The organism is Micromonospora sp. NPDC005413, assembly GCF_040606435.1.
Taxonomy (GTDB): domain Bacteria; phylum Actinomycetota; class Actinomycetes; order Mycobacteriales; family Micromonosporaceae; genus Micromonospora.
Genome location: NZ_JBEXEV010000038.1, coordinates 1 through 56,400 on the forward strand (window position 1 = coordinate 1; position 56,400 = coordinate 56,400).

Genomic DNA, 56,400 nt, shown 5'->3' on the forward strand with positions numbered 1-56,400 from the left:
CCCGGAAGCTAAGCCCTCCAGCGCCGATGGTACTGCACTCGTGAGGGTGTGGGAGAGTAGGACACCGCCGGACAATCTTTCGTCAGGGCCACCCCTCAAGGGGTGGCCCTGACGCATTTCCCCCCTACACAACGGGGCCACCCCTCGGGGCTGGCCCCGTTCTGCGTTCCCCACCTCAACCTGCGCTTGATCGACTCCATATCGCCGATCTGGCGGTGACCCCGCTACGGGATAGGCCCACATCGGCGATACGGAGCCGATCAACAAGATGGTGGCGCGACCGGTAATCCGGCGCGGAGGTCAGCCCCGCGGGCGATACGGAGCCGATCAACAAGATGGTGGCGCGACCGGTGATCCGGCGCGTGGGTCAGCCCCGCGACTGCATATCGGCGCGCAGATTGCGCAGCAGCCCGCCAGCGTCGCTCACCGACCGCCCCGGGAACATCGCCATCACCACGCTGCCGTGGTCGGCCCAGCCGCACACCGCGAAGTCCCCACCCTCGCCACTGGTGCTGCCGCACTTCATCACGCCGCCCGGAGGATGCGCTGGTGGTGGGTTGAGCGTTCTCGACACCGTGGTCGTCTACCTGCTCAGCTGGCTGCAGCGCGGAGTGACCTCGGACGGCGGCAGGTTTCACGAGACGGCCCTGGGCCCCGTGCGATGGCTTACCCGCTGAGACCGCCGGATCGGTGTTGGCCGTAGGTCGCGGCGGTCCTCAGCATTTCGAGTCGTGCGGCGGACAGTTGAGGATCAGGAGGGCTTCGGCCCGCAGACGTAGCGGGGCTCCGCGTCGTAGCGCCAGGTGAACTTCTCCCGCTTGACCACCGCGCCGCCCTTCTTGATGACCCGGAAGGCGTCCTGGGTGAAGCCGTTGATGCCGTTCGTCGCGATGCACGAGGGGCCGGGTGCCAGATGGATCAGCTTCGGCGTGGTGATGTTGCGGCGCGGCCCGTACTCCGTCTTCACGCTGTCGTAGATCTTCGTGCTCCAGATCGACACGGTGATCGTGCTCGACGTGTACGACGTGTCGATGAGTACGCCGTGCTCGGTGTTGTTGCGGAACTTGAAGTCCAGGTTCGGCCAGAAGATGGTCGACTCGATGACCGCCGGGTACCGGTCGAACCAGTACGAGTGCGGCTTGTGCTCGACGTCCTCCAGCCCGGCGTAGTAGGTCGCGTTGAACAGCGTGGTGGTGAACTGCGAGGTGCCGCCGCCGACGCCCGGCACCAGCTTGCCGTCGAGGATGACCGGTGCGTCCCGGTAGCCCTGGTCGTAGCCGCGCTCGCCGGTGTGACCGTTCAGCGAGAACGTCTTCCCGGGAAGCACGACCGTGCCGTCCACCTTCTTGGCGATGGTCGCGATGTTCTGACTGCGCGACGAGGCCATGCCTCCGGTGAAACGGGTGGTGAAGGTGGACACCCGCTCCTTGATGCCCAGGCCGGCCAGCTTCTCCGCGGTCAGCTCCGGCGGCGTCGGCTTCAGCTCGCCGGTCACCTCGCGGCCGTCCGACTTCGGCAGCACCGCCAGCAGGTCCCGACCCAGGGCTGCCGTGTCCAGCTGCTGCCCGGGTCGCCCCTCGGTGGCGGTGGGCCGACCACCGGAAATGGTCATCGTGGCGTCCTTCGGCGGCACCTCGATGGCGGCCAGGTCGTCGCCGAGCGCCGCCCGCAGCCGCTTGACGTCCACCGACGGGGTCAGCTTGCCGGTCTTGTCGGCGGCGAACCGCAGGCTCTTCGCGATGGCGGCGGGCGGGACCTCCACCGAGCCCTTGTCGGTACGCAGGGTGACCGGTGCGGCGACCGCTGGCTTCGCCAGCTCGGCGACCAGCCGGTCCAGCTCCTCCGGGGTGGTCGCCGGGGGGCTCTCCACCAGTGGCACGGTGACCGGGGTGCCGGCCAGCCAGCCGGCGCGGACCACCTCGGCGGAGCGCTGGGGCTCCAGGGCCAGCCCCGGCTTGGGCTGCACCACCTTCGGCGTGGTGCCCTGATAGGTGATCGCGGGCATCGTCATCCCCTGGGCCTGTTTGCCGAGCACCCTACGGAGCGCGTCGTCCAATCGGTCCACGTCGACGGTGACCACCGGGTCGACCGTGCGGGAGCCGACAAGCCGGCTGACCGGGTGCGCGTCGGCCGTGGCCGCTGCCGCGACGGTCGCCGGCACGTCGACGGCGAGCCCCACGTCGGCCGGGTTGATCTCGGCGGTGCGTCCATCAACGCTGACCTTCAGCGGCGTGGCGAGCTCCGCCGCCCGCCGGTCCAGCTCCGCCCGCAACTCCCGGTCGGCGTCCGCGCGGCTCCGGCCGCCCAGCTCGGTGCCGAGCACGCTGGTGCCGCGGGGGACGTCCCCGGCGTACGCCCAGGCGCCGACGCCCGCCACGGCGGCGAGCATGCCACCGGTGACGCCGGCGGCGAGCAGCATCCGCACACGGCGGGGGCGGTGCGGGCCGCCCTCCGGCTCGCCAGGGGCGGGTGCCGTCCCCAGATCCGGTCCGTCGTCCGGCCAGGTGACCGCGGTGACCTGCACCGTGGGCCGGTCGTCGGCGGGTGGACTCTTATCGCCGTACAGCGTCACTGCAACCTCGATCGCCAGGGTGCCGCGGGAGGTCCCCCTCCCGGAGCCACCTACGGTAACGAATGCCCGGCCGTCCTTGCGGGCTGCGCCCACCAGGCGCTGCTACCGCGTGTCTCCCGGCGTGTCGCGCGAGCCCGGGGGTGGTGCCGGTGGCGGGCCACTGACATGGCACGGTGGTCCGGTGGACACTGCGGAGCGGGTGTTGGCGTACGGCGGCGGTTGGCTGGACCGGGCAGGCCCGTTGCGCACCGATCCCACCCGTTTGAGCGCGCTGCTCACCGAGTCGACCACCGTGGTGCTGCCGATCTGGCGGGATCGCTCTCTCGTCGACGGGGACGGCCCGGTCCGGCTCACCGCTGAGCGCGCGTCTCTCGTCCGGTCCGCTGCCGGTGAGACCGTCTTCCTGGGGCTCGACGGGGACGTGGCCGTGTTCGCCGTGGACCTGTCCGCGCTCACCGAGCAGGCCGCCGCCGAGATGGCCGGTGCGAGGCGGTCCGTCGACGTACGGGCACTGGTCGGGCGGCTCGAGCCCGGTGACGCGGCCGTCCAGGCGTACGCCAGGGGGTTGCTGCACTGGCACCGGCAGCAGCGGTACTGCGGGACGTGCGGTGCGCCGGCCGTCTCCGACGGCGGCGGGCACGTGCGGACCTGTACCGGCGGGGAGTGCGGGCGTCTCCTGTTCCCCCGGATCGAACCGGCGATCATCGTGTTGGTCGAGGCACCCGGGGCATCGGGGCGCTGCCTGCTGGCCCGGCACGCGGGTGCGCCGGAGGACGCGTACTCGACGCTGGCTGGCTTCGTCGAGGTCGGCGAGAGCCTGGAGGACGCGGTCCGTCGGGAGATGGCCGAGGAGGCGGGCGTGACCGTCACCCACGTGACCTACCAGGGGTCGCAGGCGTGGCCGTTCCCCGCCGGCCTGATGGTGGGCTTCCGGGCCACCGCCACGTCCGACGAGGTACGTGTCGACGGCGAGGAGCTGCTGGAGGCGCGTTGGTTCACCCGGGCGGAGCTGCGGGATCGGGTGGCTTCCGGCCGTACGCTCGGCCGGGTGGACGCGATCGACCACCGTCTTCTGGAGGACTGGCTCGCGGAGGGCTGATCTGGTCTCCCGGCCCAGGCGCCGGTACCCCAGGTGGTCGACGGGCGGTCACCGCCATGATCAGAGTGGTGGCGATGGCCGTGCCCAGGGCCGCGAAGAGGAGACCGTTGACGGTGCGGGGCCGGATGGTCGCCGCGACGGTCACCAAGCCGGCCGTGCCCGCCCAAAGCGGTGCCGCCGCCCAGCGCACACCGGCTGCGAGGCGGTCGTTGAGCAGCACGAACGTCACCGCGTAGAGCGCACCGATCGCGGCGAAGAGCGGCGCGTACCGGCCAAGGTGGGTGTAGTCGGGTCCGCCGGCGAGGCGGAACGCCAGCCCTCCGGCGAGCGTCGAGGCGAGCACCAGCACCAGACCGCACACGCCCGTAACCGTGAGCGCGACCGTGCGGCTGCGGCGGTCCCCGCGTGCGAGACGCGGCAGGGCGAGGACGGCGGCGACCTGCGGCGCCCAGAGCGCGCCCTTGGTCAGGACCGTGCCAACCGAGTACGCCCCGGACCCCGACGGGGGAAGCAGTTGCCGGGCCAGGAGCAGATCGGCGTACGAGACGACGAGCATCGCCAGGGTCGCGCCGCAGCCGGCAACCACCTGAGCGACGGTCAGCCGTGGTGCCGTGGACGGTCCTCGCGGTGCGCGGGCGAGTCGGGCCAGCAGCACCGGGGCGAGCGCGGCGGTCAGCGCACCGCCCGCCAGTGCGCCGGTCATTCCCGCACCGAGTAACAGCCCGGCGATCACGCCGCCGTAGCGGCCCGCGGCGAGCAGGGCCATCCCCACGGCGAGTCGTAGGAATCGCTGGCCGCCCTGCAACTCCCCGAGGGAGCGGGAGGAGAGCACGATCGCCGCCGTGGTGACCGCCAGCAGTGCGGGCACCTCGATCGGGAGATCCAGAGCGGCCATCAACAGGGGCGTCGCCACGATGAGGGTTCCCGCGCACACGGCGGCGGTGACCGCGGTGAGCCGCCGGGTGTCGGAGGTGCCGTGCCGGGCGTGGTGCACGGCGACGGCCAGTTGCAGACCGAGCCCCGGCACGCCGACGATGGCCACCAGGCCGAGGGCGGTGGCGAGCGCGCTGAGGTCAGCCGGGTCGAGCCGGCGGGCGGCCAGCACCGGCACCAGGTAGGCCAGGCCGTTGACGAGGACGCCGGCCAGTGTGACGGCGGCTCCCGCCGCGCCCAGGCCGTTGTTCCGTCCGCCCGTCCGCTCCGTCTTCACCGTCCCCTCCGAACGGAGGGATCGCCGGGGGCTCACGTGATCCCGGAGAGGGTCGGAGGCTGCCCGTCGGCTGGCCCCGACGTCGCCAGGTCCGGCTTCGGCGGCTCGGCCGTGTCCGGCTGCAGGGCCTCCGGAGCCGCCGGTTCCGCCGGCGTCGGCGTGACCCGGCGTACGGGCCGTCGTCGGGCGGCGGTGGAGAGCCAGAGAGCACCCAGGGCGACGACGATCGTGAGTTGCAGCAGGGCGTCGGTGTTACGTTGCGTCGTATTGAGGTACAGCCACCCGGCGAGCAGGACGAGCGCGCCGGGGAGCCACGTCTCGACGGCCCGGCTGATCGTCCTGGCCCGACGTGGGTCGACTGACCAGGGCAGGCGGCGTGGGCCGGGTACCGCCAGCATGAACCCCGCCGCGACCAACAGGCCGCCGATGAGGCCGCTCGACAGCACCAGCGCTGCGGCGCCGACGGCCAGTAGCGGCAGGGATCGGGTGACCCGGCGACGGCCGCGCGGTACGACGGTCGACGAGGTGCGCCCGGAGGGCCGTCGGGCGGGCAGCACCGCGAGGAGGACCACCACCGCCAGCAGGATGCCGCCGAGCAGAAGGCCCGCCCGGTACGTCGTGTCCGGGGCGAAGCGCAGTACCACCTCCCCGGAGACGCCGGCGGGAAGAATCCAGCCCTGCTGCCACCCGTCCACCACCAGCGGCTTCAGGGTCCGCCCGCCGATGGTCGCCTCCCAGCCGGTGTTGGTGTTCTCCCGCACGGCGAGCACCCGGTCGACGGGGTGGTCGTCCACCCGTACCCGTCGTTCGGTGGCAGCCCAGGAGTCGACCTTGATGGCGCTGGCGACCGCCGCCGGGGCCGGCGTGGGCGTCCGTGGCACCAGGGCGACCCGGGTGGGCGAGGCCAGCCTGCTCGGTGTGGTCACGATGCGGTGCTCCCCGCGGCCCAGGTCAAGCTGTCGGGGCGTGCCCCGGCCGCACAGCGTCACCGGCATCTCGCGCAGTTCCAGCAGGTCGCGGAGTGTGCCGCGGAGCGTGGTGGTCACCCGGGACGCGCCGATCTGCAGCGTCGGACCCGATCCGCAGGCCAGCGTCAGGGGTGTGTCGAGGCGCGGTTCGACGGTGGACTCTCCGGGCAGCACGGTCACCTCGCCGACCGCGACGGGCAACTGCTCCGGCAACCGCAGCTTGTACGGGTCGGTGCTGGTGGCGGACGGCTTGTCCAGGAACTGGATGGTGATCTCGTCGGTGCGCATCGGCGGATCCAGACGAAGGAGCCCGTCGTCGCCGAGCAGGCTGCTCCGGAAACCGTCGTCGCCGACCACCCGCACACTGCCGAGGCGGGTGGCGGCTGTCTCGGCGTCGACGGAGAAGCGGAGCCCGGTGATGGTCTGCGGCTTGAGCCACTTGAGGCGCAGGATCGGTGCCTCGTCGTTGACCGCCGGTGACCAACTGGTGCTCGGGTCACCGTCGCGCGCCGCGCCGGCCCGGCCGGTCGGGTCGGGAACGGCCGTCGAAGAGGCGCTGACCTGCGCCGCGAGACGCAGCGGCTGTGCGTCGGCCACCAGCCTGTCGAGGGTGTTGTCCAGGTCCGGGCCGGCCGTCGGCCGCGCCCACAGCTGGGCGTCGTACGCCCCGGCGGCGGGCAGGGTCAGGGTCCGGTCGATGGTGGAGGCGTCCTCGGAACCGCGGACGGCGTCGGTGGAGCAGCGGGGTTGTCCGTCGACGGAGAAACAGGCCGGTGTGGTGGGCGCCGCCGACACGACGACGGTCGCCGGCCGGTCGGTGGCCGGAGCGGCGGGAAGGAGAAGGGTCCGGCTGGTCTGGATGCCGGGAATCTTGATCTCGGCGATGCCGACCGATCCGTTGCCGAGCGGGCGGAGGTCGTACGCGCCGACGACCGAGATCTGGACCTCGCGGGTGGCGTGGACGCCGGGCAGTTCGAAGACCATGTGATCGCCGAACTGTTCGACGGTGCTGCTCTCGGACCCGGCGGTGACGGTCACCGTCGTGGGCAGGGCGTCGGCCTTCAGGTCGAACCAGACCTCGACCCGGGTGACCCGTGTCGGGTTGGCGAGGCCCACCTCGACCCACTGGCGGTCACTGGGCGAGTACGGCTCGGACTGCCAGGAGGTTGCGGGATTGCCGTCCATCGCCGCGTACGGCTGGTGCTCAGGGCGGGCGCCGCCGGGGGAGTCCACCTGCGAGCGGGCGGTCGAGGCGCGGATCGCGCTGATGCCCTCGAAACGGGCGACGGTGGACTGCTCCGCCCCCCACTCGGGCAGGTAGTCGTGCTTGGGTGCCGTCACCTCGAAGGTGTCGTCGGCGGTGAGGGTCTGGGAGGTGTTGTCGCGCAGTCGGCCGAACGACACGTCCCGTCTGCGCAGCCCGTCGGTCATCGCGACCGGTCCGGCGACGCCGACAGCCGGCGCGTCGCCCGCCAGGACCGTGGGCGCCGAGCTGAGCTGTCCTGCCGCGGCGAGGTCGAGGAGCGATTCGGGGCCGCCCACGACGGTCGTCACGTCGTCACGGTCGTACGCGACCACCGGCTCGACGGGGCGGTCGACCCGGTAGACCTCCAGCGCCCGGACGGGCACGTCGAGCCCCTGGTCGCGGAACTCGTCCGGGGACGAGGGCCCGCCGCGCAGGGGGCCGAAGGAGGTGACTCGGGTCAACCCGGGTGAGCGATCCAGGGCTTGGCGGACTACCGCCGGGCGGGCCGTGTCGGAGCGGCCGTGGTCGAGGTCGGCGCGGAACAGGACGTGGCTGATCCCGGACCGGGCGAGCAGGTCGGCCAGGCCGGTCGACCCGGAGCCGGTGGCGAGCGTCGACTCGATCGCGTCCAGCAGCCGGATCGTGGTCGGTGGGGTGAAGGGGATGGCGTTGCGTACCGCCCACCGGCTGTTCAGCAGCGGCTGGGCGATCTCATCGGTGGTGCTGCCCCAGTCGTACGACGGGAAGCGCGCCCCGGGCACGACGAGCACCCGCCCGCGCCCCGTGTTCGCGTCGAGCCAGTCGGCGGCCTCGTGCCAGTAGCCGGGCACCGCCTTGACGCCGCCCGGCGTGGCGAGACCGCCGGCGAGCGCGGGCGTGGCGACCGCCGTGACGGCGACCATGGCCGCGCCGGCGGTGAGCCAGGCGCGAGCGACGGTTCGTGGGCGATGCTGTGCGGGCGCGGTGCGCGCCGCGCGGACGGCCAGACCGATCAGGTGCGCCATGCCCAGGGCCAGCGGCAGGCGGAGTAGGACATCGAACTTGTGCACGTTGCGCAGGGGGGCACCGACGCCGTCGAGGAACTCCTGCTGAGGGCCGGCGAGGATGTTCGGCAGGTCGCTGACGTGCCCGAGACCGACGAGCGCGACGCCGAGCACCAGACCGGTGATGAGGAACCGGCGGTGCGGCATCCCGCGTCGGGACAACCCGAGGACACCGAGTGCGGCGACCGCCAGGGTGGCAGCGATCAGTAGCGCCTCGTTGGCGAGTCGTGCACCGGACGGAATCGTCGGTCCGAACGGGGAGGCCAGGTAGGCGACCCAGTAGGAGGCGCCGCGGAGCATGGTCACCGCGTCGGTGACGCTTGTGGTGTTCCGGGCGGTCTCGATGTAGTCCAGGAAGGGTGGGCTGTACCGCCCCAGGACCAGCAGCGGAACCAACCACCACGCCGTGGCCAGGGCCACCGCGCCACACCAGGCGGCGATGGCGGTGACGCGGCGGCGTACGGGCTGGAGGGTGGCGAGCCAGAGCAGGGCGAGTGGCACCACCGCGAACACGGCCGTGGCGTTGACGCCACCGGCGCAGGCGACGGCGACGGCCGACCCGGCGACGGCGCGCCGCAGGGGGGTGCCGCGGGCGAGGCCCACCAGCGGGATGAGCACCCAGGGGGCGATGGCGCTGGGCCAGGACTCCACCGAGGCCCACCCGAGTTGGGTGAGGATGCGCGGTGACAGCGCGAAGGCGACGCCGGCGATCATGCGCCCGGCGGGCGTGCCGATGCCGAGCCGGCCCGACAGCCGCACCACTCCCAGGTAGGCGACACAGAAGAGCAGTGCCCACCACAGCCGCTGGACCACCCACGGCGCGAGGCCGAGTTCCGATCCGAGCAGGAAGAACGGGCCCATCGGCCAGAGATATCCGTACGCCTGGTTCTGTAGCTGGCCGAACGTGCCGGTGGGGTCCCACAGGTGCAGCGAGCGGAGCAGAAACCCGGCCGGGTTGACGTTCAGGTCGACCTTGGTGTCGGGGACGACCTGACCCGGGGTCTGCTGAAAGGCGAGGGCGGTGAGAACGATGCAGATGGTCAGGTGCCGGAACCGCCGGGCCGTGTGCCGGGTGCGGCTGGACCCCGAAGCGGTGCCATTGGCCACCTCTGCACGCATTTCGGCTCCTGTCTTCGCCAGCCGGACGCGCACCTGCAACCGACGACCGTCGCGCGACGTTATCCGGACCGGGCACGGACGGGCCACCAGGGGTGCTGGGTGGCGTTATCGGGAGAACGGCCGTCCCCACGGCGTGTAAGCGTGTGGCAGGCTGCCGACCATGTCAATGCCAGAAGCTGAGGCCGAGACGCATCCGGAAAGCGTCCCGTCCGATGGCGACCGGCCGGGGCCGATCGGCCGATGGTTCCGTGCCGACCGTGTCCGGGCGGTAGCGCTCGCCCTCATCGTCGTGTCCGTCGCCTGGCGCGCCGCCCTCGCCACCCGTGGCTGGTTCTCCCAGGACGAGTTCGTCATCGCCGCCCAGGTCCTCGACACCCGGCTGGACGCGGACTACCTCCTGGGCACCTTCAACAACCACCTCATGCCCGGCGGCCTGCTGGTGGCGTGGGCGATGGTGCGGGTGGCGGGCTTTGTCACCTGGCCGTGGGTGCTGCTGCTGGCGGTCGGCCAGGCGGCGACCGGGATCGCCGTCTACCGGCTGCTGCGTGATCTGCTCCGGCCAGGCTGGGGGCTGCTCATCCCGCTGTGCCTGTTCGTGTTCAGCCCGCTGACGCTTGAGGTTTCCTCGCTGTGGCTGGTCGGGCTGCTCGTGCTGCCGGCACAGTTGTCCCTCGTCCTGGCGGTGGCGGCCCAGGTCCGGTACGTGCGGACCGGCCGGCTGCGGCACCTCGTCGTGGTCGTCCTGTGGTTGGTGTTCGGCCTGCTCTTCGACACCAAGGCTCTGCTGACGGTGCCGCTGCTGTTCCTGTTGACCGTCTTCCTCTTCACGTCGGGCGGCGTCTGGCGCAGCCTGGTGACGGCGGTCCGCCGACACTGGCCGGCGTGGCTGGTGCTCAGTGCGCTCTCGGGGGCGTACCTGGCGTTCTATGCGACCCGTCCCGCCCGCGAGCTGGACGAGCCCACGTCGGTCGGTCAGGTCCTCAACTTCCTCGGTGACCTGGTCGGCGAAACCGTCGTGCCGGGTCTGCTCGGCGGTCCCTGGCGTTGGACGTACGCCGGTGACGGTCCTCCGCTCGTCGACCCGTACGACATCGCCAAGTGGTTGTCCTGGGCGGTGCTGGTGACTCTCATCGTGGTCACCGCCCGGCGACGCCCGTCCGCCGGGCGGGCCTGGGTGCTGCTCGCGTGCTACCTCGGGCTGGTCGCCGCGCTCTTCGCCGTGACCCGCCTCGGTGGCCCGCTCGGTCCGTTGGTGGGCATCATTCCCCGGTACGTCGCCGACGTGGTGCTGGTCGCCGCGATCTGTGTCGGCGCGGCCCTGCTGGGGACGAAGGACGCCGACGAGGACGACGTGTCCGCGTGGCCGGTCCCGACGGTTCTGCGGGAGCCGGGTGCCTTCGCGGTCGGCCTGGTTTCGATAATCGTCCTCCTGGCCACCATTGGCGTGGGCACGCTGTGGAGCACGGCCCGTTTCGGGGACAACTGGAGTACGAAGAACGGACGGGACTACCTCGCGACGGCGCAGGCCGAGCTTGCCGCCGCGCCGCCGGGCACCGTCTTTCTGGACGCCACCGTCCCGGACCGTGTCGTCGCGGGTTACTTCTGGCCGGACAATCTCCAGTCGCACTTCTTCCGCCCGGCCGATCGCCGGCCCACGTTCGTGACGCAGGCCGAGAAGCCGTCGATGTTCGACGAGAACGGACGGATCCGTCCGGTCGTGGTCGAGGGGCGGAAGGTCCTGCCTGGTCCGGTGCCCGAGTGTGGGCACCTGGTGGAGAGTGGCCGGCCTGCCAGGATTCCGCTGGACGGGTACCTGGAGGAGTGGCCGTACGCGGTGCACTTCGGCTACCTCAGCTCGGGTGACTCCACCGCCACGGTCCGACTCGGAGACGCCGCCAGGGAGATCACCCTGCGGCGTGGGCTGAACGAGGTCATCTTCCTGCTGGAGGGTGCCGGGAGCGCCGTCGAGGTCACCATCGAGGGCCCGGCAGTGGGGTTGTGCACCAACCTGATCACCGTCGGCCGGGCGGTGCCGGCACCGTGAATGGTTGAGCGTCCGGCCGGCGTCGACTCCCCACCGAGTCGGCCGGTGCGGGACACCCTGCCGCTGTACGCCGTTGCGGCGGTTGTCACGGTGCTGGTGCTGGCCCCGCTGGCGGCGCCCGGCTACGCGCTTCTGTACGACATGGTGTTCGTACCCCGGCAGCCGCTGAGTTGGGATCTCGTCGCCCCGGCGCAGAGTCTGCCCCGGGCGGTGCCGATGGACGCACTGGTCTCCCTGATCACTCAGCTCGTGCCGGGCTGGCTGGTGCAGCGGCTGGTGCTCGGCGGGGCGGTCCTCCTGGCCGCGGTCGGCGCCGGCCGGCTGGTGCCGACCGACCGGCGCGCCGTCCGGCTGTTCGCCGCGGTGGCGTACGCGTGGACGCCCTACCTCGCCGAGCGGCTGCTGATCGGGCAATGGGGGCTGCTGCTCGCGTACGCCGCGCTGCCCTGGTTGGTGCGGGCGGCGCTGGACCTGCGGGCGGGGCGCGATGGCGCGCTCGCCCGGCTGGTGCTCGCCGCCGCGCCCGCCGCGATCACGCCGACCGGCGGGTTGATCGCGTTGGGCACGGTGCTGCTGCTGGTGTCGGACCGGACTCAGCCGCGTCGGTCGGCGTTGGCGTTAGCCGGCGTCGGGATACTCAACACCCCGTGGGTGATTGCGGCCCTGGTCACCGGTGCCGGCGGTTCTTCCGACCCGGCGGGGGTGGCGGCGTTCATGGCGCGTTCGGAGAACTGGGCCGGCCCGCTGGTGGCGCTCGCGGGCACCGGCGGCATCTGGAGCGCGCAGGCCACACCCGCCAGTCGCGCCGCACCGCTGGTGCCGCTGGCGACCCTGGTGCTGCTGATCCTGGCCGCGGTCGGCGCGGGCCTGCTGCGGCGCCGGCTGCCCCCGGGTGCGGCGGTGCGACTGGGGGTGCTCGCCGGGATCGGCTGCCTCCTCGCTGCTTTCGGGGTGCTCCCCGGCGGGGACGCGCTGCTGCGCTGGGCGGTGGTGCACCTGCCGGGTGCGGGGCTGCTCCGAGATGGCCAGAAGTTCCTGGCCCCGTACGCGCTGCTGCTGGTGGTGTGTGCCGCGTTGGGCGCCGAGCGGCTGGTGGCCCGGGTCGACCGGGAGGTCGCGGGGGTGGTTCTGGTCGGGCTGCTGTTCTTGCCGGTGGCCGTCATGCCGGACCTTGCCTTCGGCGGTGCCGGCCGGCTTCGTCCGGTGAGCTATCCGGCGGACTGGCAGGCTGTTGCCGAGCGGGTGTCCAGCGAGCCTGGGGAGATCCTCGCGTTGCCGCTGGGCGCCTACCGGGCGTACCCATGGAACCCCGGACGGGTCGTCCTGGACCCGGCGCCCCGCTATCTGCCCGGGACGGTGCTGACCGACGACACGCTCTGGGTCGGTGACATCGCGGTGGCCGGGGAGAATCCACGGCTCCGCGAGGTGCGCAGTGTGGTGGCCGAGGGGCGGCCCCTCTCGGCCACCGGCGTGCGCTGGGTGGTGGTGCAGCACCAACTGCCCGGCCAGGTTGACCCGGCGACCCTTCGTGACCTCCAGGTCGTCCACGAGGGACCGTTCCTCACTCTCTACCGAAATCAGGCCATTCTCCCCGAACCGGCCCCGCCTGGACATGGCGCGTGGGCCGTCGTGATGGCGCTTGGAGCTGCCCTTCTGGTGGTCATGGCTGCCGCCATTTCGGCACTACACCGGCGCCCTACCGCGTGGTAACGTCCGCTCGCACGTCTCGCCATTGGAGGATTGGCATGCGTAGAGCTCTGACCCTGGTCGTGTCCGGCCTGGTGGCGGCGTTGCTGGGGATCCTGGCCCTCGGCGGGCTCTCGGCCGCCGCGACCGCCACCGACAAAGAGGCGGCCAGCGAGGCCAAGATTGTTTCGGAAGCGGCCAAGCGTGCCGGAAAGAAGGACCCGTACGCCCCCGCGGTTTACGGCGAAAGGTAGGACGGCTCGCCCCGCTGCTGCACTGGGCGGGGCGACTCCACTCCGTCCAGCAGGGCCGCGAAGTGCCCACCCGCGGCCTGCCAGGTGAAGCTCGCCGCGTGCTCCCGGGCCTGCGCCCCCATCTCGCGCCGCATCTCATCCTCGTGCAGAAGCGTGCGCACCTTCGCCAGGTAATCGTCGATGTCGTCGGCCAGCAGGCCGGTACGCCCGTCGACGACCGCTTCGGCGACTCCACCCGCTTCGCGGAACGCAACCGTTGGCGTGCCCGCGGAACCCGCCTCCACAATCGTCAGACCCCAGCCCTCCTTGAGTGACGGGGTCAGCGCGACCCAGGCCGAGGCGAGCAGGGCGGCTTTCTCCTCCTCCGTCACGAAGCCCCGGAAATCCACCCGCTCGGTGATGTCCAGCTCCGCGGCGAGCTCGCGCAGGTGCGACTCCCACCAGCCCTGGCCGGCGATGACCAGCCGCAGCTGGGGCAGCTCGTCGGTGAGGGCCGCGACCGCGCGCAGCGCGACCTCCACCCGCTTGTGTGGCACCAGCCGATTCAGCGTCACGAGCAGCGGGAACGTCGCCCGCTCGGCGTCGGTGCGGGGCAGCGCCGGGGTGCCGTTGTGCACCACGGCGACCTGCTCCGGCGGTACGCCCAGCGTGGCCAGCTCTCTGCGGGTGGCCTCGGAGACGGTGACGTAGCGGCACCGCTGGTAGACGCGTACGGCGAGCGACGACTCGACCCACCAGCCGAACCGGGCGGCCCACTGGGGAAGGACCACCGGCCACTGCTCGCGATGCACGTGGTGGATCAGCTTGACCACCGGGCGTCGTGCCCACAGCGGGGCGAGAAACGGCAACCCGTTGCAGACGTCGACCAGGATGTCGGGCCGGCCGCCCCGACGGCTCGACAGCGGGCCTACGCCCAGCGCGCCGGCCAGGTAGCAGAGCGCCGCCCAGAGGTAGACAGTGTGTCGGCCGCCGCGCCGCACCAGCCGGACGCCTGCCTCGTTGACCTCGTCGCCGGGTGCTTGGCCATGGGCGGCGCAGAAGAGGGTGGCGCGAAAACCGCGCGCCACCAACTCGGCGGCGATCCGTTCCACGTACACCTCGGAACCGCCACCCTCGGGGTTACGGGTGTCTCGCCAGTTGAGAAACAGCACGTGTCCGGGCATGCCGAAGCGACGCTCCACGCGAACCCTACTCTCAAGTAATTTAGGGACGCGCGTCACACTAGGGGCTGGGGTGCTGCCCGGCAATGCCCCGATGGGCCAGCGCTGACCGGCTGGGCGCTACGCGCCGACCGTGGGCATCGGCGTACCCGCCGCGACCGACGGCGTGGTAGCCGGTGCGGCCCCGTCGACGGCGGGCGTGCCGGGTGCGTGCCCGCGCCCGGCTGGTCGGTGCCGACGTTGCGATCCGAGCATCTGCAGGGGCCGCTCGACGCCGTAGTAGCTGACGGTGGCGTACACGAGACCGAAGACCATGGTGAGGGCGAAGGTGTTGAACAGCCCACCGGTGAAGAGCGGCCGGTCGTCGAGCAGGTAGATGAATTCGATGACCAGCGGGTGCCACAGGAACAGCCCGTACGAGACGGCGCCGAGCCATCGGGCGAACGCGGTGCCGAAGACCTCCTTGACCCGGGTCGGTCCGCCGAAGGCCACCGGGATCAGGATCAGCGTCGCGATCGCGAGGTACAGGGCCAGCTTGAGCCCGAACTCGGCGGCTGTCGGGCCGGTGAGGTCGCGGGGGCCGGCGATGGGCGTCGTCGCGATCGCCATCAGGCCGACTGCCGCTGCCCAGCAGGCAACCGGTGCGGAGGCGAGGTCGTCCAGTACGCGGAAGGCGGCGGGCGCGGTCCCGGTACGCAGGGCGACGTGCGCCGCCGCCAGGGCCATGCCCGCGCCGAACCAGGCCGCGTACGAGGGGAGCCACATGGTGTGCAGGCCACTGTTGAGCCAGCCCAACCCCATCAGGGTGAGCCATCCCGCGGTCACCAGCACGCCCCCGCTGACGATCACGACGGTTCGGACGGGACGCCAGGACCGGCCCACGGCGAGCACGGCGACCAGCGGCAGGATCAGGTAGAACGCGACCTCGGTGGCGAGACTCCAGGTCTGGCTGAGCCCGTAGCGCAACTGGCCGGGCTGGTAGATCTGGGTGAAGGTCAGGTGGCGGAGCCAGTCACCGGCGGACGCCGGCCGATTCTGCGGCAGGACGATCAGGCAGACCAGCACTGCCAGCCAGTAGGCGGGCAGGATACGGAGGGCCCGCCGCCAGAGGTACCGCCTGGCGCGCGGTCGGGCCTGTCCCGTCGCGGCGCTGAGGGCCCACGGTCGGAACAGCAGGAACCCGGAGAGCACGAAGAAGATGGCGACGCCGACGTCCAGCCGGGCCAGCCAGCCGCCCCACGTGGTGTTCATGGTGGCGGCGGTCTGGAACCCAACGTGGTGACCGACGACCGCCACGGCGCCAATCGCTCGCAGCGCATCGAGTGCGGGGAGTCGGCCGGTTACCGAAGGTTGCGGAACTGTTGGCGCGGCGGCTGTGGACATCTGGACATCCAGGGGGTCGCTTTGAAGGTGACCGGGGAGTAACCTCCCGCCATGTTAAGGATCGGGTGCCCCGGACAACAGGTCGTAGGGCGGCAGGTTACAGGAGGATGAGTGAAGCTTCGCGTGGGCGCCGCGCTCTTCGGGCTAGGTGTCTTGTTGCTGGTCTTCGCGGCCGGGCTGCCGTTCTATGTGGCCCCCGCCGTGACCAAGCTCCCCTATGATCTTGAACCAACGACATCCGTCGCGGAGGCGAAGAACGCCAAGTTCCTGAAGATCACCGCAACTGGAAGTTCGGTGAGCATCGAGGTCCCGCAGGGCGACCTGGTGTCCAACGTCGAAGTCATTCCGCAGCCGGACGACACGAAGGACCGGCTACCGAAGGAACTCAAGGGCGACGCGGTGATCTGGGACGTCTACCAGACGGTCAGGCGTACCGACACCCCGGATGTGGTCAGCCAGTACAGCACCGAGCTGGCTCTCTACCGGATCTCCGGCGCGGCCGCCCCGTGGAAGGAGCAGTGGCTCAACGAGACCGGCGCGGACCAGACTCCGGTCGGAAACGTGAGTTACTCCGGCCAGATCTACAAGTTCCCGTTCGGCACCGACAAGCGGGACTACCAGGTTTTCGACCGTGACCTGAAGCGGGCCACCCCGGCGAAGTTCACCGGCACCGAAAAGATCAAGGGTATCGAGGCGTACCGCTTCGAGCAGCGCATCGAGAACGAGGTGCTGGCCACCCCGGAGAGCAGCATCCAGACGCTGATCGGCAAGTTCGCTCCCGGCGCCACCAGCGGTCAGATCGTCTACAGCAACACCCGCACGCTCTGGGTCGACCCGGTGACCGGCTCCTACGTGAACGTCCGGGAACAGCAGCACAAGGAGTTGCGCCCGAACACCGGCACCGCCACGGTGCTGCTGGACGCGGACTTCAACTACACCGACGAGACGGTCAGCAACAGCGTCAAGACGGCCAAGGACAATGGCTTCAAGATCGGCCTGATCAGTTTCTGGGGCCCGATCGCCGCCGGTGTCCTCGGCTTGATCGCCCTCGTCGTCGGCGTGTGGCTGGTGACCCGACCCAACGACGGCGCCGCCCGGCACCGCGCCGAGCCGGCGACCGCCGACCCGACTCCAACCCGGGTGGACCAGGCGCCGGTACGCGACAGGGACACCGCCGAGCAGCCCAGGACCGAGCCCGCGGGCGGTCCGCTGACCGACGAGATCCCGCCGGCGTCGACGAACTGGAAGTCCGAGGACCCGACGGTCCCGACCCAGCGCCCGGCGCACGGCGAGGTGGAGCAGCGCTGACGGGTACGACGAGGAAGCATGATTGAGGGGTGGACCAGGATGCGGTCCACCCCTCAATCATGCGGTGGGTCAGCTAGGCGCGGCGTACCGCGTACCGCGTGCAGACCCAGTCTTCGCTGTACAGCAGATCGCGCCACTGCCCGACGATGTCCCCGCCGTATACGGTCATCAACCGCACCATGTCGGCGTGCGGTACGACCGTCATCTTCATCGGCGCCGGATAATTGAGCAGGTGGCACTGTGCCCAGCTGATCAGGCGGAACGGCGCCAGCTGCCAGATGATGCCCCTGGCCGTACGCGCCGGCTCGGTTGGCAGCCCAACGACGGCGATGCCGCCTGGCCGCAGCACGCGCAGGAACTCGGCCAGATAGTCATCGATAGCGGGGCGCGGCAGGTGCTGCAACACCAGGGCGCTGTAGACCAGGTCGAAGTGGCCGTCGGGAAACTGGCTCAGGTCCGGCGCGTCGTTGAGAACGAACCGGATGTTTCCGGCACTCCGGTCCAGTCGCCGGGCGGTCTCCAGCATGGACGGAGCGATGTCCACACCGACGACCTCGTCCGCGTGCGGAGCGAGCGCCTGCGACAGCCGCCCGACGCCGCAGCCGAAGTCGAGCACTCGCTCCCAGCGGGTGGGTAGGCCGAGCTGGCGAAGCCAGCCAGTCGTCTCCTCGACGTCGGTGCGGCCGGTGGCCAGGAACTCCCCGACGTCCCACCGTCCGCCGCGTTTGCCGGGCTCAACGAGTACGGCCCAGAGTGGATCCTCAGCTCCCAGCTTGGTCCAGTCGCGTCGCACGTCGTCCAGATGCACGCCGAAACCCTAGGGCACCCGGCCATTCAGCGATGCCCGGCTGGTTCCGAGGTCGCCTCGGTGTTCGGACGAGCGGGCGAGCCGCACGAGCCTCCGCGACCTGCGTACTTTACATCCGTTACCTAATTGTAATTCGTCGATGCCCCGCCACTCTCCGCTGTTGCGGAGTGGGTTTGTGCCGGCTTTGTCGCCTCCCGGGGCTTCTGGCCGTACGGGAACCTCTACGTTTCGTGACGCCAGCCTGCCCGTGGATCGCCCTCGTGTTACCGCCGGGTGGTCAGGGGGTTGTGAGCCGCGCCGAAACGGGTGCACGATCAGGCTCGATCGTTACCCGCCGGTAACACATGACGGGCCTGGTGCGGGGCCGCCAGTCCGGGACCGGCCACCTGAGGAGGAACCCCGTGCAGGATCGATTTGAGGATCAGGGTCGTACCCGGTGGCGGCGGTTCGTCGCCATGGTGGTCCCCACCACCGCCGCCGTCGGCGCCATCCTGTTCGGCATGTCGACCGGCGCCATCGCGTCCGACGTCACCGTGTCCGGGCAGACGTTCAAGATCGGCGCGGCCCGCCTTGAGGGCGACGGCTTCAAGCAGTACGGCGGCGTCGTCCGGGAGAAGGGCGAGGACGGCAAAACCCGCCCGATCGCCGTCGCCGAGATCAGCAGCGCCGAGTTGTACAGCCTCTGCCAGTCCGTCCGCTCAGACCTGCCCGGCCTGCCGGTGGTTCTCACCATCAACGCCGGTGAGGGCAAGGAGCCTGCCCGGGCCAAGGACCTGCTGATCGCCATGGACTCGCTCGACGGCAACGCGACGTTCACCAACATCAAGATCGGCCGGGACGCGACCGACCTGAACGCGACGGCGCAGAAGGGTTCGTTCGGCCAGAACTCCGACCACGTCACCATCACCAACCTGCAGCAGGTGTCCCGGTACACCACGGCGGCCACCTTCAACCTGGTCGGACTCCGGTTGAAGGTCAACGTGGGCGACGACGCCAAGGGCAAGGAGTGCTTCTGAGGTGAGTCGGGGCCCGCGGTGGCCGACCACCGCGGGCCACGGCCCCGTCCCCGTCCCCGCTCCGCCAGGAGGAGTACGTGACAACCGCCAACCCGACCCACGCCCGGCCCGGCGGCACGGCCCAGGCGTGGCGGACCTTCCGCCGCTGGCAGCGGAGCCGACCGTTCTGGGGTGGCCTCTTCATCATCCTGGCCGGGGTGGAGATGTTCGCCTCCACCCGGATGACGATCAACGGCCTGAGCTTCCACAGCGGAACCACCGGTCTGCTCTCGCTACTGATCCCGGTCATCCTGGTGACCTGCGCCCTGCTGCTCTGGTTGAGCCCGGCGCAGCGGCTGTTCTACTCGGTCGTCGCGGCGTTCACCGTGGTCTACTCGCTGATCGGGCTCAACCTCGGCGGCTTCTTCGTCGGTCTGCTGCTGGGCATCGTCGGAAGCGCGCTCGCCTTCGCCTGGACGCCGACCCGACCCGCGCCGGCCGACGCTGAGCAGGCCGACGCTGAGTTGTCCGACGCTGAGTTCTCCGACGCTGAGCAGGCGGCTGAAGATCAGCCCGGCGCGCAGCGGGACGATGCGGATCAGCCCCACGCGGAGCGGCTCGGCTCGGAGCGGCTCGATACGGGGCGGCTCGATACGGGGCGGCTCGATACGGGGCGGCTCGATACGGGGCGGCTCGATACGGGGCGGCTCGACACCGAGCGGCTCGCAGCGGTGCCGGCCGGCACGGCTGGTGAGCGGGTGGATCACCCGGCGGGCGGGACGGCCGACACGGGCGCACCGCCCGAGTGGCCGGGACGTTCCGCTGATCCGCGGACCTTCGGCATCGTCGTGGTGGTGCTCGGCCTCGCCGCCGCCGGACTGGCCGCTCAGCCCCGAGCGGTGCAGGCCGCCCCGAGCAAGCCCGCCGCGACCGCCTGTCCCACCCCGTCGCGGGCGGTCACTCCGTCGCCCCGTCCCAGCGCGCCCACCTCGACGCCGACGGCGAGCCCGAGTCCAAGCCCGGAGCGGGACGGCAACGTGATCACCGACATCCTGGACGGCATCGGTGACCTGCTCACCGGTGGACACCGCACGGACACCGCGACGCCGTCGGCGAGCCCGACCGCCAAGCCGTCGGCACAACCGACCGTCACGCCGACGGCCCGCCCCGGGTCCACGGCCTGCCCGTCGCCGGCCCAGCCTGGTAAGCCGGGCACGACGACACCCGAGAAGCCGGGCACAGTGGAGCCGGGCAAACCGCTGCCGCGCATCGCCGCCGACCCGAATCTGCCGAAGGTGGCCCAGACGCCGTCGAAGCTCACCGGATCCAAGGTGACCATGACCGGGCTCCGTTTCGAGGGGATCACCGACCTGCAGACCGAGAAGGGCACCCTCAAGGTGCTGAAGTTCAGCATGGAAAAGGCTGTGACCGACGACTTCCTGCTGAGCGCGGACGGTCCGCAGGGACGTAGCCAGCGGTACGCGACCGACAGCCTGACCATCAGCGGTGACGTGGCCTTCTACTCCACCCGGTTTGTCGGCAAGCTGGCCGGCATCAAGATCACTCTGACTCCGGACCTGCCGTTCCCTGACGGACTCCCGGTCACGTTGCCCATCCCGGTCACGTTCACCGACCCGGTCATCGACCTGGCGTACGTCACCAGTGACACGCTGACCGCCCGGCCGTCCTTGGCGCTGACCCTCGGCTGAGCCGCACACCCACCGCTGACCTCGGCTGAGCCGCGCACCCACCGCTGACCCTCGGCTGAACCCGCGCACCCGTACCGATGGCTCCGGGCGCCGACGACTCGTACCGTCGGCGCCCGAAAGCGTCAGCGGCTCAGAGCCGGGCGAGCGCCTGGCGCAGCGGGTCGAGACCCAGCGCGCCCAGGTCCAACGCCTGCCGGTGGAACTCCCGCAGGTCGAAATCCGCGCCCTTGCGGGCCTTGGCGTCCTCGCGGGCCTGGAGCCAGATCCGCTCGCCGACCTTGTACGACGGTGCCTGCCCCGGCCAGCCCAGGTAGCGGTTCAGCTCGAAGCGCAGGTTCTCGTCCGGCACCCGGCAGTGCGCCCGCATGAACTCCCAGCCCAGCTCGGGCGTCCACCGCTCGCCGGGGTGGAAGCCGAACGGGTTGTCCTTCGGGATCTCCAGCTCCAGGTGCATGCCGATGTCGACGATCACCCGGGCCGCGCGCATCGCCTGGCCGTCGAGCATGCCCAGCTTGTCGCCCGGGTCTTCCAGGTAGCCCAACTCGTCCATCAGCCGCTCCGAGTAGAGCGCCCAGCCCTCGCCGTGCCCGGAGACCCAGCAGAGCAGCCGCTGCCAGCGGTTGAGCAGGTCGGCCCGGACGGCGGTCTGCGCCACCTGGAGGTGGTGACCCGGCACACCCTCGTGGTAGACGGTGGTCACCTCTCGCCAGGTGGAGAATTCGCTGATGCCCTGCGGCACCGCCCACCACATGCGGCCCGGGCGGGAAAAGTCCTCACTCGGGCCGGTGTAGTAGATGGCGCCGTCGCTGGTCGGGGCGAGGCAGCACTCGATGCGGCGGACCTGCTCCGGGATGTCGAAGTGGGTGCCGTGCAGCTCGGCGATCGCCTTGTCCGCGAGCGCCTGCATCCAGTCCCGGAACGCCTCCTTGCCCTGGATGGTCCGGGCCGGGTCGGCGTCCAACGTGGCCACGGCCTCGTCGACGGTGGCACCGGAGCCGGCGATGCGCCCGGCGACGACCCGCATCTCCGCCTCCAGGCGGGCCAGCTCCGCGAAGCCCCAGGCGTACGTCTCGTCCAGGTCGACCTTGGCGCCGAGGAAATACTGCGAGGCCAGCTCGTAGCGCTCCCGGCCGGCGGCCTGCTTGTCCCGACCGTACGGGGCCATCTCGGTACGCAGGAACTGGCCGAACTCGGCGGTCGCCGCGGTCGCCGCCGCCGCACCCCGACGCAGCTCCGCGCCGAGCGTGCCCTCTGCGCCCAGCCGCTCGACCAGCCCGTGGAAGAAGTTGTCCCCGGTCGGGTCTACCCAGATGTCGCACTGCTTGGCCACCTCGACCAGCTGCACCTTCGAGCTGATCTGGCCGGCGGCGAGCGCCTCGCGCAGCGTGGTCTTGTAGCTGTCCAACGCGCCGGCGAAGCCGTTGAGCCGGGTGGCGATGTTGGCCTGCTCGTCCGTGGTCGCGGTCGGCATCAGGTCGAACACCATGCGGATCTCGTGCAGCCCGCTGGTGATCACGCTGACCTCGCTGGTCACCTCGCCCGCGTCGTACCGGGCCAGGTCCAGGCCGAGTCGTTCCTGCATGGCCTCCTTGGCGGTCCGTTCCGGCTCGGTCGCCGGTTCGGTCACCTCCAGCTCGGAGAGCGTCCGTCGGGTGAGGTCCGCGCGCGCCCGGTAACCGTCGGGCGAGAGGTCGTCGAGCTGGTCGTCATGGCCGGCGATGCCGACGAAGGTCGCGCCGGTAGGGCTCAACGGCGCCCACTCGGCCACATATCGGTTGGCGATTTCATCAATTCGTCCCACGCTGCGACCCTACGTGACCACCCAGCCCTCGTGTCGACGACGTTTGTCGTGTTCAAGCCACAGGTTGCGGCACGGTGCGACGTCCGAAAGGCGCGCGACTTTGTCGGACGGCTACGGCAGAGTGTCAGGGGTGACCACCGATATCACTCCTGACAAGGCACCGGTCCGATCCTGGCTGCCGGGCTTCGTCGCCCTCGCCGCGATCTGGGGTTCCAGCTTCCTCTTCATCAAGGTCGGGGTGGCCGAGCTGCACCCGGTCCAGCTCACCCTCTACCGCGTTGTCGCTGGCGCGTTGACCCTGCTGGTGGTCCTCGCCATGCTGCGCGACCGGCTGCCCCGCGAGCCCCGGGTCTGGGCGCACCTGACTGTCGTCGCCGCGTTCGGTGTGGCCGTGCCGTTCACCCTCTTCGGCTACGGCGAGCAGCGGGTCGAGTCGATGCTGGCCGGCATCTGGAACGCCACCACGCCGCTGATCGTGCTGCCGCTGGCGGTGCTGGTCTTCCGCACCGAGCGGTTGACCGTGCGCCGCGCGGTCGGGCTCGGGCTGGGCTTCCTCGGTGTGCTGGTGGTGCTCGGGGTCTGGGAGGGCATCGGCGGGGCGCATTTCACCGGGCAGCTGATGTGCTTCGGCGCGGCGGCCTGCTACGGCGTCGCCATCCCGTACCAGAAGCGGTTCGTCGCGGGCAGCGCGCACTCCGGTCTCTCGCTCTCTGCCGCGCAGCTGCTGCTCGCCGCCGGGCAACTGGCCATCGTCACCCCGTTCGTCGCCGGCATGCCGCCGCTGCCCACCGAGTTGTCGGCGGGGGTGGTGGCAAGCGTGCTGACCCTCGGCGCGCTCGGCACGGGGCTCGCGTTCGTCATCAACATGCGCAACATCCGGGTGGCCGGTGCGAGCACCGCCTCCACGGTCACGTACCTGATCCCGATCTTCGCGGTGCTGATCGGTGCCGTGGCGCTCGACGAACGGCTCAACTGGCACCAACCGGTCGGCGCGCTCATCGTGCTGCTCGGGGTCGCGGTCTCGCAGGGCGTGTTCGGCCGCAGGAAGCCACTGCCCGTGGTCGGCGTTCCCGCCGTACCAGCAGCCGAGCCGGCCACCCAGCGCTGACCCACGCCACGCCGCCGATCAGCGCCGATCGTGCGTCCAGGCCACGAGTTGCTCCGCCGACCAGGTGTTGACCACCCGGTCGGCGGAGACGCCGCAGAGAGCGGCCCGCTCGCAGCCGAACCGCTGCCAGTCGAGTTGACCGGGCGCGTGCGCGTCCGTGTTGATCGCGAACCGGCAGCCGGCCTCCAGGGCACGACGGATCAGGCGTTTCGGCGGGTCCTGCCGCTCCGGCCGAGAGTTGATCTCGACGGCGGTGTCGTGTTCGGCGCAGGCGGCGAAGACCGCGTCCGCGTCGAAGTCGCTCTCCGCACGGGTCCGGGCGCGGTGCCCCCGGTCGCCCGGCCCGGTCACCCCGGCCGGGCGGGACGACACCATCCGGCCGGTGCAGTGGCCGAGGATGTCCAGGTGCGGATTCGCGACCGCGGTCAGCATGCGCCGGGTCATCTTCGACCGCTCGTCGTTCAGGCCGCTGTGCACCGAACCGACCACCACGTCCAGCTGTGCCAGCAGCTCATCGTCCTGGTCCAGCGAGCCGTCGGCGAGGATGTCCACCTCGATCCCGGTGAGGATCCGGAAACCCTCGGGCAGTGCGGCGTTGACCTGCGCCACATGGTCGAGCTGCCGGCGCAGCCGGTCCGCGGTCAGCCCCCGTGCCACCTTCAGCCGCGGCGAGTGGTCGGTCAGCACCATGTACTCGTGACCCAACTCCACCGCGGCCAGCGCCATCTCCTCGATCGGCGAGCCGCCGTCGGACCAGTCCGAGTGGGTGTGACAGTCGCCCCGTAGGGCGGCGCGCAGCGCCGTCGCCTCGGCGTCCAGGTCGCTGCCCTCGGTCGCCACCAGCCGGCGCAGGTAGACCGGCTCCTCACCGGCCAGCGACTCCGCCACGCAGCGCGCCGTGACGTCACCGACCCCGGCCAGCTCGGTGAGCGTGCCGTTGCCGGCCCGCTCGGTCACCTCGGCCGCCGGCAGGCCGGCCAGCGCCTTCGCCGCCGACCGGAACGCGCGGACCCGATAGGTGGCCTCGTTCGCCCGCTCCAGCAGGAATGCGATCCGGCGCAGGTCGGCGATGGGGTCCCGGGCGCTCGTCACGTCAGGGAGCCTTTCACGTCAGGGAGCCTTCGGGCAGCCGTGTTTGCGTTGCCACGTGGTGACCTCGGCGGCCGGCTCCCGATTGCCGCCGCGTCGCCAGGAATCCAGGTAACGCGCCGGCCACAGCACCCCGCGTCGGATCCACCAACCGTCCTTGCCCGCGCACGGCGGGGAGATGCCGAAGTGCACGTGGCAGACGTTGTTCGCGTTGCCGGTGCGCCCCACCTTGCCGAGCTGCTGCCCGGCGCGGACCCGGACGCCGGCGTCGACGCCGCTGGCCACCACGCTCAGATGCGAGCCGTAGTAGCGCACCCCGTCATCACCGAGCAGGGCGACCGACAGGCCGCCGTTATCCGGACCCTGCGGACCACGCTTGGTGTACCGGTCGACGCGACTCACCTCCAGCACCGTCCCGTCGGTCACCGCCACGAACGGCTCACCGCAGTCGGCGAAAAGATCCGTGGCCGGGTACGCCCCGTGCGTCGGGTGATAGTCCACGTTGTCGGCGCGTACCGGAAAGACATGCCGCAGCCCGGCGCGGGGCGCCGTCACCGACGGCCCGGCCGACGACGGCACCGGGCTGGCCGGGCCGGTCGCCGTCGGGGTGGCCGACGGTGACGCCGGCTGGTCGGCGGTCGCCCAGACCGCCGGCGGCGTCGGCGCGGCGCCGTCGGGCGGCACCCCCGGCCGGGTGGTCGCGCAGCCGGCGGCCAGCACCGGGGCCAACAGCAGCAGGATCGGGTACGCCGGACGCACGCGGCGGCCGATCGTCGGCGAGGGCATCCGGTCATCCTGGCAGAGCCGGTACCGTGGGCACGAGCGGCGCGCGTGAGGGGAGGCAGCGACGGTGACCATCGCCCGACCCGAGCCTGGCCCGGATCCCGGTGCCGCCGCACGCCCGGTGGCACGTCTCCCCTCAGGGCTCTTCCCCTCTGGGCCCCCGCCTCGCCCGACCTACCGCGAGCCGCACCCGATCACCGGCGGCGGTGTCGCCGCTGGCGGCGGCGCCGCGGCCGGCTGGCTGCTGCTGTTCGGCCTGCTCGGCACCGATCTGGCCAGCTACGCGTGGTGGACGGTGGTGGCCGGCCTGCTGGCGTGGCTGACCGCCCTGGTGCTGGTCCGCTACGGCGACCGCGGGGTTGCCACCGGGGTCGCCATCGTCACTGCCGGTGGCTGGAGCATCGCCGCCGCCGTCGTGGCGGTTCGCTGGGCCACCAGTGGCGACTGGCCGCTGTGGTGACCAAGGGCCGGCAGGCCCCGAAACGGCTGCCGATGACTGCGCCGCGTGCCCGGTTGGCTGCGTAGCGAACGCCGTCTTGACGTGGCCGCCGAGACTCGGCACGCTCGGCACTATGGCCTGGACCACCCCGCGACAGGACCCCGATCGCTGCCGCCGCCGCCTGCAGTTGCTGGCCGAGTTGGCGGGCGCCCGGGCGGTCCGCCAGCGCAGCCGACCGCAGCGCCAGCGCACCGAGCGTCTGCGCCAGCTCATCGCCACCCGCCGTCGGGTAGCCGGCTGATCCGACTTTGTCAGGAATGGCCGGCCCTTCGGGGCGTTGACCGGTCGCCCGCCGACCCGACCGGCTAACGTGCACGCGTAACGAGTCGACGCTGTGTCGAGGGCTATTGGGGGGACCGTGTCGTACTTCGCTGCGGCCGTGGTGCGTGACGACAGTGGCTGGACCGCCGCCGAGGTCAGCCTGCGTGGCGCTACCGACATCGATGAGGTCGCTGACCGGTTGCGTGACGTCGACCAGGAGGCCGACGTGTCGCTGCTCTTCGTCGAGGCCGACGACGCATACCTGGTGGTCCTGCGTCTCGACGAGGGCGAGGACCTGCGGGTGTTCGGTTCGGACTCCGCGTACGCCGAGGAGTCCCAGCTGGGCTCGCTGCTGGTCGGTGACCTGAAGACCTCGGTCACCGGGCTCGACGGCGACGAGGAACCACGCTCGGTGACCATCGGCGACGAGGAGAGCGAGCAGCCCGTCGTCGACCCGGAGGCGGACCCGGTGGGTGATGCCGATCTGCTGGCCAACCTGGGCATCTCCGCACAGAAGCTGCTGAGCCTGTGCACGCACGACGGGATGCTGCCGGCGGAGGTCACCGCCGAGATCTGCCAGGTGCTCGGCTGCGTCGACGAGGTCGAGGAGCTGCGTGAGGTCTGAGCCGGCCGACGCCACCGATCCTGCACTGGAGACGATCCGGCCGGGGCAGCCGACCCCCGGTGCGGTGGGGCGCGCCGGGCCAGGCGCCCACGAGGGCTTGGCCGACCTGGGCGAGGTCGGTCGGCGACAGCGGCACGAGTCGTGGATGCGCCGCGCCCTTGAGGTCGCCGTCACGGGCCCTGCCGGCGCTGCCGCAGGCGCCACCGACGTGGACGACGTGCCGGTGGGAGCGGTGCTCTACGGGCCGGACGGGACCGAGCTGGCCATCGGACGCAACGAGCGGGAGCTGACCGGCGACCCCACCGCCCACGCCGAGGTGCTGGCCCTGCGCCGAGGCGCCGAGCAGGCCGGCCGGTGGCGGCTGGACGGCTGCACCCTGGTGGTCACCCTCGAACCGTGCACCATGTGCGCGGGGGCGCTGGTGCTGGCCCGGGTCTCCACCGTCGTCTTCGGCGCGTGGGAGCCCAAGACCGGCGCTGCGGGGTCGCTCTGGGACGTGCTGCGTGACCGCCGGCTCAACCACCGCCCCGAGGTCTACGGCGGGGTGCTGGAGGCCGAGACCGCAGCCGTCCTACGCGCCTTCTTCCGCTAAGCACCACGCGCCCCCCGCCCCGCGCCCCGCGCCCCCCCTCGCGCGTCGCCCCCCTGGCGCGTCGATCTAGGGCATATCGTCACTAGTCGATCTCTGCGGGCGACGATTAGCCCTAGATCGACGGGCGGTGGTGATGGTGGAGAGAATCGTTTCGGGGGAGTGGTAGAGATCCGCAGCGGTGAAGTAGCGCATCGCCCAGCCCTGTTGCTCCAGCCAGTTGTGACGGGATCGGTCCTGTCGCAGACGCTGCTGGCTGAGGTGGGAGGAGCCGTCGTATTCTGCTGCGATCATGCGGCAAGGATCGCCGAGGTCAAGGCGGCATCGGACGCGCCCCGCGGCGTCGCGCACCGGCAACTGTGGCACGAAATCCCTGATGCCAGCGTCAACCAGGAGTAACCGGAGCTGGGTCTCCTGCCTGCACTCCGCTCGTCCGTCCGCGATCGCCACCAATTCGCGAGCCGCTCGCACACCACGTAGGCCATCGTGTCGGCCCACCTCGATGAGCAGTTCCTCCTGCGTCACCGCACCGGCGAAGAGCGCGGCGTCAAGGACCGGCAGTGCCTCGAGCCGGGGAAGCGTACGGGCGAGATCAACGGCGACTCGGGACGCACATGCACAGGGAAGACGAAGAATGGAAACGGGCGGAGCGGTCCGCAGGACTGTCTGGTGCGAGGTGATCCCTCGCCGTTGCGGGAAAGGGCTTCCCGCAAGCGTGAGCAGGTGAATGTTGTTGCTCGGTACAACCCCGAAGCCGTGGAGTAGGGCAGCGGTGTGGAAGCCCAGCACCGCGTCCGGGTTGTCCATCAGCGCGGCTTGGGCCCGCCCCCACAGCCCGGGCGAGTCCGGGCCGGAGATGTATCTGCCGTGGCCCGGCCGGTGCAGCCGCCCTCTGTTCGAGCGCCAACTGATCGCCCCCGCCGACAATCCAGCATTCAGAAGTTGACGGTAGTGAGCCGGCTGCTGGTCGATTGAAATCCGCCAGGGTAGCTCCGCTGCCTGCGAGTAAAGGTCCACGACGGCGAACGTTGCCCCCGCTCACCGTCGCCGCGCTCGCCCGCTGCCGCATCCTGTGGACAGCCGACGGCCCTGTGGACAGCCCCCACTCGCCCCACCCTTGTGCTATCCACCCCCACCCCCGCCCCCACCCCCGCCCCCACCCCCACCCCCACCCCCACGTCGTATGCCCCTAGCGCCGTCGATCTAGGGCATATCGTCGTGATTCGAGATCCACTAGCAGCGATATGCCCTAGATCGACGAGGTGGGAGAGGTGGCGCGGGGCGGAGCGGGGCGGAGCGGGCGGGGAGGGGCGGCGTGGGGGCGGGGCGGGGAGAGGGGGGTGAGGCGACGTGGGGGGTGGGACGGGTTAGGTGATGATCGTGTCGAGGGCGATCTCGACCATCTGGCTGAAGGTCTGCTCCCGCTCCTCCGAGGTGGTCTTCTCGCCGGTCTTGATGTGGTCGCTGACGGTCAGCACGGTCAGCGCCCGGGCCTTGAACCGGGCGGCGATCGTGTAGAGCGCCGCCGACTCCATCTCCACCGCCAGCACCCCGTAGTCGGCGAGCGTGTCGTAGAGGTCCGGCCGGTCGGTGTAGAAGGCGTCCGCCGCCAGGATCGGCCCGACGTGCATGGTGATGCCGCGCCGCTCAGCCACCTCGACCGACGTACGCAGCAGACCGAAGTCGGCCACCGGGGCGTAGTCGATCAGCCCGTCGAAGCGCATCCGGTTCATGTTCGAGTCGGTGGACGACCCGATCGCGGCCACCACGTCGCGTAGTTGGAGGTCGGTGCTCAGGGCGCCACAGGAGCCGACTCGGATCAGCGTCTTCACGCCGTACTCGTTGATCAGCTCGTGGGCGTAGATGGAGGCCGACGGCATGCCCATGCCGGAGCCCTGGACGGAAACCTCGACGCCGTTCCAGCGGCCGGTGAAGCCCAGCATGCCCCGGACCGTCGAGTAGCAGGTGGCGCCCTCGAGGTAGGTCTCTGCGATCCACTTGGCCCGCAGGGGGTCGCCCGGCATCAGGACCCGCTCGGCGATCTCGCCCGGCTTCGCGCCGATGTGCGTACTCATGACAAAGATCCTGCCAGGCCGGCTCGGGCGATACCGGTTCGGCGTCGGAACCGGCGGTCCTGTACCCTCGTCGGCGGTGGCGTGTCCGAGCGGCCTAAGGAGCACGCCTCGAAAGCGTGTGAGGGTTAACGCCCTCCGAGGGTTCAAATCCCTCCGCCACCGCTCCTGAAATGCAGAAACGCCCGGTCGATCCGCGAGGATCGACCGGGCGTTTCTCCGTTCGGTCAGCTCGCCGGCAGGCTCGCGTCCCGGTGGGTGAGCTGGTAGGTGGCGTCGACGCCGTCCGTCTCCAGGATCACCGTGACTGGTCCGGCGGGCAGCGAGCAGGAGATGGTGCGCTCGACTGCGTAGCCGGTGGGCCCGCAGTAGCGACGCCCCTCCGAGTCGAACACCGACAGCCGGGCGTCACCGGTTCCGGCGGTCCGCTTCCACGTGATCGACTCCGTGGCCGCGCGGGCGTCGGCAGGGATCGAGAGGCACACCCCGAACCGTTCCGCGCCGGTCGTCACCGTGGTGCCCGTCGCACCCGCCGACAACGCGGGGCAGGCGGGCGGTCCGTCAGTGCGGGCAAAGGCGAGCGAGTACGCCCCGGCCTCGTCTCCGTCATCCGAGTTGACGATGGCGAAGAACGGTGCCTGGCCGGTCAGCTCGCAGTGGTACTGCCGCAGTGCCCAGGAGGAGTCGCACAGGTAGGCCCCGGTGGAGTCGATCACCGACACCTCGGGTGAGCCGGCCCCGGTTGCGTCGCCCGGGAGCAGTTCGGTGATGAGGGCGCCGGCAGGGCTGCTCAGCTGGAGGCAGTCGAACTGTGCAGGTGAGCTCAGCTGCCCGCGTACCGGCGCGTCCTGCCAACCGGTGTCAGACACCGGCCGGCAGTCGGACGGCAGCCACGGCAACACCGCGAGGTGGTACCGGAGGCTCTCGCCGATCACCGAATCCGGAGCGCCGCCGCCGAGCACCAGCGTGTATCTACCGGCTGCCGGGACCTGACACCACACGTCCGTGCAGACCCGGTGGCCGGTGCTGTCGTAGACGGTCGCGTACTGCCGGTAGTTGTCCTCCCCGACCGCCTTGACCCGGTAGGTGCCCGCGGTGGGGAGGTCCAGGACGCGGCAGCGGACGGCGCCGAGCGGACCGGCCGGGGCAGCGTTGTACGTCCCGGGCGTGACCGTCGGGCAGCCGGTCGCGTCCGTGAGGGCGCGTACCTGCATCCGGTAGGTCAGGTCGGTGTCCTCCGCCTCCCAACGGGACAGGTAGGAGATGACCCGGAAGGTGCCGGTGGACGGGAGCGCGCAGCCGTCCTCCTCCGACGATTCGGTGCACAGCACGCCACCCTGCTCGTCGACGATCCAGGAGAAGACGTCGTTGTACCGGTCCGGGGTCCGGTAGACCATGACCCGCTCGCCGGCCTCGCCGTGGAACGGCTGGCAGTTGGTCTGCACCGGTGAGGTCTGGTGCACCGTCAGGGTCGGCTGGTCCCAGTTGAGCCCGGTGGGGGCGGCACAGCCTTCGGCCTGGTCGAGGCGGGCTGCCGCCACCCGGTAGGTGACCGGTTCCCAGTTCCAGTTCTGCGACACCAGCGTGTACGCACCGGCCGTCGGCGCAGCGCAGGACCGCCAGGAGTCGTACTCGGTGCACACCACCTGGCCGGCGTCGTCGTACAGCCGCCAGTCGAGGTACTGGTTCGCGAACTGGTCCAGGCGGACGACCAGCCGGCCGGGGGTGGTGACCCGCAGCGACTGACAGCTGATCCCCTGGTTCGGTGGCACGGTGCCGGTGCCGACCGCCGCGCCCGGGTCTCCGAACGCGGTCAGGGGCAGGGCCGGGCAGCCGACCGACTGCGAGATCCGGGGCATCTTGAGGGTGTACGCGGCCTTGTTGCCGTACATCTCCCCCAGGAACAGCCGGTACGGCCCGGGCTCGCGGAGGGTGCACTCCGTGGGGTACCGCACCGAGCAGATCGGCTGGAACTGGGCGTCCAGGATGCTGCCCTGGATGTCCTCGGCGCCGCCCGGGTCGGCGAGGTGCAGGACCGTGCCGGTGGGCTGCTTGAAGGTGAAGCAGCGGGCGGCGAGGCCGGCGGGCAGTGTGCCGCTGCGACCGGTGGAGGCGAAGGAGAAGAAGCTCGCGGGCAGGTTGGCGCAGGTGGACGGGGTCCGCATCGACTCCGCCGACAGCGAATAGGCGCCCTTGCCCGTGCCGTAGCTGAGCGTCACCGTGAGCGTGTAGGTGCCGGCGACACCGAGTTCGCACTCCGTGAGGTACGAGCCGGCGTAGCAGACGGGGGCGCCATCGGGGTCCTTGACCTGTGCGCCGACACCGTCACCGGAGACCTCTCGGAGCCGGATGTACAGGGTGTCCTGGTCGACCGTCGAGGTGATCGTCCAGATCTGCTGTGTCGCGCCGGTGATCGACGCGCAGTTCTTGACCTTGCCCAGCGGGAGCTGCCCTCCGCAGGTGGCGGAAGGGCTGACGACCGTCGTCGGGCCCGCGGTGGCCCGGCCCGGTGCGGGAGTCGCGGGTGTCGGCTTCGAGGGCGCGGTGACGGCGGGCGGTTGCCCGGTCGCCAGTGTCGGTCGCGGCGACGGCTCGGCCGTCGGGGCGGCGGTGGCGGGGCCGGCCAGCAGGCCCGCCCCCGTGAGGCTCAGGGCCGCCACGGCGGCCCATCTCGCGAGGTGTCTCCACCATGGATCGGGCACGGTTGTACGCACGATGTCCCCCCGTATTGGTCGCGCGATCTGCGCGAGTGGGGAGATAATTTCATGGTGGTCGATCGCAGACAATCGGCTTGTCGGATCGACCGGAACGGGTCGCTCAGCAGGGGCCGACGCCCTCGTCGAAGAGGCGGCGGGCCCAGTCGGCGTACCCGGCGATGGTCTTTCGGACGGTGCGCCCGTCGTGCAGGAAGAGGTACGCGCGGTCGCCGCTGCGGGCGAGCAGCCCGTCGAGCCGATGTGTCCCCTGTGGAGCTTGCAGACGAGTGACGAGCGGATAGCGGTCCCAGACCTCGTCGACGGGTGAGCCCGCCGTGATGCCCTCCGGTGTCCGCATCGGATCGTCGACCCAGAGCAGCACAAGTTTGTCCTCCACGAAGACGGGGCTGACCGCGTCGTGGCCGGCGAGCATCGGCCCGCAGGCGTCCAGGTCGGTACGTAGGATGCCGCGTCGGGTCAGCTCGTCCTCGGTGACACCGAACTCGATGTTCCGCAGGCCGTTCAGGTCGATGATTTCCACGCTGCCGGCGGGCCGGCCGTCCGGGATCGGCCCAGTCGGCGGTACGCCGCTGCCAGCGATTGAGGCAGCCGTCATCAGCATGGCAATAAAAGCAAATTGTCGCAATTTCATGGAATCCCCCAGTCCCCAACGGGACGGGAGCGTTCAGGTTGCTGCCGGTCGCCGGATTACTGGTTTTCCCACTGCTCGACCAGCTCATCCCAGTAGTCGGCACTGAGTCGACGCCGCCCGTGCGCCAGCCAACCGTCGGTGTTCCGCTCCAGGTGCAACCCCAGTTCGGCGAACGGGTCGATCCACGATCCCGGCTCGACACCGAGCCGGGTCAGCGCCGTATTGATCGGCCACTGCTCGCGTGGCGAGTCCAACACGTCGTCGAAGTGTGGACCCCAGTACAGCGCCCCACCCAGCCACACCGCCGCCGACTGGTAGCCAGCGCCACCGCCGAACTCCGCCTCCAGGTACGCCACCGGCCCCAGCTCTGACCACCGGGCCAGCAACTCGACCAGCGGCGGCGACAACACCAGGCCGAACGGATGCTCGGCACTCCGGTCGTCCGTCGCGAAATCCGGCAGCGACCCGGTCAGCTCCACCACCAGCTGCGGGGTGACCGGCAGCAGCGCGAAGTCCTGGCGCAGCTCACCGAGGACCGCGTGATCCAGCTCGACGGCCTGCTCACGGAGCAGTTCGGCGTCAGCGACCACCGCGCTGAGCTGGTAACCCATCGAACCCTCCGTCGTCCACAGCCTGTGGATAGAACATGTGTACGACGGGTTCCGGGGCCTGGCCGGCGTCGATCCCCGGACCGTACCCGTCAAGTGGCGGCGGGACCGCCCAACCCTGCTCAGCGGACGGGCACCGGTAGCAGGGCGTCATCGCCCAGCCGTCGTTCGGTTCCCTGCCGGGACCCGTTGTACCGTCGCCTGCATGGCTGATCGACTGACCGTCCCCGGAATGCCCTCTCCGCTCGCGCCCTCGTCCGCGGGGCTCTGGCGGGTCGATGAGGAGACCGGTGCCGTGACGGTGTCGGCGCAGCCACACACGGACATCTTCATCGACCCAAGTGGCGGCTTCGTCAGCTCGGGCGAGAACACCGCGCCGAGCCCGGAGCCCGTCCTCAACGCGGCGACGCTGCTCGGCGACCTGCCGCCGGAGGGCGACTTCCAGTTCAGCGCCCGGGTCACCGTGGCCTTCGGCTCGACCTTCGACGCCGGGGTGCTCCTGCTCTGGCGCGACCAGCGGTGCTGGGGCAAGTTGTGCTTCGAGTTCTCGCCCGAGGCTGAGCCCATGATCGTGTCCGTCATCTGCCGGGGCGTTGCCGATGACGCGAACGCCTTCGTCGTGGCCGACCGGTCGGTGTGGCTGCGGGTCTCGCGAATCGGACGGGTCTACGCCTACCACGCCTCACTCGACGGCAATACCTGGCAGTTGATCCGCGTGTTCAGTTTTGATGGCGAGACGTCACGTGACCGGATCGGCTTCGCGGGCCAGTCACCGACCGGCGACGGGTGCAGCGCGACCTTCGACGAGATCCACTTCCGGCCCACACGCCTCGCCGACCTCCGCGACGGCTCCTGACGCAGCTCGACGATCCCCAGGCGCTGGCGCGACCGCCGGCGGAACTGCTGACTCATCGAACCCTCCGTCGTCCACAGCCTGTGGATAGAACATGTGTACGACGATTCCGAGCCGGCCGGCGCCGATCTCCGGGTCTCGGTCAGGCCCGGAGGGCAAGCCGGGTGACGAACGCGCGCCAGGCTGCGGGCGCGAAGGTCAGCGCCGGGCCGCTCGGGTCCTTGGAATCCCGTACGCCGACGACGTTGGGGAGGTTGTCGGCGACCTCGACACATGCGCCGCCGTTGCCGCTGCTGCGGCTGCTCTTGCGCCACCGGGCGCCGTTCAGCTCCATGTCTCCGCCACTTCCGTGATGAGATCGACCGACTGCCAGTGGGACAGCGCCTCGCCGCGCACGTTCTCCCATGCCGCCATCATGGCCGCGATGTCCTCGGGGTCGCTAGCCACTTGTCCCTGGAGTTGATTGTCGAGATAGCCGGCGACCCGGTGGTCGTGGCTGTGCGCGATCACGAATGGCCCGTTGAGGCCGGCGTAGGCACCGACCGTGCTGGGCACGACGTGCACCCGGATGTGCGGCTCGGCGCATGCCGTTACCACGGCCAGCAGTTGCTCGCGCATGGTCGACCGGCCGCCAATCGGCCGGCGGAGGATCGCCGCGTCGATGACCGCTGTGAACTGTGGCGGGTCGTCCCGCTTGAGCACGCCCTGCCGGCCGAGCCGGACCGTGAGGTGCCGCTCGATGTCGCCCCGGGGGATCAGGCCCGCGCCGCTCAGTACGGCGCGGGCATACGCCTCGGTCTGAAGCAACCCCGGCAGGACGGTGGACTCGAACCAGCGAAGCGACACCGCCTCGCGCTCGATCTCCTGCCACGGACGGAACCAGATGGGGTCACGACGTCTCGAAGTGTCCGGCCAGATGTCCGACACGTCCTTGCGGAGGGCCTCCGCCGCTGCCAAGCGGTGCCGAGGATGCGGGATGCGCCCCTCGGTCAACCAACGCCCCACGGTCTTCGGGTCGACGCCGACGGTCTCGGCGAGGGATTCGGTGGTGTGCCCGGTGTCGCTGAGCGCCACCCGAAGCGCGTCGTTCACGGCCCCTCCATCGGATGTCTCGAATATCTGAGGACCATATCGCTACGCGGTGTACTTGTCCGGTGACGCGCTTGAGGGTGGTCCACAGATGACGGCGTGATCGGTGGAGGCGCAGGAGCCCGGCGGTCGGCGTCAGTCCGGGTGCCGCCCCGACGGAAAGGCGGGGCGGCACCCCTTCCAGCGCCGAAGGAGGCCCCGCTCATGCCCCGCCGCCACCGGGATCACCTGCCGACCCGTCCCACCTGGCGCTGCGCCGCGTGCGGCATCGCCTGGCCCTGCTCGGCGGCCAAGCTGCGGCTGCTCGGCGAGTACCGGCACGACCGGCTGGCGATGACCGTCTACCTCGCGACGCTCCAGACCGAGGCCAGCGCACAGCTCATCGGGGTCGACCCGGCCCGCCTGACCGAGCGCTTCCTCTCCTGGACCCGCGCTCGCGGCTGATGAAAGGTCAGGGACGCCAGATCACGACGGCGACCTCACGTCGCCGCTCGGTGAAGCGGCCATCTCGTGCCGCGGCGGACAAGAGGCCGCGCAGATCCGCCTCGAAGGCGGGGAGTCGGTCGGCGAACAGATGCGGCGCCGAGCTGGACAGGGAGAAGACCGCCGAGGCGATCTCGTCCACAGAGCGCTCCTCGACCATCCCTCCGCCGACCTCGACTCTGGTGTGACCGGTGAAGCCGGCGTCCCGCATGACCACCTCTTCGCCGGTGGGGAGGCCGGCGGGCAACCACCCCTGCCCGGCCCGGCGGACCGGTCCCAGATAGGAGGCGACCAGGTCGTCGATCTGCCGCCAGGGCGGCCGGGGGTATGGCAGTGGGGCGTCGTCGGCCACGCCCTGGTGAGTGTTGGCGTGGACCTGGACCCAGGCCCCGTCGGGCGCGAGCATGTCGCGGACGCGCCGGGCCACGAGCGGTCGATCCATCCAGTGGAACGACTGGGCGAAGGTGGCCACCCGGAATGTGCCCAGGTCGGCGGGCAGAGCCTCGGCGCGTAGGTGCCGCCACTCGACGTTGGCCGCTCCGAACTCGGCTGCCCTGCGCCGCGCCTCGACGAGCATGTCCTGGTCGGCGTCGATGCCCACCGCCACCTCGAACAGGGGCGCGAGCAGCAGCGTCAACGATCCAGGCCCACAGCCGACGTCCAGGAGCCGGCCGGTGCCGTCGAGGTCGAGCGCGGTGGCGATCGCGTCGGCGAGGCTGGGCGGGTAGGGCAGGCGACCGACGCTGTAGTGGCCGGCGCTGCCCGCGTACAAGCTCTCGTCCCACTCCCACGTTGTGTCCGCCATGGCCCAGATGAGACCACAGGATCGTGTGAGGGCGGCCGCGAAGTCCCGGGTGGACGGTCGGCACATGTTAATCTCCGTCAGCTAAGCATGATCACCTTGAGCGACCGAGGGGACGCATGGCAGCCAACGTTCCACCCACCGGAGGCCTGCTGGACCCGGGCGGCGCCATGGAGCGGCTGGCGGATTGGAAAGGCCGTCTCGACCAGTTGTCGGCCGCCACCGATGCGATGAGCGACCGGATCCAGGAATTGCGAGTGACGGTTGCCGACGACAACGGGCTGGTGGAGGTCACTGTCGACTCCGTGGGCGCGTTGGTCGATCTGCGGCTGACTCAGCGGATTCAACGGGTCGCACCCGACGTCGTTGCCAGAGCGATCATGAGCACGATCGGTGTTGCCAAGCGGCAGCTCGCGGATCGTTCTCAGGAGATCATCGGCGACACGCTGGGGACCGAGTCGGCGGCGGCACGCGCCATCGCCGAGCGTGTCGGGCAGCAGTTGCGTGATGCCGATCCCGGGGTGGACGTGCCGGACGAGCAGCACGGCCGATGGTGAGCTAGGTGAGCGACGGGTTCGAGGTCGACGCCGAACAGATCCGCCAGCATGCGCGCAACATCGAAGCGTTGCGCTCCCGCTTCGGCGCGGTCAAGAACGCCAGCGCGCACATCGCGCAGGACGACGCGGCGTACGGGCTGTTGTGTGGGTGGATCTCGGGCCTCCTGGAAGGTCGACACAACCGCCAGGATGAGCTGATCGCCTATGTCGAGGAGAACCTGTCCCTGGTGGTCAAAGGGTTGGGGACGACCGCCGACAACTATGACAACGCCGACGGCGACGCCGACACCACGATCCGCAAGGTCGGCAGCCAGTTGGACGCGGTGTCATGAGCGAGGCGTCACTGATCGCCGGCGTGCAGTCGACCCACAAGCCCTGGACGGGTGCGGCCGCGGCCGACAGCTTCCAAGGTCTGGTCGACGCCATCCACAGCGAGGGCTGGGTCGACGATCTCCTGGCCGGTGCGGCGTTCGGCGTCGAGGCCGTCGCGACGGTGCTGGATCCCCTCAGCGCCCTGCTCGCCAACGGGCTGGGCTGGGCGATGGAGTACTTCGAGCCGCTGCGCCAGGTCCTCGACGAGCTCACCGGCATGCCGGACGTGGTCGCTTCGCATGCGGCCACCTGGGACAACATGGCCGCCGAGTTGGAGAGCATGGCCACCGACCTGAGGTCATCCCTCGGTGCGGACCTGCCGAGTTGGCAGGGGAAGGCGGCCACGGCGTACCAGGGCGTGATGGCACACAACGTGACGGCGATCGACGGGCTGAGTGGCATCTCCGCCGCGATGGCTGCGGCCACCCAGGCGGCAGGGAACCTGGTGGCGTTTACCCGTGATGTCGTCCGCGACCTCATTGCCGACCTGGTGGCGCGCGTGATCGTGTGGGCCGTGGAGGCGATCTTCGTCATCACGATCCCGGTGATCGCCGCGCAGATCGTGGCGGCCGTGGTCAAGTGGGCCGGACGCATCCTCACGTACGTCGCCGCACTGATCTCCAGCCTGACCAACCTCTCCAAGCTGCTGAACGGCTAGCCCTCGACGATGGCGAAACCCAAGACACCCCCCGGCGGGCACGGCGACGGCGGCACGCCGTCGCGCCCGGGTGACGGTGATGGCGACAGCGGCGTTCCGGGCCAGCGACGTCGCAGTTCCAGCGAGGTTCCCGACAACGTCAGCAGGGCGCAGGAGGTAACCGCCGAGGAGGCGCGACTGGGTCGCCCAGGTGGGGATTCCGGCACGTCGCCGGGCCGCCCCTCCGGCGGCGACGACGGATACCAGAGCCCTCAGCCAGGCACCCCGGAGTACGACCGCCGGGTGGAGGAACTTGCCGCCGACCCGGCCCACAACGGCAACATCAGCGCGAAGTCCCGGATCGAGGCCGAGGTCGGGCTCGCGGCAGAGGCGGACGGCAAGATCCCGGGGCCGATTCGCCGGGCCGAGCTCGACAACTCGGATCCGGCATTCCAGAAGGATCAGGGAGAATTCTTCGACTCCAACGGCGATAACTGGGACGTCAAGTCGCCCAATGATTTGTTCCCGGCAGGGCGGCGGGCCGGTGAGCCGATGCCCGAGGGTGTGAAGGGCCGGTACGATGGCGAAGAGTTCGAGCAGAAACTTGCCGACGAGGTGGCTGGTGGGCAGAACGTCATTCTCAACACCAGGAGCCTGTCGCCGAGTGCGCTAGCCGACCTCAAGACGCGGGTCGCTGGTCGACCGGAGTGGGACGGCAAGGTGGTGTTCGACAATGAGTAAATACAAGCGAAGCGGCGCCGACGTGATCCGCTGGCCGGACAGCCCGGACGCCCGGGAAGCGCTTGAAGAGTGGTTGACCGCTGCACCAGGCACTACGTACCTGTCAGGTGATTTTCTCGATTTTCGCGGTGCCGATCTCAGCCGTCTCGACCTGCTTGGCGCCTATCTTGCCAATTCGCACCTGGTCGGCGTTCGGTTCGAGGAGGCCAACCTCGGCGACGCCAACCTCAATAACGCCGAGTTGCAGGGTGCCGATTTTTCCTTCGCCGACCTGGCCAAGGCGGAAATGGTCGGCAGTTCGGCCAGGAAAGCGCTGTTCCGCTCGGCGCGGCTGTTTTCGGTGCAGCTCGACGATGCCGTTCTGGCAGGGGCCGATCTCAGCCACGCCATTCTCAACTCTGCCAAGCTCTACAAAACCGATCTGCGCGACGCCAATCTGGAGTTCGCGAGCCTGCGGTGGTGCACGCTGGGCGGCGCGAGCATGCCCGCGGTGCTGAGTGGCGCGAAAATGCACGGCTGCCAGTTCGAAGGCGCGAAGGGGGCCGTCGTCGGCCCGGTCTTCGTCGACAAGGATGCGACCCGGTCCGTCGGCGGCACCGAACTGGAGGCGTGGTTCTCGGCGCAGGGTGCCCAGAGCATCCAGGTCGTGGGCTGACGCCACCGTGCAGACGACTCAGGGCCGGTCCCGTGGGGCCGGCCCTGTCGTTGGTGCTGCTCAGGCGAGCGGAGGATACGAGATTCGAACTCGTGAGGGTGTAAACCCAACACGCTTTCCAAGCGTGCGCCCTAGGCCTCTAGGCGAATCCTCCGCGAGCCAGGATACAGGCCCCCGTCGGCCGGGCCACCCCACCACCCCCTGAAGATCGACGGGCGGTCGGGTAGGCTTGGCGGCACCTCCCGTGCGGCGGTATCTCGTGAACCTCCCCAGGGCCGGAAGGCAGCAAGGATAAGCGAGCTCTGCCGGGTGCACGGGAGGCCTTTTTTTGTCTCCGGGGCCCTCGGTCGCCGATGTGGGGCTGTCCCGGATCCTGGATACCGCCATGTCGCCGACATGGAGTCGATCAAGCGCGGCAGATCAAGCGCGGCAAGCAGCGCAACCACAGCAGCCAGCGTCAAGGCGGGGTGGTGGGTGGTCACCCGCGCTCGACCGGCGCAGAATGGCTCGGTCGAGAGGAGGCGGGACGAGTGACGCTGGCGCTCTACCGCAAGTACCGGCCGCGTACCTTCGCTGAGGTCATCGGTCAGGAGCACGTGACCGAGCCGCTGTCGCAGGCGCTGCGCAGCGGGCGGCTCAACCACGCCTACCTCTTCTCCGGCCCGCGCGGCTGCGGCAAGACCTCCAGCGCCCGGATCCTGGCCCGCTCGCTCAACTGTGAGCAGGGCCCCACCCCCGAGCCGTGCGGCAAGTGTGTGTCCTGCCGCTCGCTGGCCACCGACGGCACCGGCTCGATCGACGTGATCGAGATCGACGCGGCCAGCCACGGCGGTGTTGACGACGCCCGCGAGCTGCGCGAGCGTGCCTTCTTCGCGCCAGCCAGCAGCCGCTTCAAGATCTACGTGATCGACGAGGCGCACATGGTCTCGACCCAGGGCTTCAACGCCCTGCTCAAGCTGGTCGAGGAGCCTCCGGAGTACGTCAAGTTCATCTTCGCCACCACCGAGCCGGAGAAGGTCCTCGGCACGATCAGGTCGCGGACCCACCACTACCCGTTCCGCCTGATCCCGCCGAAGGTGCTCCGCCCGTACCTGGAGCAGCTCACCCAGGCCGAGGGCGTCACCGTCGAGCCGGCGGTCTTCCCGCTGGTGGTCCGCGCCGGTGGCGGTAGCGCCCGGGACAGCCTCTCGGTGCTCGACCAGCTCATGGCCGGCGCCGGCCCGGAGGGCGTCACCTACGCGCGGGCCGCCGCCCTGCTCGGGGTCACCGACGCCGCGCTGATCGACGAGATGTGCGACGCGCTGGCCGCCGGGGACGGCGCCGCCGCGTACGCCACCGTCGACCGAGTGGCCGAGGCCGGGCACGACCCGCGCCGATTCGCGTCGGATCTGCTGGAGCGGCTGCGCGACCTGATCGTGCTCCAGCAGGTGCCGGACGCCGCCGCGAAGGGCCTGATCGACGGCCCCGCCGACCAGATCGAACGGATGGCCGCCCAGGCCGCACAACTCGGCCCCGGCACGCTCTCCCGCTGCGCCGACATCGTGCACGACGGCCTGGTGGAGATGCGCGGCACCACCGCGCCCCGCCTGCTGCTGGAGCTGATCTGCGCCCGGATGCTGCTGCCCGGCGCGGACGACTCCACCGGCGGCCTGCTCCAACGCCTCGAGCGGATGGAACGCCGGCTCACCCTGAGCGGCACCGACGCGCCGTCGGCCGCCGCCGGCTCCGCGTCGGCCACCAACCCGGGGGTACGCCCACAGCACGCCACCCCGGTTCCGGCTGCCGCCACCCCGGCACCCGTCAACGCCCCGACCTCGGCACCGCCGTGGGCGGTCGACCCGGCGACGTCCCCGACCCAGCACGCTGGGGCCCCGGGCGCTCCGGCTTCGGCTGCTCCGGTCCCGAACGCGCCGGCGTCGGGCGTACCGGCCTCGTACCCCTCGGTCGCGGACTCGCCGATCCCGGCGTCACCCGGCGCGTCGACCGCCGCACGGTCACCCGCTGATCGGGCCGTACCCGTCTCGCCCGCCGGACCGAGCGCTGGCTCGCCGGCCCCGCGTCGCGTGGTGCCGCCGTCGGCGGTGCTCCCCGACCCGGCCACACCAGAGCCGCCTCGCCCGGGTGCGCCGGCCGCGGCGCTGGACGCGGTCGCGGTCCGCCGCGCCTGGCCCGACGTGGTCGGCAAGGTCAACCGGACCAACAAGCGGATCGCCGCCCTGATGCGCGACGCGGTGGTACGCGAACTCGACGGCGACATGCTGGTGCTGACAGTGAAGTCGACCGTGCTGGCCAAGATGATGGCCGACCACGCGGCGGTGCTCACCGACGCGCTCTACGAGGAGTTGGGCGGGCGCTGGCAGATCCGCTGCGAGGTGGCCGGCGAGCGCGGTGGCGTGTCGCTGTCCGGCCCGCAGCGTTCGCAGCCCGCCACGCCGCCCGTTGCGGCTGCGGTGCCGCCCGTTGCGGCTGCCGTGCCGCCCGCTGTGGCTGCCGTGCCGCCCGTTGCGGCTGCCGCACCGCCTACTCCGGCGGATGCCCGACCCGCCCCGGCGGATGCCCGACCCGCCTCGGTGAACGCGTCGCCCATCTCGACCAACACGTCTCCAACTTCGACGACCACGGCCACCGCTGCTGGCTCGACGACTACTCAGCCCGCTGCGTCGTCAGCGGACGACGAGGACGACTGGCCGGAGGCTGCTCGCCCCGGCGGCAACGCTTCCGCCGCCCAGGCGACGGATGGCGAGGACTGGCCGGAAGCCGCCCGGCCGGGCGGCGCTGCCGTGGACGACCGCGACCCCGCCTCGGGCGGCTCCAGTTCGGCGCCCGCACCGACCAGCGTGAACGGCACCAACACGGCCCGCACCGGATCGAGCGGCGGCGGCCCCGGCGGGGTGAACGGCGGCGGCGCGGGACCGAACGGCGGCGGCTCAGGTGGCTCTGGCGCGGCGACCGCTAAACCGGACGGACGGGCGGGCAACCCGACACCGGCGGCCCGGCAGCCGGCGACAGCCGGTGGTGCGCCGGTGAGCAGTGCCATCGCCGCAGCCCGCGCTGCGGCGGCGGGGCGCGGTCCGCGTACCGGAGCGGCGACCCGGCCCACCGCGGACGCCGAGTGGGCCGGCGAGCCGCCCTACGACCCGGACTTCGACGGCCCGGTGCGCGGTGGTCGGCCGGGTGGCACGGCGCCGGCGGCCACCCCGGCCTACGAGGGGTTCGACCCGGGCGACGAGCCGCTGGACGAGGTCATCGACGAAAAGACCGCCCGGGAGTCCAGCGAGGAGCAGGCGGTACGGCTGCTCCGCGAGACGTTCGGAGCCGAGAAGATCGACGAGGTCGACGCCCGCTAGCTGGTCTCTCGGCGAGCAGGACACCGAGGCAGCAGGCCCAGAGTGGGAAGGGCAGCACGGCGACCCGTTCCATGCCGCCCACCCCGATCCCGATGCCCTGCTGGGCGAAGAACAGCACGGTCCCGGCCAGCGCGATCAGTGCGGCGGTGAGGGTGAGTCGTCGCCACCGGCCGAGCATCGTGGTGCCCGGCGCGAAGCCCGCGAGGAGCAGGCCGACGTTGCCCAGTCCCATGATCAGGAACGCGCCGAGGACGTGCAGGTTCTCGTCGACGTCGGCCGGGTAGAGGGCCGCCAGGGCGTACCCGCCGGTGGCCAGCAGCAGGAGCATCTGAGCCGACCGGACCACGCCGCCGTGACCGAGGATCCGCCAGGTCAGCAGCAGTCCGGCGGCGAGCAGCACGGCGGTGGCCAGCATCGCGGCGTTCATCAAGGGGTGCCAGGGCGAGCATACGTAGCGGGGCCTGCTGGTGTCCCAGATCCCGCAGTGGACGTTGCCGAGGTCGCTGATGTTGTGGGTGGCCCAGCTGTAGGTCGGCTGGCGCCAGCGCAGCCCGGTGACCAGGCTGGCGACGAGGAAGATCGGTACGGCCGCGACCCAGCACAGCGCGCCGACCCGGCCGGTGCGGTTGAGTTCCATGCCATCGAGCAGACCAGTTCGGCGGCTCCTGGCGCACTACCCGCAGACGGTCCGTTGCGGGTAGTGGTAGCCGTACCCTTCACGGATTCCGAACGGGGTGGACGAGTGTTTGGGGCGCTGTCAGGATGTGCGCCGTGAAGATCACCTCGAGTCCGGAGCGGAGCACGTCGGACTCCGCCGGCACCGTCAGGTTCGGCCGCCGACACGCGAAGGCGGCGGCGATGACGGTCGTCGGTCTGGTGGCCCTGGCTCAGGCGCGATCGATGCCATGGGTGGCGGTACACGAGGGTCAGGACTCGATGGACAGGCTGGTCGGCCGGACCACCTCGACCGAAGTGCGGACGTACGCGTTGACCGACCTCGCAGGCTTCTGGCCGGTGCTGTACGTCGGGTGGGCGCTGCTGCTGGCGATGCTCGTGGTTGCCTGGGTGCGGCCGCCGTGGCGTCCCGCCGTACGGTTGGCCGCCGCGCTGCTCAGCGTGGTGCTGGCGGTCACCAACCTCATGCCCGGCGGTGCGGCCGTCGACGCCAGCGGTTTCGCGATTGACGACTACCCCAGCACGAACTTCCTCGGCGGCCTGTGGCTCGCGCTCTTTGGGATGCTGCTGCTGGCCGGCGCCGTCTCGACCCTGCCGGTGGCCCCACCGCCGGCCGGCCCCGCCGCGCCACCAGCACCGGAAGCGGTCTCCACCGCACCGACGCCCCAGGAGGTGGCACGCGTCGATGAATCCGCCGTGGGTGACCCGCAGGCTTCGGCGGATACGACATCGTTCGTCTGGCAGAGTCCGCGCCTGGGCGCCCGGCCGGCCACGGCGCCGTGGTGGCGGCGTCCGGGGCCGGTAGCCGGCGTGGTGGCGGGTGCCGTCGCCGCAGCGGTTTTCGTCACGGTGATCTGGTACGCGGCTCATCCGGCCGTCGACCTGCACCCCGATCTCGGTGCGCTGGTGGTTGCGGCTCCGTCCGACTCGAAGCCCGCCGATCCGGCCGCCGTCGACGACCAGGTCGACTTCGGTCGGATCCTGCCGGTCTTCAATGCTGGGACACTGCTCCTCGCCGCGCAGGTACGCGACGACGTGCTGCACGCCGCCGGCACGGCGTGGACCCGCCGCGATGCCACCTCCGTGACGATCACCCTGGTCCAGTTCAGCTCGGTTGGGTCGGCCAACCAGTTCGAGCGGTCCTACGTCGATCTCCAGCAGGCAAGTCCCGGCGAGGTGGTGGAGATCGACGACGTTCCGGGCGCGATGGCCTTCGTCGGTGACGACCAAGGAGGCGTCTGGGCGGTCGCCAGGCAGGACGAGATTGTGGTGGTCGTCAGCGCGGTCGGCGGATCGTCGGACACCGTCACCGCCGTCGAGTCGCTGGTACGGGAGCAGTACGACCGGATCTGAGCCGCTCCGCCCTCGCCCGGCACGTTCGGCGCGGGCGGACGCACCGGGCGGGGGCAGGGTCGGTCCCAGCGGTTAGGCTGGGCGGCGGTCGAGCAGACGAGTGCGAGAAGGAGCCATCCGTGCGCCCAGGTGGACAGCCGAACATGCAGCAGATGCTGAAGCAGGCGCAGAAGATGCAGCAGCAGATTGCCGCCGCTCAGGCCGAGCTGGCCGAGGCCGAGCTGACTGGCACCGCAGGCGGCGGGCTGGTCACCGCGACCGTCTCCGGCTCCGGTGAGCTCAAGGCCATCAAGATCGACCCGAAGGCCGTCGACGCGGATGACGTGGAGACGCTGGAGGACCTGGTCGTCGCGGCCGTGCACAACGCCGCCGAGGCGGCACGGGAGCTGACCGAGCGCAAGATGGGCCCGGTTGCCGGCGGCATGGGCGGCCTCGGCCTGCCCGGTTTCTGAGCCGGCAGATGTACGAAGGTGCCATCCAGGATCTGATCGACGAGCTGGGTCGTCTGCCGGGCGTGGGTCCGAAGAGCGCTCAGCGGATCGCGTTCCATGTGCTGTCGGCGGATCCGGCCGACGTCAACCGGCTGGCCGGCGCGCTGCGCAAGGTCAAGGAGCTGGTGCGGTTCTGCACGACCTGTTACAACGTGGCCGAGTCCGAGCAGTGCCGGATCTGCCGCGACCAGCGCCGCACCGACGAGGTGCTGTGTGTGGTGGAGGAACCCAAGGACGTGGTGGCCGTCGAGCGGACCGGTGAGTTCCGCGGCCGCTACCACGTGCTGGGCGGGGCGATCAATCCGCTGGAGGGGATCGGTCCGGACAATCTGCGCATCCGCGAGCTGATGATCCGGCTCGGCCAGGGCACGGTGCGGGAGCTGATCCTGGCCACCGACCCGAACACCGAGGGCGAGGCGACCGCCACCTATCTGGCGCTGATGGTGAAGCCGATGGGCATCGCGGTGACCCGGCTGGCCAGCGGGCTGCCGGTCGGTGGCGACCTGGAGTACGCCGACGAGATCACCCTGGGCCGGGCCTTCGAGGGCCGCCGGGCCGTCTGAGCACGTACCTGCGGGGGTGGTGCCGTCATCGACGGTGCCACCCCGTCGCGGCATCCGACCCCGTGTGGATCGATGTGTCGCCCTATGCATTCGCCGTGCCGTCGACTGTCAGACCCCGGCGCAAGGTGTCGGCTTGATAGCGATTGCCTAACGCCCGTTCCGCTTCACGTGTGACATGTCATAGCCTCCCGCACACGGACCGAGCCACAACTCGGGTGGTCATGCGCATGACAGAGGTGAGAGATGCAGGCGAGAAGGCTTAAAACGGCTGTGGCCATCGCGGCCGTTGCCGCTCTGGCGGTCGGCGCGGCCGGCTGCGCGGAGAGCGAGCGCGACGGTGACAGTGGCGAGGCCAAGACTGGCGGCACCTTCATCTTCGCGGGTGCCGGTGACCCGAAGAACTTCGATCCCATCTTCAACGATGACGGTGAGTCGTTCCGGCCAGTCCGGCAGATGTTCGACACCCTGGTGAGCCACAAGCCGGGTACCGCCGACCTTCAGGGCGGTCTGGCCGAGAGCTGGGAGCACGACCCGGCCGGCAAGGTCTGGACGTTCAAGCTCCGCCAGGGCGTGAAGTTCCACGACGGTACGCCGTTCAACGCCGCTGCGGTCTGCTTCAACTTCGACCGCTGGTACAACATGAAGGGCGCTGCCGCCCAGTCCCAGATGATCTACTACATGGACACCTTCGGCGGGTTCGCGAAGAACGAGGCCGAGGGCGCTGGCGAGTCGATCTACAACAAGTGCGAGGCCAAGGACGACGGGACCGCCGTCCTGACCCTGAACAAGTACAAGGGTGCCTTCCCGGGTGCCTTCGCGCTGACGTCGCTCTCGATCGCCAGCCCGGAAGCCCTGAAGAAGTACGACTCCGACACGGTGAAGCAGAACGGCGACTCGTTCGAGTACAGCGCCTTCGCCACCACCAACCCGGTCGGCACCGGCCCGTTCACCTTCGGTGGCTGGGACAAGGCCAAGAACGAGATCACCCTGAACCGCAACCCGGACTACTTTGGCGACAAGGCCAAGGTGGACAAGGTGATCATCAAGGTCATCAAGGACGAGAGCACCCGCAAGCAGGAGCTCCGTGCCGGCACCGTCCAGGGCATCGACTTCCCGGCCCCGGCCGACCGCAAGGCGCTCGAGAGTGAGGGCTTCCAGGTCGTCAACCGTCCGGCCTTCAACATCCTCTACCTGGGCATCAACCAGAAGAACCCGAAGCTGAAGGACCTGCGGGTGCGTCAGGCGATCGCCTACGCGCTCAACCGTCAGCAGCTGGTGCAGACCAAGGGCCCGGGTGGCGCGAAGGTCGCCGACGAGTTCCTGCCGGACACCGTGCTCGGCTACGCCCCGGACGTGCAGAAGTACGAGTACAACCCGGACAAGGCCAAGCAGCTGCTCAAGGAGGCCGGCGCCGAGGGTCTGACGCTGAACTTCTACTACCCGCCGGACGTCTCCCGGCCGTACATGCCGAACCCGCAGGAGATCTTCACCGTCCTCGCCAACGACCTGCAGGCCGTGGGCATCAAGGTCAACGGTGTGCCTCGTCCGTGGAACGGTGGTTTCAAGGACGACGTGCAGCAGTTCGGCAAGCACGACCTGCACATCCTCGGCTGGACCGGTGACTACAACGACCCGGGCAACTTCGTCGGCACGTTCTTCGGTCGCGCCAAGGCCGAGTTCGGCGACCAGTCGATGACCGAGATGTTCGACGCCATCGAGAAGGCCGACGCCACCGTCGACGAGGCGGGCAAGAAGGCGGCCTGGGAGCAGGTCAACCGGGACATCGCCGCGAAGTGGCTGCCGGCTGTGCCGGTCTGGCACGCGCCGCCGGCGATCGTCGTCACCAAGGATGTCAAGGGCCTGGTGGCCAGCCCGCTGACCGACGAGCGGTTCAACACGGTCAGCGTCAGCAAGTGACGTCCGTCGGCTGATGCCGTAGGCGTGATCGGCCCGGTCCGGGGCTCCTTCCCGGTCCGGGCCGATTCCGCGATCATCGAGAGTCTGGTGTGTGAGAGATGTTGCGAGTCATAGTCCGCCGGCTGCTGCAGCTGGTGGTGACCCTTATAGCGTTGTCGGCGCTGATCTTCATCTGGCTGCGGAACCTGCCCGGTGGGCCGGTCGAGGCGCTGCTCGGCGAGCGGGCCACGCCCGAGCGTCGCGCGCTGTTGATTAAGGCGCTCGGCTACGACCAGCCGATCCTGGTGCAGTACGGCAAGTTCATGCAGCGGGTGCTGACCGGCGACTTCGGTAACTCGATTCGGACCGGTGACCCCGTCACCGAGGTGATCAGCCGCGCCTTCCCGGCCACCATCGAGCTGGCCCTCGCCGCGATGATCATTGCCGTCGGCCTCGGGGTGCCGCTCGGTTACCTCGCCGCCCGCTGGCGTGGGCGGGCGCTGGACAACCTCACCATCGCCGGCACCCTGCTCGGTATCTCGATCCCGATCTTCTTCCTGGGCTACCTGCTCAAGGACGTCTTCACGCAGAACATCCACTGGTTCCCGCCTTCAGGGCGGCTCACCACCGGTCTGGAAAACACCAACATCACCGGCTTCTTCGTGCTCGACGGCCTGCTCACCCGGGAGTTCGACGCCAGCGCGGACGCGTTGTGGCATCTGATCCTGCCGGCGATCACGCTCGCCACCATTCCGCTGGCCGTGATCGTGCGGATCACCCGGGCCAGCGTGCTCGACGTCCTCAACGAGGACTACGTGCGGACCGCCGAGGCGAAGGGCCTGCGGCACCGCACCATCCGCGGCCGGCACATCATGCGCAACGCGTTGCTGCCGGTGGTCACCACCATCGGGCTGCAGACCGGCGCGCTGCTCTCCGGCGCGGTGCTCACCGAGAAGGTCTACAACTGGGGCGGCATCGGCACGCTGATCACCGACTCGATCAGCGGCGGCCGGGACTACCCGGTGCTCCAGGCGATCATCCTGCTGGCCGCGCTGGTCTTCGTGATGGTCAACCTGCTGGTCGACCTCTCCTACGCCTTCATCGACCCGAGGGTGCGTGTGCGATGAGTGACCCGATCACCCAGGCCGGCACGCCGGCTCCCCGCCCCGGGGACGACAAACCACGCCCCGGTATGAGCGAGCGCAGCATCGGCCTGCTCGGCGACCGCAAGAAGGCACGGCTGGACGAGCTGGCACAGGCGAGTGCGGCCGACCGGGGCGGGGTGAGCCTCATCCGGGACGCGGTGCGCCGGCTGCGGCGCAACCCGGTCGCCATCGTCGGGGCCGGCATCGTGGGGCTGTTCATCCTGGTGGCGATCTTCGCTCCGCTGATCGCGCCACACGATCCGGCGCAGCGCTTCGACGAGCTGACAAAGAACCTCACCGTGGACACCATTCCGGGTGCCAGCAGCGCATTCCCGTTCGGCGGCGATCCGCTCGGCCGGGACTTCCTGTCCCGCATGATCTACGGCGCGCGGCAGACGCTCTTCGTCGGCGTGCTCGCCACCCTCATCGGTCTCGCGCTCGGCGTGCTGATCGGCGCGATCGCCGGCGCCTTCGGCGGCTGGGTTGACGTGGTTCTGATGCGTCTCACCGACGTGATGCTGGCCCTGCCGAGCCTGCTGCTCGCGATCACCCTGGTCGCGATGGCCAGCCGGTCGACCCAGTGGACGGTCATCTTCGCGGTGGCCATCGTGAACGTGCCGATCTTCGCCCGGCTGCTGCGCGGCTCGATGCTGGCTCAGCGGGAGAGCGATCACGTGCTCGCCGCCCGCGCGCTCGGCGTGAAGGAGCGCAACATCGTGCTGCGGCACATGTTGCCCAACTCGCTGACCGCGGTGATCGTGCAGGCCACCCTGACCTTCGCGGTGGCCATCCTGGACGCTGCGGCGCTCTCCTTCCTGGGCCTCGGTGACCCGGACATCAACCGGGCCGAGTGGGGCCTGATGCTCGGCGTGGACGGTCAGCGCTATTTCGAGGTCCGCCCGGAGTTGGCGTACTACCCGGCGCTGGCGATCATCGTGGTCGCGCTCGGCTTCACCCTGCTGGGTGAGGCGATGCGCGAGGCGATCGACCCGAAGAACCGGCGGTGACGACGGTGCGCGCAACCAGCACGGCCGGACCCTGCCTCGGGCGAGCGCGAGGAGTGAGCTTGCGAGCCCCGCAGTCGCGAGCGAAGGACCAAAGCAGTGAGGAAGTGACGCGATGAGCCTGCTCGACGTCCGTGACCTGAACGTGGTTTTCCAGCGACGCGGCGAGCGGCCCTTCACCGCCGTCGACAAGGTCAGCTTCACGGTGGAGCCGGGGCAGACGGTCGGCCTGGTCGGCGAGTCCGGCTGCGGCAAGAGCGTGACCAGCCTGGCCATCATGGGCCTGCTGCCCAAGCGGGGCAACAAGGTCACCGGGGAGGTGCTCTTCGAGGGCACCGACCTGCTGAAGCTGCGGCCGGACGACATGCGCGACCGGCGCGGTCGGGAGATCAGCATGATCTTCCAGGACCCGCTCTCCTCACTGAATCCGGTCATTCCGATCGGGATCCAGGTCGCCGAGGTGCTGGAGCGCCACCAGGGCCGCGACCGTAAGCAGGCGCTGCGGGAGGCGCGGGAGCTGCTCGACGCGGTCGGGATTCCCGACCCGCAGCGGCGGCTCACGGAGTACCCGCACCAGATCTCGGGCGGGATGCGCCAGCGCGCGCTGATCGCCATCGCGCTGGCGTGCAAGCCCCGGCTGCTGATCGCCGACGAGCCGACCACCGCGCTCGACGTGACCATCCAGGCGCAGATCCTCGCTCTGCTCAAGCAGTTGGTGGACGAGACCGGGACCGCGCTCGTCATGATCACGCACGATCTGGGTGTGGTGGCCGGGCTCTGCGACACGGTCAACGTGCTCTACGGCGGCAAGGTGGTCGAGCGGGCGCGACGGCACGATCTGTTCGCGCACGCCCGGCACCCGTACACGCACGGGCTGCTCAACTCGGTGCCTCGGCTCGACTCGCCACGGGGGGAGCGGCTGCACGCGATCCGTGGGTCGGTCTCCGACAACATCCCGTGGGTCGAGGGGTGCGCGTTCGCGCCGCGCTGCGACAACGTCGTGGACGCCTGCCTCGAAGGGCCCCCGCCGCTCGAACCCACCGCTACCGGCGGCGACCTCCGCTGCAACAACCCCGTCCCCGAGGAGGTGGCGGTCCGATGACCGAACAGACCGGACCTCTGGTCGAACTGCGCGACATCAAGGTCCACTTCCCGATCAAGAGTGGCCTGCTCTTCGACCGCACCGTCGGGTACGTCTACGCGGTGGACGGCGTGTCGCTGAGCATCCGCAAGGGCGAGACGTACGGCCTGGTCGGCGAGTCGGGCTGCGGCAAGTCGACGCTCGGCCGTGGCCTGCTGCGGCTGGTCGAACCCACCGACGGCGAAATCATCTTCGACGGCATCGACGTCCGCTCGCTCAAGGGCGAGGCGATGCGGCAGGCCCGCCGCCGGATGCAGATGATCTTCCAGGATCCGCTCTCCAGCCTCGACCCCCGACAGTCGGTGGAGTCGCTGCTGGTGGAGGGGCTCAAGGCCCACGGGCTCGCCGGCGACAAGGCCGAGACGAACCGGCGGCTGCGCGAGACGCTGGAGGCGGTCGGCCTGCCCTCGTCGGCGCTGGGCAAATACCCGCACGAGTTCTCCGGCGGCCAGCGTCAGCGGATCGGCATCGCCCGGGCGTTGGTGCTCAATCCGGAGCTGATCGTCGCCGACGAGCCGGTCTCCGCGCTGGACGTGTCGATCCAGGCTCAGGTGCTCAACCTCCTGGAGGACCTGCAGAACGAGCGCGGTCTGACGTACCTGATCATCGCCCACGACCTGGCGGTGGTCCGGCACATCGCCGACACGGTGGGTGTGATGTACCTCGGTGGGCTGGTCGAGGAGGCGTCCAGCGACGACCTGTACCGCGAACCGATGCACCCGTACACCCGGGCGTTGATGTCCGCGGTGCCGGTGCCGGACCCGCTGGTGGAGGACCGCCGGGAGCGGATCCTGCTCGCTGGCGACCTGCCCTCGCCGACCAACCCGCCGCCGGGCTGCCGCTTCCACACCCGGTGCCCGTGGGCGCAGGAGACCCGCTGCGCGGACGAGCGGCCGGCGCTACGCGACGTGGTCGGCGGGCACCGGGTCGCCTGCCACTTCGCCGAGGACATCGCCGCCGGCCGGATCCGGCCGCACGAGGTTGAGGTGGAGCTGGTCCGCCCGACCGAGGGCACCGGCCCGATCGACCCGCCGGGAGAGTTGATCCCGACCCCGTGACGTCGGCAGGGGCCGTCCTGTCACAGGACGGCCCCTGACCTCTCGACGGCTCCGGCGTGCGGTTCAGCCCTCGGGGCGGTTCAGCAGGCCCACCGCGACACCGTGCACCGCGTCCAGTCCGGCCGGGTCGGCCAGCGCGACCGACGCGCCGGTCACCACGTACCACTCGTCCGCGTCCTTGTACTGCACCCGCAGGGTGACCTTGCCGTCCGCGTACTCGGTGCGCAGGGTCAGGTCGCCGGTGACGACGCCGACCTCATCGGTCATCACGCCACCGGGCCCGGGCACGATGTCGGTGGTGCGGCTCTGCGCGCCACCCGCGCCGCCAGCATCCGCGACCATGCCGGCCCCCGGAACGGCGGCCGGGGTCTCGGCCGTGCCGTCCGCGGTCATGCCGGCAGTGGCCGGGCCGGTGTCAGCTGTCGCCCCGGCGCCCGTCGCCGCTTCTTCGCTCATGAGCAGCCCCCCAACATGTCGGCCAGGGCGGCTTTCTCCGCACTGGTCACCGTCAGCCGCCAGTAGTGCTTGACCGTCACCCAGTTCTCGGCGTACTGGCACCAGTACGACCGGTTCGCGGGCTTCCACTGAGACGGGTCCTGGTCACCCTTTGACCGGTTGGAGGACGCCGAAACCGCGAAGAGCTGCGGGCGGGTGGTGTCGTTGGCGAAGTCCCCCCGCTTCGCATCGTCCCACTCGTCGGCACCGGAGCGCCACGCGTTGGCCAACGGCACCATGTGGTCGATGTCCACGTCAGAGGGATCGGTGGCGCTGCGACCGTCGTACACGCTCTCCCAGCGGCCCCCGACCACGTTGCAGCCGGAGAGTTTCACGTCCTTGCCGTCGCGCTGCAGGATGCTGTCCCGCACATCGCAGTTCTTGCCAGTGTCCCGCCAGTGCGGGAAGTGGTCGCGGCTGTAGCCCTTCATCGAGCCTGCGGCGGCGACGGTGAGTTGGCCCAACTGTTCCACGGCGTTGCCGCCGTCACTCGGCGGCGGGGTGTCCGGCTCGTCCTGCGGGACGCAACCGGCCACGCCGAGCGCCAGCGCCGCGGCGAACGCGGCCACCGCCACTCGCGGTCCTGATCTGGTACGCACAGACGACACCTCTCCAGCTTGCGGTCTCCCGGCGATTGCGCACAGTACCCGGGAAAGGTTTTGGCAATTCGTGGCGTCTCCCACATGATGCAGGGCAGATTGGTGGGATGACCGCACCCGTACCGGCGCCTGCCCTCCGGATGGGCACCGCCGCCGGCCGTGGGACGCTGCTCGCCGCCGTACTCGCCTCAGGCATGGTCTTCCTCGACAGCACCGTCGTCAACGTGGCGCTGCCGAAGCTCGGACAGGATCTCGGCGCGAACGTGGCCGATCTCCAGTGGACCATCAACGGCTACCTGCTGATGCTGGCGGCGTTCGTTCTGCTCGGCGGCGCACTCGGGGACCGCTTCGGTCGGCGACGCATCTTCCTCATCGGCGTGGTCTGGTTCACCGCCGCGTCCGTGCTGTGCGGGCTGGCCCAGGGCACCGGTTGGCTGATCGCGGCCCGGTTCCTGCAGGGCGCCGGCGGCGCGCTGCTCACGCCCGGGTCGCTGTCCGTGCTCCAGGCCAGTTTCCACCCGGACGACCGGGGCCGGGCTATCGGCGCCTGGGCCGGGCTGTCCGGGGTGTCCACCGCGCTGGGCCCGTTCATCGGGGGCTGGCTGATCGACGCGCTGTCCTGGCGCTGGATCTTCTTCCTCAACCTGCCGATCGCCGTGCTGGTGGTGCTGGCCGCGACGCGCTGGGTGCCGGAGAGTCGGGACGAGAGCGCCTCCCGGACCGAAGGTCCAGGGCGGACCCGACGGCGCTTCGACGTCGCCGGAGCCCTGCTCGGAGCACTCGCGCTCGCCGGCGTCACGTACGCCCTGATCGACGCGCCAGCGCGCGGCTACAACTCAGCGCCGGTGCTGATCGCGGCGCTGGTCGGGGTGTTGTCGGCCGTCTCCTTCGTCCTGTTGGAACGGCGGCGTGGCGACGCCGCGATGCTGCCCACCGGGCTGTTCGGCAGCCGGCTCTTCTCGGTGCTGAACATCTTCACAGTGGTCGTCTACGCGGCGCTCGGCGGCTTCACCTTCTTCTTCGCCGTCTACCTGCAGAACGTGGTCGAGTGGTCGGCCTTCCGCACCGGCATCGCGTTGCTGCCGATGACCCTGCTGCTGTTGATCGGGTCGGCCCGGGCCGGCGCGCTGTCGGCGCGGATCGGCCCGCGACTGCCGTTGACCGTCGGGCCGGTGGTGGCCGCCGTCGGTCTGCTGCTGCTGCGCGGCGTCGGACCGGGCGCGTCGTACTGGCGGGACGTGCTGCCCGGGGTGCTGCTCTTCGGCATCGGGCTGACCCTGGTGGTGGCACCGCTGACCGCGTCGGTGCTGGCCGCCGTGCAGGACCGGTTCTCCGGGGTGGCCAGCGGCTTCAACAACGCCGCGTCCCGCGCCGGCGGCCTGCTCGCGGTGGCGGCGCTGCCGCTGCTGGTCGGCCTCTCCGGCGGCGGGTACGAGCAGAAGGGCGAGCTGACCAACGCGTTCCGGGGCGCGATGGAATGGTGTGCCGGGCTGCTCGTGGCCGGCGCGGTGCTGGCCCTCGTGCTGGTCCACCGACCGCCCCGGGAAGCCCCGCCGTCACAGCCCTGCCACTCGCTGCCCGCCGCCACACCCCCGAAGTAGGCAGGTACTCCGGGGGTATGGCGTCTGCGATCAGCGGCGGGCGCGGTTGACGGCGCTGGTGACCGCCTTGATCGAGGCGGTGACGATGTTGGCGTCGGTGCCGACACCCCAGACCGTCCGGCCGTCCACCTCGCACTCCACGTACGCGGCGGCCTGCGCGTCCCCGCCGGAGGAGAGGGCGTGCTCGTGGTAGTCGAGCACCCGGACGCCCACCCCGACCGACTGGAGCGCGTTGACGTACGCGTCGATCGGGCCGTTGCCGACCGCGGCGAGCGAGCGCTGCTCGGCGCCCACGCCGACCTGGGCCTCGATCTCGACCTTGCCGTCGGTGGTGCCGATCGTGTAGCTGGCCAGCCGGACCGCCGGGTCGGGCTGGTGGTCGAGCAGGTAGTGCGTCGCGAAGATCTCCCACATGGTGCCCGGGTCGACCTCGCCACCGTCGTGATCGGTGACCTGCTGCACGACCCCGGAGAACTCGATCTGGAGCCGGCGGGGCAGGTCCAGTTGGTGCTCGCTCTTCATGATGTACGCGACGCCGCCCTTGCCGGACTGCGAGTTGACCCGGATGACCGCCTCGTAGGTGCGGCCCAGGTCCTTCGGGTCGATCGGCAGGTACGGAACGGCCCAGGTCTGCTCGTCCACCGGTACGCCGGCCGCCTTCGCGTCGGCGGCGAGGGCGTCGAAGCCCTTCTTGATGGCGTCCTGGTGGGAGCCGGAGAAGGCGGTGTAGACCAGGTCGCCCGCGTACGGGTGGCGCTCGTGCACAGGCAGTTGGTTGCAGTACTCGACGGCCCGCCGAACCTCGTCGATGTTCGAGAAGTCGATCATCGGGTCGATGCCCTGGGAGAACAGGTTGAGCCCCAGCGTCACCAGGTCCACGTTGCCGGTGCGCTCGCCGTTACCGAACAGGCAGCCTTCGATGCGGTCCGCGCCCGCGAGCAGGCCCAGCTCGGCGGCGGCCACCCCGGTGCCCCGGTCGTTGTGCGGGTGCAGGCTCAGCACCAGGCTGTCCCGGCGGGGCAGGTGCCGGTGCATCCACTCGATCGAGTCGGCGTACACGTTGGGCGTGGCCATCTCGACGGTGGCCGGCAGGTTGATGATCAGCGGCCGGTCGGGCGTCGGGTCGATCACGTCGATCACCCGGGAGCAGACCTCCAGCGCGTACTCCAGCTCGGTGCCCGTGTACGACTCCGGCGAGTACTCGTAGTAGATGTCGGTGTCCGGGGTGTGGATCTCCGCGTACTTCTGGCAGAGCCGCGCGCCGGTGGTGGCGATGTCGGCGATGCCGTCCCTGTCGAGGCCGAAGACGACCCGCCGCTGGAGGGTGGAGGTCGAGTTGTAGAAGTGCACGATGGCTCGCTTCGCACCGCGCAGCGACTCGAACGTCCGGTCGATCAGGTGCTCCCGGCACTGGGTCAGTACCTGGATGGTGACGTCGTCCGGGATCATGTCCTGT

General features: G+C 70.6%; 51 protein-coding genes, 2 tRNA genes and 1 other RNA gene (1 of these 54 only partly in view). 31 read left to right on the top strand and 23 right to left on the bottom strand.

Features of this window, described 5'->3' with window-relative positions; all coding sequences use genetic code 11:
• Nucleotides 1–367: 367 nt before the first annotated feature.
• Both ABZS37_RS28240 and ABZS37_RS28245 read right to left on the bottom strand, forming a co-directional pair.
• Nucleotides 368–574, bottom strand: coding sequence for a hypothetical protein (locus ABZS37_RS28240; protein WP_355173986.1), 207 nt, complete (start codon nt 572–574; stop codon nt 368–370).
• A 177-nt stretch (nt 575–751) separates the two neighbouring features.
• Entirely contained in the window at nt 752–2,572 is a 1,821-nt protein-coding gene (locus ABZS37_RS28245; RefSeq protein ID WP_355173880.1) for a VanW family protein, read from the bottom strand.
• A gap of 181 nt (nt 2,573–2,753) precedes the next feature.
• Here ABZS37_RS28245 and nudC point away from each other — a divergent pair, with 181 nt between their 5' ends.
• Entirely contained in the window at nt 2,754–3,671 is a 918-nt protein-coding gene (nudC, locus tag ABZS37_RS28250) for an NAD(+) diphosphatase (RefSeq protein ID WP_355173882.1), read from the top strand.
• Here nudC and ABZS37_RS28255 read toward each other — a convergent pair.
• On the bottom strand, nt 3,568–4,881 hold the full coding sequence (locus ABZS37_RS28255) for a polysaccharide biosynthesis protein (RefSeq protein WP_355173884.1): 1,314 nt from the start codon (nt 4,879–4,881) through the stop codon (nt 3,568–3,570). The genes nudC and ABZS37_RS28255 overlap by 104 nt on opposite strands.
• 32 nt (nt 4,882–4,913) lie before the next feature.
• The gene (locus ABZS37_RS28260) at nt 4,914–9,257 is read right to left on the bottom strand and encodes an alpha-(1->3)-arabinofuranosyltransferase (protein ID WP_355173886.1); all 4,344 of its coding nucleotides are present in this window, start codon (nt 9,255–9,257) and stop codon (nt 4,914–4,916) included.
• Nucleotides 9,258–9,417: 160 nt separating this feature from the next.
• Here ABZS37_RS28260 and ABZS37_RS28265 point away from each other — a divergent pair, with 160 nt between their 5' ends.
• The 3 genes from ABZS37_RS28265 to ABZS37_RS28275 are packed head-to-tail and all read left to right on the top strand — an operon-like array spanning nt 9,418 to nt 13,241.
• Complete coding sequence (locus tag ABZS37_RS28265; RefSeq protein ID WP_355173888.1) at nt 9,418–11,301, top strand: hypothetical protein; 1,884 nt, start codon at nt 9,418–9,420, stop codon at nt 11,299–11,301.
• Complete coding sequence (locus ABZS37_RS28270; RefSeq protein WP_355173890.1) at nt 11,302–13,011, top strand: hypothetical protein; 1,710 nt, start codon at nt 11,302–11,304, stop codon at nt 13,009–13,011.
• A gap of 35 nt (nt 13,012–13,046) precedes the next feature.
• Complete coding sequence (locus tag ABZS37_RS28275; protein ID WP_355173892.1) at nt 13,047–13,241, top strand: hypothetical protein; 195 nt, start codon at nt 13,047–13,049, stop codon at nt 13,239–13,241.
• On the opposite strand, the gene ABZS37_RS28280 is transcribed toward ABZS37_RS28275, so the two are convergent.
• Together ABZS37_RS28280 and ABZS37_RS28285 are read right to left on the bottom strand one after the other, a co-directional pair.
• Nucleotides 13,226–14,404: a glycosyltransferase family 4 protein gene (locus tag ABZS37_RS28280; RefSeq protein ID WP_355173980.1), complete on the bottom strand. Its 1,179-nt coding sequence runs from the start codon at nt 14,402–14,404 to the stop codon at nt 13,226–13,228. The genes ABZS37_RS28275 and ABZS37_RS28280 overlap by 16 nt on opposite strands.
• Nucleotides 14,405–14,521: 117 nt before the next feature.
• Nucleotides 14,522–15,784, bottom strand: a complete 1,263-nt coding sequence (locus tag ABZS37_RS28285; protein WP_355173894.1) for an acyltransferase — start codon at nt 15,782–15,784, stop codon at nt 14,522–14,524.
• A 111-nt stretch (nt 15,785–15,895) separates the two neighbouring features.
• Between ABZS37_RS28285 and ABZS37_RS28290 the strand changes: the two genes are divergently transcribed.
• The gene (locus ABZS37_RS28290) at nt 15,896–17,092 is read left to right on the top strand and encodes a DUF3068 domain-containing protein (RefSeq protein WP_355173896.1); all 1,197 of its coding nucleotides are present in this window, start codon (nt 15,896–15,898) and stop codon (nt 17,090–17,092) included.
• 73 nt (nt 17,093–17,165) lie between these two features.
• On the opposite strand, the gene ABZS37_RS28295 is transcribed toward ABZS37_RS28290, so the two are convergent.
• A complete protein-coding gene (locus tag ABZS37_RS28295) occupies nt 17,166–17,900 on the bottom strand; it encodes a class I SAM-dependent methyltransferase (protein WP_355173898.1) in 735 nt (244 codons plus the stop codon).
• 344 nt (nt 17,901–18,244) lie between these two features.
• On the opposite strand from ABZS37_RS28295, the gene ABZS37_RS28300 reads away from it, so the two are divergent.
• Entirely contained in the window at nt 18,245–18,916 is a 672-nt protein-coding gene (locus ABZS37_RS28300; protein WP_355173900.1) for a DUF6230 family protein, read from the top strand.
• 77 nt (nt 18,917–18,993) lie between these two features.
• Nucleotides 18,994–20,604, top strand: a complete 1,611-nt coding sequence (locus ABZS37_RS28305) for a DUF6114 domain-containing protein (protein ID WP_355173902.1) — start codon at nt 18,994–18,996, stop codon at nt 20,602–20,604.
• A gap of 130 nt (nt 20,605–20,734) precedes the next feature.
• Here ABZS37_RS28305 and ABZS37_RS28310 read toward each other — a convergent pair whose 3' ends face one another.
• Nucleotides 20,735–22,405, bottom strand: coding sequence for a DUF885 domain-containing protein (locus tag ABZS37_RS28310; protein ID WP_355173904.1), 1,671 nt, complete (start codon nt 22,403–22,405; stop codon nt 20,735–20,737).
• A gap of 130 nt (nt 22,406–22,535) precedes the next feature.
• On the opposite strand from ABZS37_RS28310, the gene ABZS37_RS28315 reads away from it, so the two are divergent.
• Entirely contained in the window at nt 22,536–23,513 is a 978-nt protein-coding gene (locus ABZS37_RS28315) for a DMT family transporter (protein ID WP_354997863.1), read from the top strand.
• A gap of 18 nt (nt 23,514–23,531) precedes the next feature.
• Here ABZS37_RS28315 and ABZS37_RS28320 read toward each other — a convergent pair whose 3' ends face one another.
• Entirely contained in the window at nt 23,532–24,605 is a 1,074-nt protein-coding gene (locus ABZS37_RS28320) for a PHP domain-containing protein (protein WP_355173906.1), read from the bottom strand.
• An 18-nt stretch (nt 24,606–24,623) separates the two neighbouring features.
• The gene (locus tag ABZS37_RS28325; RefSeq protein WP_355173908.1) at nt 24,624–25,388 is read right to left on the bottom strand and encodes a peptidoglycan DD-metalloendopeptidase family protein; all 765 of its coding nucleotides are present in this window, start codon (nt 25,386–25,388) and stop codon (nt 24,624–24,626) included.
• A 70-nt stretch (nt 25,389–25,458) separates the two neighbouring features.
• Between ABZS37_RS28325 and ABZS37_RS28330 the strand changes: the two genes are divergently transcribed.
• The 4 genes from ABZS37_RS28330 (at nt 25,459) to ABZS37_RS28345 (ending at nt 27,362) form a co-directional block, all read left to right on the top strand.
• Complete coding sequence (locus tag ABZS37_RS28330) at nt 25,459–25,845, top strand: hypothetical protein (RefSeq protein ID WP_355173982.1); 387 nt, start codon at nt 25,459–25,461, stop codon at nt 25,843–25,845.
• Between the two features lie 112 nt (nt 25,846–25,957).
• The gene (locus tag ABZS37_RS28335; protein WP_355173912.1) at nt 25,958–26,125 is read left to right on the top strand and encodes a hypothetical protein; all 168 of its coding nucleotides are present in this window, start codon (nt 25,958–25,960) and stop codon (nt 26,123–26,125) included.
• A gap of 117 nt (nt 26,126–26,242) precedes the next feature.
• The gene (locus ABZS37_RS28340) at nt 26,243–26,770 is read left to right on the top strand and encodes a tRNA adenosine deaminase-associated protein (protein WP_355173914.1); all 528 of its coding nucleotides are present in this window, start codon (nt 26,243–26,245) and stop codon (nt 26,768–26,770) included.
• A gap of 145 nt (nt 26,771–26,915) precedes the next feature.
• The gene (locus ABZS37_RS28345; RefSeq protein WP_354997870.1) at nt 26,916–27,362 is read left to right on the top strand and encodes a nucleoside deaminase; all 447 of its coding nucleotides are present in this window, start codon (nt 26,916–26,918) and stop codon (nt 27,360–27,362) included.
• A gap of 66 nt (nt 27,363–27,428) precedes the next feature.
• Here ABZS37_RS28345 and ABZS37_RS28350 read toward each other — a convergent pair whose 3' ends face one another.
• Both ABZS37_RS28350 and deoD read right to left on the bottom strand, forming a co-directional pair.
• Nucleotides 27,429–28,376 carry a DUF559 domain-containing protein gene (locus tag ABZS37_RS28350; RefSeq protein ID WP_355173916.1) on the bottom strand — a complete coding sequence of 316 codons (948 nt, stop codon included), beginning with the start codon at nt 28,374–28,376 and terminating at the stop codon, nt 27,429–27,431.
• Nucleotides 28,377–28,726: 350 nt separating this feature from the next.
• Nucleotides 28,727–29,434 carry a purine-nucleoside phosphorylase gene (gene deoD / locus ABZS37_RS28355; protein WP_089018559.1) on the bottom strand — a complete coding sequence of 236 codons (708 nt, stop codon included), beginning with the start codon at nt 29,432–29,434 and terminating at the stop codon, nt 28,727–28,729.
• 75 nt (nt 29,435–29,509) lie between these two features.
• On the opposite strand from deoD, the gene ABZS37_RS28360 reads away from it, so the two are divergent.
• Nucleotides 29,510–29,596, top strand: a tRNA-Ser gene (locus ABZS37_RS28360).
• A 62-nt stretch (nt 29,597–29,658) separates the two neighbouring features.
• Here the strand turns inward: ABZS37_RS28360 and ABZS37_RS28365 are convergent.
• The 3 genes from ABZS37_RS28365 to ABZS37_RS28375 all read right to left on the bottom strand — a co-directional run bounded on the left by ABZS37_RS28365 (nt 29,659) and on the right by ABZS37_RS28375 (nt 33,390).
• Entirely contained in the window at nt 29,659–32,091 is a 2,433-nt protein-coding gene (locus ABZS37_RS28365) for a hypothetical protein (protein ID WP_355173918.1), read from the bottom strand.
• 157 nt (nt 32,092–32,248) lie between these two features.
• The gene (locus ABZS37_RS28370) at nt 32,249–32,743 is read right to left on the bottom strand and encodes a hypothetical protein (protein ID WP_355173920.1); all 495 of its coding nucleotides are present in this window, start codon (nt 32,741–32,743) and stop codon (nt 32,249–32,251) included.
• A gap of 92 nt (nt 32,744–32,835) precedes the next feature.
• Nucleotides 32,836–33,390: a hypothetical protein gene (locus ABZS37_RS28375; protein WP_355173922.1), complete on the bottom strand. Its 555-nt coding sequence runs from the start codon at nt 33,388–33,390 to the stop codon at nt 32,836–32,838.
• A gap of 202 nt (nt 33,391–33,592) precedes the next feature.
• Here ABZS37_RS28375 and ABZS37_RS28380 point away from each other — a divergent pair, with 202 nt between their 5' ends.
• Nucleotides 33,593–34,243: a DUF1349 domain-containing protein gene (locus ABZS37_RS28380; RefSeq protein ID WP_355173924.1), complete on the top strand. Its 651-nt coding sequence runs from the start codon at nt 33,593–33,595 to the stop codon at nt 34,241–34,243.
• 139 nt (nt 34,244–34,382) lie between these two features.
• Here the strand turns inward: ABZS37_RS28380 and ABZS37_RS28385 are convergent, their stop codons facing one another.
• Together ABZS37_RS28385 and ABZS37_RS28390 are read right to left on the bottom strand one after the other, a co-directional pair.
• On the bottom strand, nt 34,383–34,574 hold the full coding sequence (locus tag ABZS37_RS28385) for a DUF397 domain-containing protein (protein ID WP_355173926.1): 192 nt from the start codon (nt 34,572–34,574) through the stop codon (nt 34,383–34,385).
• Complete coding sequence (locus tag ABZS37_RS28390) at nt 34,565–35,332, bottom strand: helix-turn-helix transcriptional regulator (protein WP_355173928.1); 768 nt, start codon at nt 35,330–35,332, stop codon at nt 34,565–34,567. The genes ABZS37_RS28385 and ABZS37_RS28390 overlap by 10 nt, the downstream gene beginning before the upstream one ends.
• A gap of 201 nt (nt 35,333–35,533) precedes the next feature.
• On the opposite strand from ABZS37_RS28390, the gene ABZS37_RS28395 reads away from it, so the two are divergent.
• On the top strand, nt 35,534–35,773 hold the full coding sequence (locus ABZS37_RS28395) for a flavin reductase (RefSeq protein WP_355173930.1): 240 nt from the start codon (nt 35,534–35,536) through the stop codon (nt 35,771–35,773).
• Between the two features lie 7 nt (nt 35,774–35,780).
• Here the strand turns inward: ABZS37_RS28395 and ABZS37_RS28400 are convergent, their stop codons facing one another.
• On the bottom strand, nt 35,781–36,617 hold the full coding sequence (locus ABZS37_RS28400) for a class I SAM-dependent methyltransferase (RefSeq protein WP_355173932.1): 837 nt from the start codon (nt 36,615–36,617) through the stop codon (nt 35,781–35,783).
• 116 nt (nt 36,618–36,733) lie between these two features.
• On the opposite strand from ABZS37_RS28400, the gene ABZS37_RS28405 reads away from it, so the two are divergent.
• The 5 genes from ABZS37_RS28405 to ABZS37_RS28425 all read left to right on the top strand — a co-directional run bounded on the left by ABZS37_RS28405 (nt 36,734) and on the right by ABZS37_RS28425 (nt 39,576).
• Nucleotides 36,734–37,171: a YbaB/EbfC family nucleoid-associated protein gene (locus ABZS37_RS28405; RefSeq protein ID WP_355173934.1), complete on the top strand. Its 438-nt coding sequence runs from the start codon at nt 36,734–36,736 to the stop codon at nt 37,169–37,171.
• A 5-nt stretch (nt 37,172–37,176) separates the two neighbouring features.
• Nucleotides 37,177–37,503: a type VII secretion target gene (locus ABZS37_RS28410; RefSeq protein WP_355173936.1), complete on the top strand. Its 327-nt coding sequence runs from the start codon at nt 37,177–37,179 to the stop codon at nt 37,501–37,503.
• The gene (locus tag ABZS37_RS28415) at nt 37,500–38,201 is read left to right on the top strand and encodes a WXG100 family type VII secretion target (RefSeq protein WP_355173938.1); all 702 of its coding nucleotides are present in this window, start codon (nt 37,500–37,502) and stop codon (nt 38,199–38,201) included. Before ABZS37_RS28410 ends, ABZS37_RS28415 begins: the two co-directional genes overlap by 4 nt.
• Before the next feature lie 282 nt (nt 38,202–38,483).
• Nucleotides 38,484–38,921: a hypothetical protein gene (locus ABZS37_RS28420; protein ID WP_355173940.1), complete on the top strand. Its 438-nt coding sequence runs from the start codon at nt 38,484–38,486 to the stop codon at nt 38,919–38,921.
• Complete coding sequence (locus ABZS37_RS28425) at nt 38,914–39,576, top strand: pentapeptide repeat-containing protein (RefSeq protein ID WP_355173942.1); 663 nt, start codon at nt 38,914–38,916, stop codon at nt 39,574–39,576. Before ABZS37_RS28420 ends, ABZS37_RS28425 begins: the two co-directional genes overlap by 8 nt.
• A gap of 69 nt (nt 39,577–39,645) precedes the next feature.
• Here the strand turns inward: ABZS37_RS28425 and ABZS37_RS28430 are convergent.
• Nucleotides 39,646–39,730: transfer RNA gene (locus tag ABZS37_RS28430), tRNA-Ser, on the bottom strand.
• A gap of 82 nt (nt 39,731–39,812) precedes the next feature.
• Here ABZS37_RS28430 and ffs point away from each other — a divergent pair.
• Nucleotides 39,813–39,902, top strand: an RNA gene (gene ffs / locus ABZS37_RS28435) — signal recognition particle sRNA small type.
• Nucleotides 39,903–40,106: 204 nt separating this feature from the next.
• Nucleotides 40,107–42,923: a DNA polymerase III subunit gamma and tau gene (locus ABZS37_RS28440; RefSeq protein ID WP_355173944.1), complete on the top strand. Its 2,817-nt coding sequence runs from the start codon at nt 40,107–40,109 to the stop codon at nt 42,921–42,923.
• Here ABZS37_RS28440 and ABZS37_RS28445 read toward each other — a convergent pair.
• On the bottom strand, nt 42,820–43,560 hold the full coding sequence (locus ABZS37_RS28445) for a DUF998 domain-containing protein (protein ID WP_355173946.1): 741 nt from the start codon (nt 43,558–43,560) through the stop codon (nt 42,820–42,822). The genes ABZS37_RS28440 and ABZS37_RS28445 overlap by 104 nt on opposite strands.
• Before the next feature lie 134 nt (nt 43,561–43,694).
• Between ABZS37_RS28445 and ABZS37_RS28450 the strand changes: the two genes are divergently transcribed.
• The 8 genes from ABZS37_RS28450 to ABZS37_RS28485 all read left to right on the top strand — a co-directional run bounded on the left by ABZS37_RS28450 (nt 43,695) and on the right by ABZS37_RS28485 (nt 52,249).
• Nucleotides 43,695–44,951 (top strand): hypothetical protein, encoded by a 1,257-nt coding sequence (locus ABZS37_RS28450; RefSeq protein WP_355173948.1) that lies wholly within the window; start codon nt 43,695–43,697, stop codon nt 44,949–44,951.
• Nucleotides 44,952–45,094: 143 nt separating this feature from the next.
• Nucleotides 45,095–45,403, top strand: coding sequence for a YbaB/EbfC family nucleoid-associated protein (locus ABZS37_RS28455; RefSeq protein WP_030489880.1), 309 nt, complete (start codon nt 45,095–45,097; stop codon nt 45,401–45,403).
• A gap of 8 nt (nt 45,404–45,411) precedes the next feature.
• Complete coding sequence (gene recR, locus ABZS37_RS28460) at nt 45,412–46,005, top strand: recombination mediator RecR (protein WP_354994657.1); 594 nt, start codon at nt 45,412–45,414, stop codon at nt 46,003–46,005.
• Nucleotides 46,006–46,248: 243 nt separating this feature from the next.
• Nucleotides 46,249–47,922, top strand: a complete 1,674-nt coding sequence (locus ABZS37_RS28465) for an ABC transporter substrate-binding protein (protein WP_355173950.1) — start codon at nt 46,249–46,251, stop codon at nt 47,920–47,922.
• Nucleotides 47,923–48,020: 98 nt separating this feature from the next.
• The gene (locus tag ABZS37_RS28470; RefSeq protein ID WP_355173952.1) at nt 48,021–49,028 is read left to right on the top strand and encodes an ABC transporter permease; all 1,008 of its coding nucleotides are present in this window, start codon (nt 48,021–48,023) and stop codon (nt 49,026–49,028) included.
• 65 nt (nt 49,029–49,093) lie between these two features.
• Entirely contained in the window at nt 49,094–50,053 is a 960-nt protein-coding gene (locus tag ABZS37_RS28475) for an ABC transporter permease (RefSeq protein WP_355173984.1), read from the top strand.
• Between the two features lie 112 nt (nt 50,054–50,165).
• Nucleotides 50,166–51,152 (top strand): ABC transporter ATP-binding protein, encoded by a 987-nt coding sequence (locus tag ABZS37_RS28480; RefSeq protein WP_354994654.1) that lies wholly within the window; start codon nt 50,166–50,168, stop codon nt 51,150–51,152.
• Nucleotides 51,149–52,249, top strand: coding sequence for an oligopeptide/dipeptide ABC transporter ATP-binding protein (locus ABZS37_RS28485; RefSeq protein ID WP_355173954.1), 1,101 nt, complete (start codon nt 51,149–51,151; stop codon nt 52,247–52,249). Before ABZS37_RS28480 ends, ABZS37_RS28485 begins: the two co-directional genes overlap by 4 nt.
• Nucleotides 52,250–52,312: 63 nt before the next feature.
• Here the strand turns inward: ABZS37_RS28485 and ABZS37_RS28490 are convergent, their stop codons facing one another.
• Together ABZS37_RS28490 and ABZS37_RS28495 are read right to left on the bottom strand one after the other, a co-directional pair.
• The gene (locus ABZS37_RS28490) at nt 52,313–52,705 is read right to left on the bottom strand and encodes a hypothetical protein (protein WP_355173956.1); all 393 of its coding nucleotides are present in this window, start codon (nt 52,703–52,705) and stop codon (nt 52,313–52,315) included.
• Complete coding sequence (locus ABZS37_RS28495) at nt 52,702–53,343, bottom strand: HNH endonuclease family protein (protein WP_354994651.1); 642 nt, start codon at nt 53,341–53,343, stop codon at nt 52,702–52,704. The genes ABZS37_RS28490 and ABZS37_RS28495 overlap by 4 nt, the downstream gene beginning before the upstream one ends.
• 107 nt (nt 53,344–53,450) lie before the next feature.
• On the opposite strand from ABZS37_RS28495, the gene ABZS37_RS28500 reads away from it, so the two are divergent.
• On the top strand, nt 53,451–54,944 hold the full coding sequence (locus ABZS37_RS28500; RefSeq protein ID WP_355173958.1) for an MFS transporter: 1,494 nt from the start codon (nt 53,451–53,453) through the stop codon (nt 54,942–54,944).
• A 30-nt stretch (nt 54,945–54,974) separates the two neighbouring features.
• Here ABZS37_RS28500 and leuA read toward each other — a convergent pair whose 3' ends face one another.
• Nucleotides 54,975–56,400 carry the 3' portion of a 2-isopropylmalate synthase gene (gene leuA / locus ABZS37_RS28505; RefSeq protein ID WP_355173960.1) on the bottom strand. It continues 326 nt past the right edge of the window, so only the last 1,426 of its 1,752 coding nucleotides appear in the window; its start codon lies beyond the right edge, outside the window; its stop codon occupies nt 54,975–54,977.

What these genes read in the sequence shown, in the direction of transcription:
- ABZS37_RS28475 (WP_355173984.1), top strand. Translation starts at nt 49,094, where the DNA reads ATGAGCGAGCGCAGCATCGGCCTGCTCGGCGACCGCAAGAAGGCACGG.
- ABZS37_RS28455 (WP_030489880.1), top strand. Translation starts at nt 45,095, where the DNA reads ATGCAGCAGATGCTGAAGCAGGCGCAGAAGATGCAGCAGCAGATTGCC.
- ABZS37_RS28300 (WP_355173900.1), top strand. Translation starts at nt 18,245, where the DNA reads ATGACGGGCCTGGTGCGGGGCCGCCAGTCCGGGACCGGCCACCTGAGG.
- ABZS37_RS28345 (WP_354997870.1), top strand. Translation starts at nt 26,916, where the DNA reads ATGCGCCGCGCCCTTGAGGTCGCCGTCACGGGCCCTGCCGGCGCTGCC.
- ABZS37_RS28265 (WP_355173888.1), top strand. Translation starts at nt 9,418, where the DNA reads ATGTCAATGCCAGAAGCTGAGGCCGAGACGCATCCGGAAAGCGTCCCG.
- ABZS37_RS28380 (WP_355173924.1), top strand. Translation starts at nt 33,593, where the DNA reads ATGGCTGATCGACTGACCGTCCCCGGAATGCCCTCTCCGCTCGCGCCC.
- ABZS37_RS28270 (WP_355173890.1), top strand. Translation starts at nt 11,302, where the DNA reads ATGGTTGAGCGTCCGGCCGGCGTCGACTCCCCACCGAGTCGGCCGGTG.
- ABZS37_RS28405 (WP_355173934.1), top strand. Translation starts at nt 36,734, where the DNA reads ATGGCAGCCAACGTTCCACCCACCGGAGGCCTGCTGGACCCGGGCGGC.
- ABZS37_RS28470 (WP_355173952.1), top strand. Translation starts at nt 48,021, where the DNA reads ATGTTGCGAGTCATAGTCCGCCGGCTGCTGCAGCTGGTGGTGACCCTT.
- ABZS37_RS28370 (WP_355173920.1), bottom strand. Translation starts at nt 32,743, where the DNA reads ATGACGGCTGCCTCAATCGCTGGCAGCGGCGTACCGCCGACTGGGCCG.
- ABZS37_RS28285 (WP_355173894.1), bottom strand. Translation starts at nt 15,784, where the DNA reads ATGTCCACAGCCGCCGCGCCAACAGTTCCGCAACCTTCGGTAACCGGC.
- ABZS37_RS28375 (WP_355173922.1), bottom strand. Translation starts at nt 33,390, where the DNA reads ATGGGTTACCAGCTCAGCGCGGTGGTCGCTGACGCCGAACTGCTCCGT.
- ABZS37_RS28465 (WP_355173950.1), top strand. Translation starts at nt 46,249, where the DNA reads ATGCAGGCGAGAAGGCTTAAAACGGCTGTGGCCATCGCGGCCGTTGCC.
- ABZS37_RS28395 (WP_355173930.1), top strand. Translation starts at nt 35,534, where the DNA reads ATGCCCCGCCGCCACCGGGATCACCTGCCGACCCGTCCCACCTGGCGC.
- ABZS37_RS28325 (WP_355173908.1), bottom strand. Translation starts at nt 25,388, where the DNA reads ATGCCCTCGCCGACGATCGGCCGCCGCGTGCGTCCGGCGTACCCGATC.
- ABZS37_RS28415 (WP_355173938.1), top strand. Translation starts at nt 37,500, where the DNA reads ATGAGCGAGGCGTCACTGATCGCCGGCGTGCAGTCGACCCACAAGCCC.
- ABZS37_RS28280 (WP_355173980.1), bottom strand. Translation starts at nt 14,404, where the DNA reads ATGCCCGGACACGTGCTGTTTCTCAACTGGCGAGACACCCGTAACCCC.
- ABZS37_RS28485 (WP_355173954.1), top strand. Translation starts at nt 51,149, where the DNA reads ATGACCGAACAGACCGGACCTCTGGTCGAACTGCGCGACATCAAGGTC.
- recR (WP_354994657.1), top strand. Translation starts at nt 45,412, where the DNA reads ATGTACGAAGGTGCCATCCAGGATCTGATCGACGAGCTGGGTCGTCTG.
- ABZS37_RS28385 (WP_355173926.1), bottom strand. Translation starts at nt 34,574, where the DNA reads ATGGAGCTGAACGGCGCCCGGTGGCGCAAGAGCAGCCGCAGCAGCGGC.
- ABZS37_RS28275 (WP_355173892.1), top strand. Translation starts at nt 13,047, where the DNA reads ATGCGTAGAGCTCTGACCCTGGTCGTGTCCGGCCTGGTGGCGGCGTTG.
- ABZS37_RS28400 (WP_355173932.1), bottom strand. Translation starts at nt 36,617, where the DNA reads ATGGCGGACACAACGTGGGAGTGGGACGAGAGCTTGTACGCGGGCAGC.
- ABZS37_RS28480 (WP_354994654.1), top strand. Translation starts at nt 50,166, where the DNA reads ATGAGCCTGCTCGACGTCCGTGACCTGAACGTGGTTTTCCAGCGACGC.
- ABZS37_RS28490 (WP_355173956.1), bottom strand. Translation starts at nt 52,705, where the DNA reads ATGAGCGAAGAAGCGGCGACGGGCGCCGGGGCGACAGCTGACACCGGC.
- ABZS37_RS28335 (WP_355173912.1), top strand. Translation starts at nt 25,958, where the DNA reads ATGGCCTGGACCACCCCGCGACAGGACCCCGATCGCTGCCGCCGCCGC.
- ABZS37_RS28425 (WP_355173942.1), top strand. Translation starts at nt 38,914, where the DNA reads ATGAGTAAATACAAGCGAAGCGGCGCCGACGTGATCCGCTGGCCGGAC.
- ABZS37_RS28260 (WP_355173886.1), bottom strand. Translation starts at nt 9,257, where the DNA reads ATGCGTGCAGAGGTGGCCAATGGCACCGCTTCGGGGTCCAGCCGCACC.
- ABZS37_RS28500 (WP_355173958.1), top strand. Translation starts at nt 53,451, where the DNA reads ATGACCGCACCCGTACCGGCGCCTGCCCTCCGGATGGGCACCGCCGCC.
- deoD (WP_089018559.1), bottom strand. Translation starts at nt 29,434, where the DNA reads ATGAGTACGCACATCGGCGCGAAGCCGGGCGAGATCGCCGAGCGGGTC.
- ABZS37_RS28445 (WP_355173946.1), bottom strand. Translation starts at nt 43,560, where the DNA reads ATGGAACTCAACCGCACCGGCCGGGTCGGCGCGCTGTGCTGGGTCGCG.